The organism is Aquisalimonas sp. 2447 (genome assembly GCF_012044895.1).
GTDB lineage: Bacteria > Pseudomonadota > Gammaproteobacteria > Nitrococcales > Aquisalimonadaceae > Aquisalimonas.
On record NZ_CP050695.1, the window covers coordinates 344,100 to 397,500 of the forward strand.

50 protein-coding genes and 1 tRNA gene (2 of these 51 only partly in view) are annotated in these 53,401 nt (G+C 66.6%); 38 read left to right on the forward strand and 13 right to left on the reverse strand.

Translation table 11 applies throughout. The annotated features are described in order from the left end of the window. On the forward strand, nt 1-83 hold the 3' portion of the coding sequence (locus KU884_RS01505; RefSeq protein WP_167780963.1) for a flotillin family protein. Its footprint begins 1,579 nt before the window's first position; the window shows 83 of its 1,662 coding nt (coding positions 1,580-1,662); its start codon lies beyond the left edge, outside the window; it ends in the stop codon at nt 81-83. Between the two features lie 151 nt (nt 84-234). Then, on the forward strand, nt 235-1,248 hold the full coding sequence (gene gap, locus KU884_RS01510; protein ID WP_167780964.1) for a type I glyceraldehyde-3-phosphate dehydrogenase: 1,014 nt from the start codon (nt 235-237) through the stop codon (nt 1,246-1,248). 25 nt (nt 1,249-1,273) lie between these two features. On the opposite strand, the gene putA is transcribed toward gap, so the two are convergent. Then, nucleotides 1,274-4,429: a bifunctional proline dehydrogenase/L-glutamate gamma-semialdehyde dehydrogenase PutA gene (gene putA, locus KU884_RS01515; protein ID WP_167780965.1), complete on the reverse strand. Its 3,156-nt coding sequence runs from the start codon at nt 4,427-4,429 to the stop codon at nt 1,274-1,276. A gap of 253 nt (nt 4,430-4,682) precedes the next feature. On the opposite strand from putA, the gene KU884_RS01520 reads away from it, so the two are divergent. From KU884_RS01520 to KU884_RS01550, 7 genes are all read left to right on the forward strand, one after another. Then, the gene (locus KU884_RS01520) at nt 4,683-5,693 is read left to right on the forward strand and encodes a Fe(3+) ABC transporter substrate-binding protein (protein ID WP_371807953.1); all 1,011 of its coding nucleotides are present in this window, start codon (nt 4,683-4,685) and stop codon (nt 5,691-5,693) included. A 2-nt stretch (nt 5,694-5,695) separates the two neighbouring features. Next, complete coding sequence (locus tag KU884_RS01525; protein WP_167780967.1) at nt 5,696-7,387, forward strand: iron ABC transporter permease; 1,692 nt, start codon at nt 5,696-5,698, stop codon at nt 7,385-7,387. A gap of 281 nt (nt 7,388-7,668) precedes the next feature. Then, complete coding sequence (gcvT, locus tag KU884_RS01530) at nt 7,669-8,757, forward strand: glycine cleavage system aminomethyltransferase GcvT (RefSeq protein WP_167780968.1); 1,089 nt, start codon at nt 7,669-7,671, stop codon at nt 8,755-8,757. A 44-nt stretch (nt 8,758-8,801) separates the two neighbouring features. Beyond that, complete coding sequence (gcvH, locus tag KU884_RS01535) at nt 8,802-9,200, forward strand: glycine cleavage system protein GcvH (RefSeq protein WP_167780969.1); 399 nt, start codon at nt 8,802-8,804, stop codon at nt 9,198-9,200. Between the two features lie 33 nt (nt 9,201-9,233). After that, nucleotides 9,234-10,601: an aminomethyl-transferring glycine dehydrogenase subunit GcvPA gene (gene gcvPA / locus KU884_RS01540; protein ID WP_167780970.1), complete on the forward strand. Its 1,368-nt coding sequence runs from the start codon at nt 9,234-9,236 to the stop codon at nt 10,599-10,601. 16 nt (nt 10,602-10,617) lie between these two features. After that, nucleotides 10,618-12,084: an aminomethyl-transferring glycine dehydrogenase subunit GcvPB gene (gene gcvPB, locus KU884_RS01545; RefSeq protein ID WP_167780971.1), complete on the forward strand. Its 1,467-nt coding sequence runs from the start codon at nt 10,618-10,620 to the stop codon at nt 12,082-12,084. A gap of 123 nt (nt 12,085-12,207) precedes the next feature. After that, complete coding sequence (locus tag KU884_RS01550; protein ID WP_167780972.1) at nt 12,208-13,140, forward strand: carbohydrate kinase family protein; 933 nt, start codon at nt 12,208-12,210, stop codon at nt 13,138-13,140. 291 nt (nt 13,141-13,431) lie between these two features. Here the strand turns inward: KU884_RS01550 and KU884_RS01555 are convergent, their stop codons facing one another. Beyond that, the gene (locus tag KU884_RS01555; RefSeq protein ID WP_167780973.1) at nt 13,432-15,225 is read right to left on the reverse strand and encodes an acyl-CoA dehydrogenase; all 1,794 of its coding nucleotides are present in this window, start codon (nt 15,223-15,225) and stop codon (nt 13,432-13,434) included. Nucleotides 15,226-15,432: 207 nt separating this feature from the next. Here KU884_RS01555 and KU884_RS01560 point away from each other — a divergent pair, with 207 nt between their 5' ends. From KU884_RS01560 to KU884_RS01620, 13 genes are all read left to right on the forward strand, one after another. Further along, entirely contained in the window at nt 15,433-16,656 is a 1,224-nt protein-coding gene (locus KU884_RS01560) for a pyridoxal phosphate-dependent aminotransferase (RefSeq protein WP_371807946.1), read from the forward strand. A gap of 59 nt (nt 16,657-16,715) precedes the next feature. Next, nucleotides 16,716-17,186: a DUF2147 domain-containing protein gene (locus KU884_RS01565; protein WP_167780974.1), complete on the forward strand. Its 471-nt coding sequence runs from the start codon at nt 16,716-16,718 to the stop codon at nt 17,184-17,186. Between the two features lie 166 nt (nt 17,187-17,352). Further along, on the forward strand, nt 17,353-18,612 hold the full coding sequence (locus tag KU884_RS01570; RefSeq protein WP_167780975.1) for a branched-chain amino acid ABC transporter substrate-binding protein: 1,260 nt from the start codon (nt 17,353-17,355) through the stop codon (nt 18,610-18,612). A 96-nt stretch (nt 18,613-18,708) separates the two neighbouring features. Further along, entirely contained in the window at nt 18,709-19,659 is a 951-nt protein-coding gene (locus KU884_RS01575; protein WP_167780976.1) for a branched-chain amino acid ABC transporter permease, read from the forward strand. Next, the gene (locus KU884_RS01580) at nt 19,656-20,942 is read left to right on the forward strand and encodes a branched-chain amino acid ABC transporter permease (RefSeq protein ID WP_167780977.1); all 1,287 of its coding nucleotides are present in this window, start codon (nt 19,656-19,658) and stop codon (nt 20,940-20,942) included. The genes KU884_RS01575 and KU884_RS01580 overlap by 4 nt, the downstream gene beginning before the upstream one ends. Next, nucleotides 20,939-21,694 (forward strand): ABC transporter ATP-binding protein, encoded by a 756-nt coding sequence (locus tag KU884_RS01585; RefSeq protein ID WP_167780978.1) that lies wholly within the window; start codon nt 20,939-20,941, stop codon nt 21,692-21,694. The genes KU884_RS01580 and KU884_RS01585 overlap by 4 nt, the downstream gene beginning before the upstream one ends. Beyond that, nucleotides 21,694-22,395, forward strand: a complete 702-nt coding sequence (locus KU884_RS01590) for an ABC transporter ATP-binding protein (protein WP_167780979.1) — start codon at nt 21,694-21,696, stop codon at nt 22,393-22,395. The genes KU884_RS01585 and KU884_RS01590 overlap by 1 nt, the downstream gene beginning before the upstream one ends. Beyond that, entirely contained in the window at nt 22,395-22,922 is a 528-nt protein-coding gene (locus tag KU884_RS01595; protein ID WP_167780980.1) for a gamma-glutamylcyclotransferase family protein, read from the forward strand. The genes KU884_RS01590 and KU884_RS01595 overlap by 1 nt, the downstream gene beginning before the upstream one ends. A 70-nt stretch (nt 22,923-22,992) precedes the next feature. Beyond that, on the forward strand, nt 22,993-24,951 hold the full coding sequence (locus KU884_RS01600) for a transglycosylase SLT domain-containing protein (RefSeq protein WP_167780981.1): 1,959 nt from the start codon (nt 22,993-22,995) through the stop codon (nt 24,949-24,951). A gap of 151 nt (nt 24,952-25,102) precedes the next feature. Beyond that, nucleotides 25,103-25,303, forward strand: coding sequence for a DUF1289 domain-containing protein (locus KU884_RS01605; protein ID WP_167780982.1), 201 nt, complete (start codon nt 25,103-25,105; stop codon nt 25,301-25,303). A gap of 1 nt (nt 25,304) precedes the next feature. Then, nucleotides 25,305-25,868, forward strand: a complete 564-nt coding sequence (locus KU884_RS01610; protein ID WP_167780983.1) for a cob(I)yrinic acid a,c-diamide adenosyltransferase — start codon at nt 25,305-25,307, stop codon at nt 25,866-25,868. An 8-nt stretch (nt 25,869-25,876) separates the two neighbouring features. Then, entirely contained in the window at nt 25,877-26,878 is a 1,002-nt protein-coding gene (locus KU884_RS01615) for a ligase-associated DNA damage response exonuclease (RefSeq protein ID WP_167780984.1), read from the forward strand. Next, nucleotides 26,878-28,482 carry an ATP-dependent DNA ligase gene (locus tag KU884_RS01620; protein ID WP_167780985.1) on the forward strand — a complete coding sequence of 535 codons (1,605 nt, stop codon included), beginning with the start codon at nt 26,878-26,880 and terminating at the stop codon, nt 28,480-28,482. Before KU884_RS01615 ends, KU884_RS01620 begins: the two co-directional genes overlap by 1 nt. Before the next feature lie 9 nt (nt 28,483-28,491). Here KU884_RS01620 and KU884_RS01625 read toward each other — a convergent pair whose 3' ends face one another. Beyond that, nucleotides 28,492-29,055 (reverse strand): outer membrane protein, encoded by a 564-nt coding sequence (locus KU884_RS01625; RefSeq protein ID WP_167780986.1) that lies wholly within the window; start codon nt 29,053-29,055, stop codon nt 28,492-28,494. Between the two features lie 23 nt (nt 29,056-29,078). Then, the gene (locus KU884_RS01630) at nt 29,079-29,696 is read right to left on the reverse strand and encodes a hypothetical protein (protein ID WP_167780694.1); all 618 of its coding nucleotides are present in this window, start codon (nt 29,694-29,696) and stop codon (nt 29,079-29,081) included. Nucleotides 29,697-29,772: 76 nt separating this feature from the next. Here KU884_RS01630 and KU884_RS01635 point away from each other — a divergent pair, with 76 nt between their 5' ends. Continuing rightward, a complete protein-coding gene (locus tag KU884_RS01635; RefSeq protein ID WP_217351400.1) occupies nt 29,773-32,214 on the forward strand; it encodes a ligase-associated DNA damage response DEXH box helicase in 2,442 nt (813 codons plus the stop codon). Then, nucleotides 32,207-32,890 carry a ligase-associated DNA damage response endonuclease PdeM gene (gene pdeM / locus KU884_RS01640; protein ID WP_167780988.1) on the forward strand — a complete coding sequence of 228 codons (684 nt, stop codon included), beginning with the start codon at nt 32,207-32,209 and terminating at the stop codon, nt 32,888-32,890. Before KU884_RS01635 ends, pdeM begins: the two co-directional genes overlap by 8 nt. A 1-nt stretch (nt 32,891) precedes the next feature. On the opposite strand, the gene KU884_RS01645 is transcribed toward pdeM, so the two are convergent. After that, nucleotides 32,892-34,613, reverse strand: coding sequence for a M14 family metallopeptidase (locus KU884_RS01645; protein ID WP_167780989.1), 1,722 nt, complete (start codon nt 34,611-34,613; stop codon nt 32,892-32,894). Nucleotides 34,614-34,669: 56 nt separating this feature from the next. Further along, nucleotides 34,670-35,593 (reverse strand): LysR family transcriptional regulator, encoded by a 924-nt coding sequence (locus tag KU884_RS01650; protein WP_167780990.1) that lies wholly within the window; start codon nt 35,591-35,593, stop codon nt 34,670-34,672. A 180-nt stretch (nt 35,594-35,773) separates the two neighbouring features. On the opposite strand from KU884_RS01650, the gene KU884_RS01655 reads away from it, so the two are divergent. From KU884_RS01655 to KU884_RS01685, 7 genes are all read left to right on the forward strand, one after another. Continuing rightward, nucleotides 35,774-35,849, forward strand: a tRNA-Gly gene (locus KU884_RS01655). A 53-nt stretch (nt 35,850-35,902) separates the two neighbouring features. Continuing rightward, the gene (locus tag KU884_RS01660) at nt 35,903-36,457 is read left to right on the forward strand and encodes a phosphoribosyltransferase family protein (RefSeq protein ID WP_167780991.1); all 555 of its coding nucleotides are present in this window, start codon (nt 35,903-35,905) and stop codon (nt 36,455-36,457) included. Nucleotides 36,458-36,840: 383 nt separating this feature from the next. Next, nucleotides 36,841-37,962, forward strand: a complete 1,122-nt coding sequence (locus KU884_RS01665) for a TRAP transporter substrate-binding protein (protein WP_167780992.1) — start codon at nt 36,841-36,843, stop codon at nt 37,960-37,962. Nucleotides 37,963-38,019: 57 nt separating this feature from the next. Beyond that, nucleotides 38,020-38,550: a TRAP transporter small permease subunit gene (locus tag KU884_RS01670; RefSeq protein WP_167780993.1), complete on the forward strand. Its 531-nt coding sequence runs from the start codon at nt 38,020-38,022 to the stop codon at nt 38,548-38,550. Nucleotides 38,551-38,553: 3 nt separating this feature from the next. Then, on the forward strand, nt 38,554-39,882 hold the full coding sequence (locus KU884_RS01675; RefSeq protein ID WP_167780994.1) for a TRAP transporter large permease subunit: 1,329 nt from the start codon (nt 38,554-38,556) through the stop codon (nt 39,880-39,882). Between the two features lie 30 nt (nt 39,883-39,912). Next, a complete protein-coding gene (locus KU884_RS01680; protein WP_167780995.1) occupies nt 39,913-41,523 on the forward strand; it encodes a gamma-glutamyltransferase family protein in 1,611 nt (536 codons plus the stop codon). A gap of 18 nt (nt 41,524-41,541) precedes the next feature. Continuing rightward, nucleotides 41,542-42,372 carry a sulfite exporter TauE/SafE family protein gene (locus KU884_RS01685; RefSeq protein WP_167780996.1) on the forward strand — a complete coding sequence of 277 codons (831 nt, stop codon included), beginning with the start codon at nt 41,542-41,544 and terminating at the stop codon, nt 42,370-42,372. A gap of 13 nt (nt 42,373-42,385) precedes the next feature. Here the strand turns inward: KU884_RS01685 and KU884_RS01690 are convergent, their stop codons facing one another. The 4 genes from KU884_RS01690 to KU884_RS01705 form a co-directional block, all read right to left on the reverse strand. Next, the gene (locus KU884_RS01690) at nt 42,386-42,829 is read right to left on the reverse strand and encodes an Lrp/AsnC family transcriptional regulator (RefSeq protein ID WP_167780997.1); all 444 of its coding nucleotides are present in this window, start codon (nt 42,827-42,829) and stop codon (nt 42,386-42,388) included. A gap of 95 nt (nt 42,830-42,924) precedes the next feature. Beyond that, on the reverse strand, nt 42,925-43,650 hold the full coding sequence (locus KU884_RS01695) for an LrgB family protein (RefSeq protein ID WP_167780998.1): 726 nt from the start codon (nt 43,648-43,650) through the stop codon (nt 42,925-42,927). Continuing rightward, the gene (locus tag KU884_RS01700) at nt 43,643-44,002 is read right to left on the reverse strand and encodes a CidA/LrgA family protein (protein ID WP_167780999.1); all 360 of its coding nucleotides are present in this window, start codon (nt 44,000-44,002) and stop codon (nt 43,643-43,645) included. Before KU884_RS01700 ends, KU884_RS01695 begins: the two co-directional genes overlap by 8 nt. Further along, complete coding sequence (locus KU884_RS01705; RefSeq protein ID WP_167781000.1) at nt 43,999-44,652, reverse strand: HAD family phosphatase; 654 nt, start codon at nt 44,650-44,652, stop codon at nt 43,999-44,001. Before KU884_RS01705 ends, KU884_RS01700 begins: the two co-directional genes overlap by 4 nt. Before the next feature lie 109 nt (nt 44,653-44,761). On the opposite strand from KU884_RS01705, the gene KU884_RS01710 reads away from it, so the two are divergent. The 4 genes from KU884_RS01710 (at nt 44,762) to bfr (ending at nt 48,649) form a co-directional block, all read left to right on the forward strand. Next, a complete protein-coding gene (locus tag KU884_RS01710; protein ID WP_167781001.1) occupies nt 44,762-45,313 on the forward strand; it encodes an RNA pyrophosphohydrolase in 552 nt (183 codons plus the stop codon). Nucleotides 45,314-45,397: 84 nt separating this feature from the next. Next, nucleotides 45,398-47,671, forward strand: coding sequence for a phosphoenolpyruvate--protein phosphotransferase (gene ptsP / locus KU884_RS01715; RefSeq protein WP_167781002.1), 2,274 nt, complete (start codon nt 45,398-45,400; stop codon nt 47,669-47,671). 124 nt (nt 47,672-47,795) lie between these two features. After that, the gene (locus KU884_RS01720; protein ID WP_167781003.1) at nt 47,796-48,041 is read left to right on the forward strand and encodes a (2Fe-2S)-binding protein; all 246 of its coding nucleotides are present in this window, start codon (nt 47,796-47,798) and stop codon (nt 48,039-48,041) included. Between the two features lie 143 nt (nt 48,042-48,184). Continuing rightward, nucleotides 48,185-48,649, forward strand: a complete 465-nt coding sequence (gene bfr, locus KU884_RS01725) for a bacterioferritin (protein WP_167781004.1) — start codon at nt 48,185-48,187, stop codon at nt 48,647-48,649. A 55-nt stretch (nt 48,650-48,704) separates the two neighbouring features. Here the strand turns inward: bfr and hemJ are convergent, their stop codons facing one another. Together hemJ and KU884_RS01735 are read right to left on the reverse strand one after the other, a co-directional pair. Next, nucleotides 48,705-49,130, reverse strand: a complete 426-nt coding sequence (gene hemJ, locus KU884_RS01730; protein WP_167781005.1) for a protoporphyrinogen oxidase HemJ — start codon at nt 49,128-49,130, stop codon at nt 48,705-48,707. A gap of 7 nt (nt 49,131-49,137) precedes the next feature. Continuing rightward, entirely contained in the window at nt 49,138-49,671 is a 534-nt protein-coding gene (locus tag KU884_RS01735; protein ID WP_167781006.1) for a peroxiredoxin, read from the reverse strand. Nucleotides 49,672-49,854: 183 nt separating this feature from the next. On the opposite strand from KU884_RS01735, the gene argC reads away from it, so the two are divergent. Further along, a complete protein-coding gene (argC, locus tag KU884_RS01740) occupies nt 49,855-50,886 on the forward strand; it encodes an N-acetyl-gamma-glutamyl-phosphate reductase (protein WP_167781007.1) in 1,032 nt (343 codons plus the stop codon). Between the two features lie 139 nt (nt 50,887-51,025). Beyond that, nucleotides 51,026-51,379, forward strand: a complete 354-nt coding sequence (gene erpA, locus KU884_RS01745) for an iron-sulfur cluster insertion protein ErpA (RefSeq protein ID WP_167781008.1) — start codon at nt 51,026-51,028, stop codon at nt 51,377-51,379. 13 nt (nt 51,380-51,392) lie between these two features. Here erpA and KU884_RS01750 read toward each other — a convergent pair whose 3' ends face one another. Next, nucleotides 51,393-52,511 (reverse strand): anhydro-N-acetylmuramic acid kinase, encoded by a 1,119-nt coding sequence (locus KU884_RS01750; RefSeq protein ID WP_167781009.1) that lies wholly within the window; start codon nt 52,509-52,511, stop codon nt 51,393-51,395. A 135-nt stretch (nt 52,512-52,646) separates the two neighbouring features. Here KU884_RS01750 and tyrS point away from each other — a divergent pair, with 135 nt between their 5' ends. Further along, on the forward strand, nt 52,647-53,401 hold the 5' portion of the coding sequence (gene tyrS / locus KU884_RS01755; RefSeq protein WP_174813704.1) for a tyrosine--tRNA ligase. The gene runs 457 nt beyond the window's last position; 755 of the gene's 1,212 nt are visible here — the first part of the coding sequence; its start codon is at nt 52,647-52,649; its stop codon lies off the right edge, out of view.

A 53,401-nucleotide genomic window follows, 5' to 3' on the forward strand; every position in this document is an offset into this window, starting at 1 on the left:
CCGGCCTTAGCGTCGATAGCTTAAGCCCGAGGCCCACCGATGCGCGGCGCCCGCGGGGCGACGAGTCGGAGACGGATGCCTGAAACACGACAGGTTTTCTGCCGGCTATGGCCGAGGGCCAAATCTTGGACGAGGCCACCGACAAGGCCGCGATGACCGACGACGAGGTGCTGGGCAAGTACCTGGGCGTCTCGGCCTGACCCGTAATCGAGCAGTTCCCCCTGGAGGTACGCCATGGCCTACCGTATCGCCATCAACGCTTTCGGGCGCATCGGCAGGAATGCCCTGCGCGCCATTGTCGAGCAGGAGCGCGGCGAGACCCTGGAGGTTGTCGCCATCAACGACCTGGGCGATGCTGCGACCAACGCCTACCTGTTGCGGCACGATACCGTTCACGGCCGGTTCGCCGCCGATGTTGCGGTGGACGGCGACGACCTGCTGGTCAACGGCCGGCGGGTGCGCGTGCTGGCCGAGCCGGACCCGGCGCGCCTGCCCTGGGGGGAGCTCGGCATCGATGCGGTGCTGGAGTGCACCGGCCTGTTCGCGAGCCGCTCCGGTTCCCAGGCGCACCTGGACGCCGGCGCCCGCAAGGTGGTGATCTCCGCGCCGGCCGGGGACGACGTCGACGCCACCATCGTCTACGGCGTCAATCACCGTACGCTGACGGCGGACCACACGGTGATTTCCAATGCCTCGTGCACCACCAACTGCCTGGCGCCGATGGCGGCGCCGCTGCACCGGCACATCGGCATCGAGCACGGCCTCATGACCACGGTGCATTCCTACACCAACGACCAGGTGCTCACCGACGTCTATCACAAGGACCCGCGACGCGCCCGCTCGGCGACCCAGTCCATGATCCCCACTCGCACCGGCGCCGCCGCTGCGGTGGGCAAGGTGCTGCCGGAACTGGCGGGCCGCCTGGACGGGTTCGCCGTGCGCGTGCCCACCATCAACGTTTCGCTGGTGGACCTGACCTTCCGGGCGGCACGGCCCACCTCCGCCGACGAGGTGGACAGCGTGCTCCGGCACGCCGCTGCAGGCGAGCTCGAGGGCATTCTCGCCGTCGCCGAGGAGGATCTCGTCTCCGTGGACTTCAACCACACCACCGTGTCCGCCACCTATGACTCCTCCATGACCCGCATGGGCGGCGACGGCCTGGTGAAGGTCTGCGCCTGGTACGACAACGAGTGGGGGTTCGCCAGCCGGTTGCTGGATACCACCACGGCACTGCTTCGCGCCGGTTGACCGGGGCGAAGCAGTGCCGTGGTGATTAGCGTGGCAGGTCCTCCTCGTCCCCCATGGCAAACAGCGAGGCGTTGCCGCCGGCCGCCGTTGTATCTACGGTGACCGTGCGCTCGGTGGCGAAGCGGTGCAGGTAGCGCGGGCCGCCGGCCTTGGGGCCTGTCCCCGAGAGCCCCTCGCCGCCGAAGGGCTGCACCCCCACCACCGCGCCGATCTGGTTGCGGTTCACGTACAGGTTGCCCACGCGTGCCCGCTGGGCCACGCGCGCTGCTACGGCGTCGATACGGCTGTGCACGCCCAGGGTCAGTCCGTAGCCCGTGGCGTTGATGGCGTCGATCACCCGGTCCAGGTCCTGCGCCCGGTAGCGAACCACGTGGAGGATCGGGCCGAAGTGCTCATCGTCCAGAGCGTCGATGCCGCTGATCTCGAAGGCAATGGGGGGTACGAAGGTGCCTTCCCGGGTTTCCTTTGGTAGCGGCGTTTCGCCGATGACCCGACCGCTGCGCCGCATGGCCTCCACGTGCGCCATCAGGTTGTCCCGCGCCTCGGTATCGATCACCGGGCCCACGTCGGTGGCCAGCCACGCCGGGTCGCCCACGGTGAGCTCCTGCATCGCGCCGTTGAGCATGGTCAGCACGTGATCGGCAACGTCCTCCTGCACGTAGAGAACCCGCAGCGCCGAGCAGCGTTGCCCGGCGCTCTGGAAGGAGGAGATCAGTACGTCCCGCACCAGTTGCTCCGGCAGTGCGGTGGAGTCGGCGATCATGGCGTTCTGGCCGCCGGTCTCGGCGATCAGGGGAATGATCGGCCCCTGACGCTGGCTCAGCGTCTGGTTGATACGCCGTGCCGTGGCCACGGAGCCGGTGAAGGCGACGCCACTGATGCGCTCGTCCGCCACCAGCCGGCCGCCGATCTCCCCGGCGCCGGGGAGCAGGTGCAGCACCTCCGGCGGAATGCCCGCTTCGTGCAGCAGGGCGGCGGCCCGGGCGCCGATCAGACTGGTCTGCTCCGCCGGCTTGGCCACCACGGTGTTGCCGGCGGCCAGTGCGGCCGTCACCTGGCCTGTGAAAATGGCCAGCGGGAAGTTCCAGGGGCTGATGCACACGAACACGCCGCGGCCGTGCAGGGCGATCTCGTTCTTCTCGCCGGTGGGGCCGGGCAGCGGCATGGGTGCGCCGAAATCCAGGCGGCAGCGCTGGGCGTAGTAGCGGCAGAAGTCCACCGCCTCGCGGACTTCCGCCACCGCGTCGGGGATGCCCTTGCCGGCCTCACGCACGCACAGAGCCATGAGTTCGGCCAGGTGCTCTTCCATGAGGTCGGCCATGCGCTCCAGGCATTTGGCCCGTTGATCCGCCGGGGTGGCCGCCCACTGCGGTGCGGCCCGGGCGGCCATGGCCACGGCTTCGTCCGCCTGCGCCGGCGTGGCCCAGGTGACCTGACCCACCTCCTGGCTGTTCCAGGCCGGGTTGCAGACCGGCTCCGCCGTACCGTGCCTGGCCTTGCCACCGATCAGCGGCTCGGCCTTCCAGCGCTTGTCCGCGGCCCTGGACATGGCCTCGCCCATGGGCTCCACCACAAGGTGGTCGGCCAGATTGACCCCTTTGGAGTTGCGCCGCTGTTCGCCGTATATATGTGCCGGCAGTGGGATGCGCGGGTGGGGTTTGTTCTGCAGTCCCTGTACGGCGTCCACGGGGTCGGCGATCATCTCGTCGATGGGCAGCTTCTCGTCCTGGATGCGGTTGACGAAGGAGCTGTTGGCCCCGTTCTCCAGCAGTCGACGCACCAGGTAAGGAAGCAGTTCCTCGTGGCTGCCCACCGGCGCGTAAATGCGCACCGGTCGATGACCGCCGCGCCGTCCTACCACCGGCTCGTACAGGGCTTCGCCCATGCCGTGCAGGCGCTGGAACTCATAGGGGGCGTCGCCGGCCTCTTCCATCACCCAGGCGAGGGTGTGGGCGTTGTGGGTGGCGAACTGTGGGTAGATGCGCTCGGGGCCTGCCCGGAGCATGCGCCGGGCGCAGGCCAGGTAGGAGACGTCCGTGCTGGCCTTGCGGGTGAACACCGGGTACTCCGGATAGCCACTCTCCTGGGCGCGCTTGACCTCACTGTCCCAGTAGGCGCCCTTGACCAGCCGTACCATCAGCCGCCTGTCATGGCGGTCGGCCAGGTCCGCCAGCCAGTCGATCAGTGGTGCGGCGCGCTTCTGGTAGGCCTGCACCGCCAGACCGAAACCGTGCCAGCCGGCCAGACTGCCGTCACCGGCCACCGCCTCGATGACATCCATGGAGATGTCCAGGCGGTCCGCCTCCTCGGCATCAACGCACAGGCCGATATCCGCGTCCCGGGCCATCTCTGAGAGGTGGCCCAGGCGCTGCACGAGGATGTCGCGGCTGCGGTTGAAGTGACCGAACTCGTAGCGGGGGTGCAGTGCCGAGAGCTTCACCGAGATGCCGGGGCCGTCCAGCACGCCGCGGCCCTTGCCGGCCTTGGCGATGGCCTTGATGGCGTTCTGGTAGGCGGCGTAGTACCGGTCAGCATCCTCCATGGTGCGGGCGGCCTCGCCCAGCATATCGTAGGAGTGGCGGTAGCCCTGCTTCTCGTCTTCCCGGGCGCGCTTGATGGCCTCGTCGATGGTGCGGCCGATGACGAACTGCTTGCCCATGATGCGCATGGCCTGGCGGATCGCCTGGCGGATCACCGGCTCGCCACTGCGCTGGACCATGCGCCGCACGGTGTAGGCGAGATCCCCTGTGGAGCGTTCGTCGAACCGCACCACGCGGCCGGTGAGCATTAACCCCCAGGTGGAGGCGTTGACGAAGATGGACTCGCTGTGTCCGAGGTGGGATTCCCAGTCACCGGTGCTGATCTTGTCCTGGATCAGGCGGTCGGCGGTGGTGGAGTCGGGCACGCGCATGAGCGCTTCCGCCAGGCACATGAGGACGACGCCCTCCTTGCTGGAGAGGTCGTACTCATGCAGTAGCGCGTCCACGCCGCCCTGGGAAACGCGGTTGTCGCGCACATGCTGGACCAGCCGGGTCGCCTCCCGGGCGACGTTGTCCCGGTGCGTGGCATCGCTGGCCGCCTCCCTGGCGAGCTGGTTGATCATGCGGGTCTCGTCGGCGTGATAGGTCTCGCGGACGGCCTGGCGTAATTTTCCGGGCTGGGGACCAGGGGTGACGATCATGGGCGATTAACCCTCGGATAGGCGCTGCACCAGGAGGCGCTGGCGCGGCGGATGGGTCGGGGGCACCTGTGGGCGCCCTGCGTGATTGTCGCGGCGGCCCACGCCCCCGGTGGAAACTGAGGCGGGTGGCCGGCGGTGCGACACCTGTGAACGAATAGCAGCCACGCGGGGTGAGCACAACAGCGGGAGTGGTTTTCTTTGCAGTTATGAATGGGAATCATTATCATTAGCATCAATAGCCCATCGGGGAGATCTGCCCATGCGTCCTGCACTGTCGTTCGTGACCGCCCTGCTCGCACTGGCTCTGGCGCCGCCGCTGGTGGCCGATGACGACCAGGTCACGGTCTACTCCGCGCGCCAGGAGCACCTGATCAAGCCGCTGTTCGACCGTTTCACCGAAGAAACCGGCATCCGCGTGCGCTACGTCACCGACAACGCCGGCCCGCTGCTGGCCCGCCTCAAGGCAGAGGGGCGCAACACGCCTGCCGACATGCTCATGACCGTGGATGCCGGCAATCTCTGGCAGGCCGCGGAGGAGGGTGTGCTTGACAGTGTTGACTCCGAGACCCTGCGCGGCAATATCCCCGACTACCTCCGCGACCCCGACGGCCAGTGGTTCGGTCTGTCCGTGCGCGCGCGCACCATCATCTACAGCACCGAACGAGTCGATCCGGACCAGCTCAGCACCTATGAGGCGCTGGCCGGGCCGGAATGGGAGGGGCGCCTGTGCCTGCGTACCTCCCGCAAGGTCTACAACCAGTCCCTGGTGGCCATGATGATCGCCCGCCACGGCGAGGAGAAGACCCAGGAGATCGTGGAAGGCTGGGTGGACAATCTGGCGGCCTCGCCGTTCTCCAACGACACCTCGGTGATGCAGGCCATCGAAGCCGGCCAGTGCGACGTGGGTATCGTCAATACCTACTATTTCGGTCGCCTGCAGAAGGATGACCCGGACATCCCGCTGGCTCTGCACTGGGCCAACCAGGACGAACACGGTGTGCACGTGAATGTCTCCGGCGCCGGTATCACCCGGCATGCCGGCAATCCGGAGGGTGCCCGCAAGCTGCTGGAGTGGCTCTCGGGCGAGGAGGCACAGGAGATGTTCGGCGCCCTGAACCTGGAGTACCCCGCCAGCGAGGATGTGCCGCTGGATGATCTGGTGGCCGCCTGGGGCGAGTTCCAGCCGGATACCATCAACGTTTCCGAGGCGGGGCGCCTGCAGGTGCCGGCGGTGATGCTCATGGACCGCGCCGGGTACCGTTAGGCGTGGCTGCCACCGGCTCCCATGTGGCAGCCGGCACCGGCGGTGCCCTGTCCTGGCGCTGGCCGCGTGTGCGCGGCTGGCGCTGGTTTGCGTGTCTTGTGGCGCTGGTCATCGTCGCGCCCATCCTTGTGACGGTGTTCGCCTGGCTGGAGCCGGACACCACCGTCTGGCCGCACCTGGCCGAGACCAAACTCCCCACGCTGATCCGCAACACCATTGTCCTCATCGTCGGCGTCGGCGTCTCCGTACTGCTGCTGGGCGTCTCCCTGGCCTGGCTGACCGCCGTCTGCGAGTTCCCGGGACGGCGCTGGCTGGAGTGGGCGCTGATGCTGCCCCTGGCGGTGCCCGCGTACGTGCTCGCCTTCGTGTTCATCGGTCTGTTCGACTATAGCGGCCCTGTGCAGGGCGCCATGCGCGACCTGCTGGGTCACGGTGCCGGGCTGCCGCCGATCCGGTCCACCGGCGGCGTGCTGCTGGTGATGTCCCTGGTGCTCTACCCCTACGTGTACATGCTGGCGCGAACGGCCTTTCTGCGGCAGGGGCAGCAGCAGATGGAAGCGGCGCGTATCGCCGGCATGGGGCCCTGGCAGGCGTTCTTTCGGGTAGCGTTGCCCATGGCGCGGCCGGCCATTGCCATCGGCACGGCGCTGGCGCTGATGGAGGCGCTGGCGGACTTCGGTGCCGTGTCGGTGTTCAACTACGAAACCTTTACCACCGCCATCTACAGCGCCTGGTTCGGCTTCTTCAGCCTGGAGGCCGCAGCGCAGTTGGCGTCACTGCTGTTGCTGTTCATCGCCCTGGCGCTGTTCGCCGAGCGCGCCACCCGGGGTCGCGCAAGGTTCTACCAGCGCGGGGAAGGGCGCGATGTGCAGCGGGTCCGCCTGCAGGGCTGGCGGGGGTGGGGGGCGACGGCCTATGCGTTGACCGTGCTGTCCCTGGCGTTTGCCATCCCCATGGTCCAGCTGCTGATCTGGGCCGCCGGCGAGGTGGCTTCCGGCGTCGACCGCCGCTACCTGGACCTGGTCTGGCGGACTGTCAGCCTGGGTGCCATGGCAGCCTTCATCACCGTGGCCCTGGCACTGCTGCTGGCCTATGCCCGACGTGTCCAGAGTGACTGGATGACCCGCCATGCCGTGGCCATGTCCACGCTGGGCTATGCCATCCCCGGTTCCGTGCTCGCCGTGAGCATCATGATGGTCTTCGCCTGGGTGGATAACACACTGATCGGCATGTTCGACCTGGGATCCGGGCAGGTGCTGGGCGGCAGTCTCATCGCGCTGTTGTGCGCCTATGTTATCCGTTTCATGGCGGTGGCGTTCGGTGCGGTGGACACCGCCCTGGAACAGGTGCGCCCGAGCATGGCCGACGCCGCGCGAAGCCTTGGTGCCGGGCCGTGGCGGGTGATCGCCCGGGTGTATGTGCCCATGCTCCGGCCGGGCCTGCTGGCCGGCGTCCTGCTGGTGGGCGTGGATGTCATGAAGGAGATGCCGGCGACACTGCTGCTGCGTCCCTTTGGCTGGGATACGCTGGCAGTCCGCATTTTCGAGCTGACCGCAGAGGGTGAGTGGCAACGGGCCGCCCTGCCGGCGGTGACCCTGGTGATCGCCGGCCTGCTGCCCGTTGTCCTGCTGGTCCGGCGGTCAGGACTTCCGCGCGGGCGGGGGCCGTTGCAGGCCGGTGCCGGCTCGCGCTGAGGACGCCAGGGAACTGCTGAATCCCGATCGCCGGAGCGCCCCTCGCTGTGGCGTCTCTCTTGAGCATAATTCATACTGAAGTGACAGAAATTCCATAAAGTACCGGTTCCGGAGGAATGGCGGTGGAGATGTGTTATTGTCTCCCGCCTTGGTTCCATGACTGCGCTTCAACTTGAGTTGTTGCGGCAGCTCTCCGGCCGGCACACCATGGCGCGTCTGTTGCTGCAGTGGCGCCGCGTGCTGCAGGCCGGTTTGTCACCAAACGGGAGGTTTGCGGCACCATGCTGCAGCGGACACCACTGTACGACCGGCATCAGGCGGCCGGCGCCAAGCTCGTGGATTTCGCCGGCTGGGAAATGCCGGTGAACTACGGTTCGCAGATCAAGGAGCACGAGCAGGTGCGTTCCTCGGCGGGGCTGTTCGACGTCTCGCACATGGGTGTTGTCGATGTCTCCGGGTCAGGGGCATTGGCCTATCTGCGTCGCGTGCTGGCCAACGACGCGTCGCGTCTGGCGACGCCGGGTCAGGCCTTCTACACCTGCATGCTCAACGAGCAGGGCGGCATTCTCGACGATCTGATTGTCTACTATCTCTCCGAGGGCCGTTACCGCATCGTAGTCAATGCCGCGTGCCGCGAAGCCGATCTTGACTGGCTGCAGCAGCACGCCGACGGCTTCGACGTGCGGGTGCGGGAGCGCAAGGAGATGGCAATGATCGCCGTCCAGGGGCCGCAGGCGGAGCGCTGTCTGGGGCAGGCCGTGGATGCCCGCCTGGAGAGCCGGCTGGGGGCGCTGAAACCGTTTCGCGCCGTGGAAACCGGGGACTGGCTGATTGCCCGGACCGGCTACACCGGCGAGGACGGGTTCGAGGTCATGCTTCCCGACCGGTCCGCGGCGGACCTCTGGGATCACCTGGTCGCCGCCGATGCGGTGCCCTGCGGGCTGGGGTCTCGCGACAGCCTGCGGCTGGAGGCCGGCCTGTGCCTGTACGGTCAGGATATGGACGCGACCACCACCCCGTTGGAGTCCGCGCTGGGCTGGACGGTGGCCTGGGATCCCGAAGACCGGGAATTCATCGGTCGCAAGGCGCTGGAGAAGCAGCGTGCCGACGGTGTGCAGCGACGCCTGGTGGGGATGGTGCTGGAAGGCCGCGGTGTCCTTCGGCACGGTCAGGCGCTGCAGTCCGAATCCGGTGCGGCGGGTGAAGTTACCTCCGGCGGCTATTCGCCGGTGTTGGGGCAGTCCATTGCCCTGGCACGTGTGCCCGTGGGGGACGAAGGCCCCTGGGCGGTGGACATGCGCGGGCGCGCGCTCCCTGTGCGGGTGGTGAAGCCCCCCTTCGTCCGCAACGGCAAGCCTTTCATTGATTGAACGACCCCGCAACGAGGGGTCCGAAACTTAAGGGACGCAGACCAATGAGCAACGTACCCGGTGATCTGAAGTACGCCTCCAGCCACGAATGGGTCCGTGCCGAGGATGACGGCACCGTCACCGTCGGCATCAGTGATCACGCCCAGGACTCTCTGGGGGACCTGGTGTTCGTCGAGACGCCCGAGATCGACCGCGCCGTGGAGGCCGGTGAGGCCTGTGCCGTGGTCGAGTCCGTCAAGGCCGCCTCGGACATCTATGCGCCCGTGGCTGGCACCATCATCGACGCCAACAGCGAGTTGCAGGACTCCCCGGAACTCGTGAACAGCGATCCGTACGGTGAAGGCTGGATCATGCGCATCCGCATCGACGACCCCGATGTCCTGGAAGAGCTCATGGACGCCGACGCCTACGAGCACCTCCTTGCCGAGGAGGACGAGGACTGAGGTCCGTTTTCGCAACAGAGGTCGGAGTACGCCATGCCGTTCATTCCGCACACTGATGAAGAAATCCGCCAGATGCTGGCGGAGATCGGTGTCGACAGCGTCAACGCGCTGTTCGACGAAATCCCCGCAGACCTGCGTGACCCGGACCTTCCGCGCGTTCCCGCGGGTGTCTCCGAGATGGAGATTACCCGCCTGATGAACGAGCGCGCCGCCGGTGACATGCTGGGTCCGTGTTTCCTGGGTGCCGGGGCCTACCGGCACCATGTGCCCGCCGCCGTGTGGGAAGTCACCACCCGCGGCGAGTACTACAGCGCCTACACGCCCTACCAGGCAGAAGCCAGCCAGGGCACGCTGCAGCTGATTTACGAGTATCAGAGCATGATGGCGGGGCTGATGGGCATGGATGCCTCCAACGCCTCGCTCTATGACGGCGGCTCGGCCCTGGCCGAAGCCGTACTCATGGCCGTGCGCGGCAACCGGAAGTCGAAATCCGGCCGCATTCTTGTGCCGGATACCGTCAATCCGCTGTATCGCGATACCACGCAGACCATCGTCGGCAACCAGGGCATCGCCATGGAGATCGTGGCCAGCGACCCGGCCACCGGCGTGGTGGATCCGGCCACGCTGAAGCAGTGGGATGGCGAGGATATTGCCGCCCTGGTGATCCCGCAGCCCAACTGGTTCGGCCGTCTGGAGGATGCCGCGGCGCTGACGGACTGGGCCCAGCGCAACGGCGCACTGGTCATTGCCGTGGTCAATCCCACCGCCATGGCGGTGATCACGCCCCCCGGTGAGTGGGGCGAGAGCGGCGCTGATATCGCCTGCGGCGAAGGCCAGCCCCTGGGCATACCACTGTCCTCCGGCGGTCCCTACTTCGGTTTCATGTGCTGTCGCAAGGCCTACGTCCGCCAGATGCCCGGGCGCATCGTCGGCCGCACTGTGGACATGGAAGGGCGTACCGGCTACACCCTGACCCTGCAGGCGCGGGAGCAGCACATCCGCCGCTCCAAGGCCACGTCCAACATCTGCACCAACCAGGGGCTGATGGTCACCGCGGCGACCATGTACCTGTCCCTGCTCGGCGCCGAGGGGCTGGAACGGGTGGCGGCACAATGCCACGCCAACACGCGCACCCTCACCGAGCGCCTGAGCGATATCAAGGGTGTCAGCCTGCGCTTCGACGGGCCCTATTTCCATGAGCGCGTCATCGAGCTGGATCGTCCCGCGGAGCCGGTGTTCCAGCAGCTGGCCAACCAGGGCGTCCTCGCCGGCTACCCGCTGGGGCGCCACGACAAGCGCCTGGCCAATGCCCTGCTGGTGTGTGCCACCGAGACCGTGACCGACGCGGACATGGATCGCTACGTGGAGGCGCTGGGCCACGCGCTGGCCCGCGCCGCCTGATCAACGGAGGTTTGCCGTGACGCAGGAATCAATCATTTTTGACCTGGGCAAGACGGGGCGCTACGCCCGCGCCCAGGCGCCGGCTGCCCACGCCGACCTCGCGGACATTCCGGCAGAGTTCCGTCGCCAGCGGCGCGCGGTGATGCCGGAAGTCTCCGAGCTGCAGGTGGTGCGCCACTATACCCGGCTGTCGCAGAAAAACTTCTCCATCGACACCAACTTCTATCCGCTGGGTTCGTGCACCATGAAGTACAACCCGCGGGCCTGTAACAGCCTGGCCATGCTGCCCGGCTTCCTGGACCGCCATCCCCATGCGCCGGACAGCACCGGCCAGGGCTTCATGGGCTGCCTGTGGGAGCTGCAGGACATGCTGGCCGAGGTAACCGGCATGCAGGAGGTGTCGCTGGCGCCGATGGCCGGTGCCCAGGGCGAGTTTACCGGCGTTGCCATGATCCGGGCCTACCACGACGCCCGTGGCGATGACGGGCGCACCGAGATCCTGGTGCCCGATGCCGCCCACGGCACCAACCCGGCCACCGCCGTGATGTGCGGCTACAAGGTGCGCGAGATCCCCACGGCGCGTGACGGGGACGTGGACATGGAGGCGCTGAAGGAGGCCGTCGGGCCACAGACGGCGGGCATCATGCTGACCAACCCGTCCACCGTGGGCGTGTTCGAGCGGCGCATCCAGGAGATCGCGCAGCTGGTGCACGACGCCGGCGGGCTGCTCTACTACGATGGCGCCAACCTCAACGCCATCCTCGGCAAGGCGCGGCCCGGCGACATGGGCTTCGACGTCATCCACATCAACCTGCACAAGACCTTCTCCACGCCGCATGGTGGTGGCGGTCCGGGAGCCGGTGCGGTGGGGGTCGGCAAGCGTCTGCTGCCGCATATCCCGATCCCGCAGGTGGGCCGTGACGGCGATCGCTACTACTGGCGCACCGAGGAAGAGATCCCGCAGACCATCGGCCGCCTGTCCGCCTTCATGGGCAACGCCGGGGTGCTGCTACGGGCCTATGTGTATGCCCGCATGCTTGGCCGTGAGGGCATGACCCGCGTCGCCGAGTTCGCCACCCTCAATGCCAACTACATGATGAGCCGCCTGCGTGCCGAAGGCTTCCAGGTATGGCTGCCGGAGCGCCGTGCCAGTCACGAGTTCATTGTCAGCCTGAGGAACGAGGCCAAGGAACTGGGCGTCAGCGCCGGCGATTTCGCCAAGCGCCTGCTGGACATGGGTTACCACGCGCCGACAGCCTACTTCCCGCTGCTGGTGCCGGAGTGCTTCCTCATCGAGCCCACGGAGACGGAAACCCGTGCGGATCTCGACGGCTTCGTCGACGCCATGGTGGCCATTCGCGAGGAGGCCCGACAGGACAAGGATTTCGTCAAGGGTGCCCCGTACAACATGCCCGTACGGCGTCTCGACGAGGTCAAGGCCGCCAAGGAGCTGGACCTCAAGTGGCAGGGCGACGCCGGCTGACGCGCGTCGACTGCCGCTGACCACAGGAACCAGTGCGGCGGCCGTCCCGGCCGTCGGCGATGCGTTTTTGCTTCGGCGGCGGCCCGAATCGATTTCTACTAGAGCAATAGGGAGACAATCCACATGACCGCATTGATCAGCGGCTCCGTCGCCTACGACACCATCATGGTGTTCCGCGACCGCTTCAAGAACCACGTGCTGCCCGAGCAGGTCCACATTCTCAATGTCGCCTTCCTGGTGGATCAGCTGCGTCGGGAATACGGCGGCTGCGCCGGCAACATCGCCTACAACCTGATGCTGCTGGGCCAGCGCGGTCTGCCGCTGTCCACCGTGGGCAAGGATTTCGGCACCTACGCCCAGTGGATGAAGGACTGGGGCGTGCCCATGGATTACGTCAAGCGTTTTGACGACCATTACTGCGCCCAGGCCTATATCACCACCGATCTTGACGATAACCAGATCACCGCCTTCCACCCCGGTGCCATGAACCTGGCCCACGAGGTGAAAGTGCCCACCAACGAAGGTGCCAAGATCGGTATCGTCGCCCCCAACGGCCGCGATGGCATGGTGCAGCACGCCCAGCAGTTCGCCGATGCCGGCATCCCGTTCATCTTCGATCCGGGCCAGGGGCTGCCCATGTTCAACGGCGAGGAGCTGCTGGACTTCGTCGAGAAGGCCACCTACATGGCCGTGAACGATTACGAGTCCCGCATGGTGCAGGACCGCACCGGCCTGAGCATGGATGATCTGGCCAAGAAGCTGGACGCCCTGATCGTCACCCGCGGCGCCGAGGGCTCGGACATCTACGCCAACGGCGAGACCATCCACGTGGACGCGGTGACCCCGGAGGATGTGCTTGATCCCACCGGTTGTGGTGACGCCTATCGCGCCGGCCTGCTGTACGGGCTGCTCAACGATCTGGACTGGCGCACCACCGGCCAGATTGCCTCGCTCATGGGCAGCCTCAAGGTCGCCCGGGCCGGAACCCAGAACCACCACTTCACGCTGGAACAGTTCCGCAAGTGGTACAAGAAGGCCTGGGGCAGCGATTTCTGAGGAACGCCGTGTCCATCCACAAAAAGCCCGGCGGGCATCGCCCGCCGGGCTTTTTTGTGGATGGACGGCCGCCGTAGCCCACGTAGGGCGGACGTTTACGTCCGCCTTCCCCCGATTTAAAGCCCTCGGGGGTTGTGATCACAGGCCGCAATGGCGGACCTGAAGGTCCGCCCTACAGCCTATCGCAACTCACGTCGCTCCCACAGCCAACCGGACCGGTTATCGGGATGAAGCCTCTCCCATCACCAGGCACCCTGTGGGAGGGGCTTTATCCCCGACATGCACCCCGCTTCAGAACTGCGCCACGTCCATCGCGCCCACGGCATCATCCCCGGCGAGCACCGCCGGCAGCAGGGCGGCGGCGCGGGGCAGGATGTGCTGGGCATAGAACCGGGCGGTGACGATCTTGGTCTCGTAGAAGCCCGTCTCCGCTGTACCGCCATCCAGCGCGGCACGGGCGATGAGCGCGGAGCGGGCCAGCAGCGCACCGCCGCAGACGTAGCCGGCCAGCATCAGGTACGGCACTGCGCCAGCCGAGGTTGCCGCCGGGTTCTCGCCGTGGGTGCGCACCACGTACTCGGCGGCCTCCCGCAGGGCGTTGATACCCGCGGTGAGCGGTTCGTGGATGGCGCGCACGCCCGCATCACCGCTGCCCTCGAGCTCCGCGGCCAGGCCCTCCATCTCGGCGAGCATGGCGTGCATGGCCTTGCCGCCGTCCTTGTAGGTCTTGCGCCCGATCAGGTCGTTGGCCTGGATGCCCGTGGTGCCCTCGTAGATGGTGGTAATCCGCGCATCCCGGTAGTGCTGCCCCGCACCCGTCTCCTCGACGTAGCCCATGCCGCCGTGGACCTGCACCCCGAGGCTCGCCAGCTCCTGGCCCACCTCCGTGCACCACCCCTTGACGATGGGGATGAGCAGATCCACCCGCGCCTGGTGCTGTTCGCGCTCCTTGGCGTCCGGGTGCCGACGGCTGATGTCCATGGACCACGACGCCGAGTATGCCAGCGCTCGCATGGCTTCGACCTGCGAACGCATAGTCAGCATCATGCGCTTGATGTCGGGATGGTGGAGAATGTTTACTTTCTGCGCCGGATCGCCGCCGGCGGGGGTGCCCTGGATGCGCTCGGAGGCATACCAGCGCGCCTGCTGGTAGGCGCGATCAGCGATGGCAAGTCCCTGCACGCCGACCTTGTGGCGGGCCTCGTTCATCATGGTGAACATGTACATCAGGCCCTTGCCTTCCTCGCCCACCAGGTAGCCGATGGCGCCCCCTTGGTCGCCGTAGGACATGGTGCAGGTGGGGCTCGCGTGGATGCCGATCTTGTGCTCGGTGTTCACGCAGCGCACGTCGTTGCGCTCGCCCGGGTTGCCGTCGGCATCGGGCAGGAACTTCGGCACGATGAACAGCGAAATCCCCTTCACCCCCGCCGGGGCATCCGGCGTGCGCGCGAGCACCAGGTGGACGATGTTCTCCGCGCAGTCGTGCTCGCCCCAGGTGATGTAGATCTTCTGCCCCTGGACGAGATAGTGGTCGCCCTCGGGTGTCGCGCGGGTGCGCACCGCGGCGAGATCCGAGCCCGCCTGGGGCTCGGTGAGGTTCATGGTCCCGGACCACTCACCGGAGACGAGCTTGTGGAGATACGTCGCCTGTTGCTGCTCGGTGCCGTGGGCGTGCATCGCCTCGATGGCGCCGGCGGTGAGCAGCGGCCCCAGGGCGAAGCTCATGTTCGCCGCCTGCCACATCTCCTGGGTGGCGGTGGCGACCAGCTCCGGCAGCCCCTGGCCGCCGAAGTGCTCGTCACACTGCACGCCGTTCCAGCCGCCCTCGACGAACTGCTGGTAGGCGTCGACGAAGCCCTCGGGCATGGTGATGGCGCCGTCGTCCCAGCGCACGCCGGTCTGGTCGCCGGACTGGTTCAGCGGCGCCAGCACGCCGCCGGCGAACTTGGCCGCCTCCTCCAGTACCGCATCGACCAGCTCCGGGGTCGCCTCCTCGAACCCCGGCAGCCCATTGATGGCGTCGAAGTCCAGCAGTTCCTGCATCACGAAGCGCATGTCGCGCGTGGGGGCGGTGTAGTCGGTCATGGTTCGGGTGTCTCCTCGTGTTTTGTGGTGCTCGCCGTATTCACCATACTATGGCGTATGGTAGAACAGTAACCCGGCGCAGTCGCAAGGTAAATCCCTGTTACCCGGGGGTACTTCCCGGACAGGAGGCCAGGTTCCTCGTCGTGCTCCTGCCCGTTATACTCCGGCAGCAGCATTTTTCCACGGAATCCAACGCCGGAGCCGGCCGTGTCGTCACTGATTCGCAAGTCCCACAAACTGGCGGATGTCTGCTATGACATCCGCGGCCCCGTTCTGGAAGAAGCCAAACGCCTGGAGGACGAGGGTCACCGCATCCTCAAGCTCAACATAGGCAACCCGGCGCCGTTCGGCCTGGACGCCCCGGACGAGATCCTGCAGGACGTCATCCGCAACCTGCCTGCGGCGCAGGGATATTCCGACGCCAAGGGCATTTTCTCCGCCCGCAAGGCGGTCATGCAGCACTGCCAGCAGCGCGGCATTACCGATGTCGCCCTGGAGGACATCTTCCTGGGCAACGGCGTCAGCGAGCTCATCGTCATGGCCATGCAGGGCCTGCTCAACAACGGTGACGAACTGCTGATTCCGGCACCCGACTACCCGCTGTGGACCGCTGCCGTCAGCCTCTCCGGCGGCCGTCCCGTGCATTACCTTTGTGACGAGGCCAGTGGCTGGCAACCGGACCTGGCGGACATGGAGGCGAAGATCACTGAACGCACCCGCGGCATCGTGATCATCAATCCCAACAATCCCACTGGCGCCGTCTACAGCGAGGAGACGCTGCGCCAGGTGGTGGACCTGGCCCGGCGCCACGACCTGGTGCTGTTCGCCGACGAAATCTACGACAAGATCCTCTACGACGGTGCGCGGCATATCCCGCTGGCGTCCCTGGCAGGGGAGACCTTCTGCATTACCTTCAGCGGCCTGTCCAAGAGCTACCGCGCCGCAGGCTTCCGGTCCGGCTGGATGTTTCTCTCCGGCGGCAAGGAGCAGGCCGCGGACTATGTGGAAGGGCTGAACATCCTTGCGTCCATGCGCCTGTGCGCCAATGTGCCCTCCCAGTTCGCCATCCAGACGGCGCTGGGCGGCTACCAGAGTATCAACGATCTGGTGACTCCCGGCGGGCGGCTGCACGAGCAGCGCCAGTTGGCCTGGGAGCGCGTCAACGCGATCCCGGGCGTGAGTTGTGAGCAGCCCATGGGCGCGCTGTACCTGTTCCCGCGGCTGGATCCCACGGTGTACCCCGTGCGTGACGACCGCCAGCTGGTGCTGGATCTGCTGCGCCAGGAGCACCTTCTGCTGGTGGAGGGCACGGCTTTCAACTGGCCGTCGCCGGACCACCTGCGGATGGTGTTCCTGCCGCATCTCGAAGATCTGGAAAAGGCTCTGGACAAGCTCGAGCGGTTCCTGCTTCGTTATCGAAAGGCGGCGTAACCGCGCCGATGCCGGTGCCCCGTGCAGGGCGCCCGAAGGACACTGAGGGAGGAACCCTTATGCGCTATCACACCACCATCCCGTTGCTCCTGACGCTGGGGTTTGTCTCACCATCCATGGCGCTGGCGGATGTGCAGGGCTACTGGCTTTCGGAGGAGGAGACCGCCCAGATCGAGCTGGCACCGTGTGAGTCGGGTTCCGACGTGATTTGCGGCGAGATCGTGTGGCTGGAGGACCCGCTGGACGACGACGGTGAACCCCTGCGGGATGCCAATAACGACGATCCCGAACTGCGGGATCGCGAGATCGTCGGGCTGGAGATGGTCTGGGGCATGGAGCCGGATTCGGGCCGCGAGGGGCGTTGGAGCGGTGGCCGTATCTACGATCCCGAGAGCGGCAACACCTACCGCGCTCGTATGGACCTTGCCGATGACGGGGAGACACTGGATCTGCGTGGCTACGTCGGATTGCCCGCCTTTGGCCGGACCAGCACCTGGACCCGTGAGTCCGCGCGACGGTCGTTGGACTGACTGGTTCCGCTTAGCGGAATCCCGTTCCGACACTTGCGTTTTTCCCGGCAACCGCATACAAAGGTTGGTAAGCCGGTTCCAACCGGCGTGTGCAAAAAAGGAGGCCCGGGCAGTGCCGGGCCACAATGATATGACGACGTTGCTGTCGTCGCTTGGAGGACAACCTATGCAGACCAAACACCGCTGGAGCGGTGTGCTTGCCGGTATTGCTGCCGCAGGTGCACTGGCGCTCACGAGTCTCACCACGGCCCAGGCCAACGACCCCATCCGCATCGCCTACATCGAGCCGCTATCCGGACCGTTTGCCAACGTCGGCGACGCCGGTCTCAAGCACTTCCGCTTTGCAGCCGACCGCCTCAACGCCGAAGGCGGCATCATGGGCCGTGATGTCGAGATCGTGCCCATGGATAACAGCCAGAGCCCCTCGGAATCCGCGCAGCTCGTCCAGCGTTCGGCTGACCAGGGGATTCCCTTCGTCACCCAGGGCAATGGTTCCAACGTGGCCGGCGCCATCATCGAGGCGGTGAACCGGAACAATCGCCGTAACCCCGACAACCGCCTGCTGTACCTCAATTATGCGGCGGTGGACCCGGCGCTGACCAACGAGCGCTGCAGCTTCTGGCACTTCCGTTTCGATGCCGAGAGCCGCATCAAGATCGAGGCGCTCACCAACTACATGCAGGAGCGTGACGATATTGAGAAGGTCTACTTCCTTAACCAGGATTACTCTCACGGCCACGTGATCGAGGAGACCGGTCAGGAAATGATCCGGGAGAAAATGCCCGACGTGGAGATCGTCGGCACCCAGTTGCACCCGATCGGTCAGGTGCGCGATTTCGCCCCCTACGTGTCACGCATTCGCCAGTCCGGTGCTGATTCCGTGATCACCGGCAACTGGGGCAACGACCTGTCGCTGCTGGTCCGCGCCGCTCAGGATGCAGGTCTGGACGTCAACTTCTTCACCTACTACGGCGGCGGGCTTGGCGTGCCGGCGGCAGTTGGCAATGCAGGCATCGACAAGGTCTCGCAGATCACCGAGTGGCATGCCAACGTCAATGTGGACGAAGGCCACGATGACTACCGGACGTGGGTGGAAGACTTCAAGGAGCGCTACCCCGATATCGACTGGTACTACCACCGCGTCTACAACCAGATGTACATGCTCAAGGCAGCCATCGAAGAGGCGGGCACCACCGAGGCCGAAGCCGTAGCCAATGCCTTGTCGGGCATGGAGTTCGAGTCCCATACCGGCACCGTAACCATGCGCGCCGACGATCACCAGCTGATCCAGCCGCTTTATATTTCCATCATGGACGGCGACGTGGAATATGACGTAGAGGATACGGGCGTGGGGTTCCGTACCCTGTCCAAGATCTCTGCCGAAGAGGCCACCCTGCCGACCAGCTGCGAAATGCAGCGGCCGTAACCCTTAACCTGAACGACAACACTGATCCCCTGCGCCGGCCCCCAGCGGCCGGTGCCAGGGGGCTTCGTGCCGGCATCGATCCGTGGTGGGACCCGCATGCTTGAAACCATAACGTTTTCCCTGCTGAACGGCCTGCTCTACGGCATGCTGCTGTTCATGCTCTCCAGTGGGCTGACCCTCATCTTCGGCATGATGGGCGTGCTCAACTTCGCTCACGCCAGCTTCTACATGCTGGGGGCCTACTTCGCCTACACCATGGGGCTGTATACCGGCTTCTGGGTGGCGCTGTTTCTCGCGCCGGTGATCGTCGGTCTTCTCGGAGCCGTGGTGGAGCGCTATGGGCTACGGCAGGTCCATCAGCACGGCCACGTTCCCGAACTACTGTTCACCTTTGGTCTCGCCTACGTCATCGAGGAACTGGTGCGACTGTTCTGGGGCAACGTGCCCATGAACTATCGCGTCCCGTCAGCGCTGGACTTCCCGCTGTTCTCTCTGTTCGGCACCAACTACCCCGCGTTCCGCGTGTTCGTGCTGGTGGTGGCCATTGCCATGTTCATCGGCCTGTACTTGCTGCTCAAGCGCACCCGGGCGGGGCTGATCATCCAGGCATCCCTGTCACGGCCAGACATGGTCTCTGCCCTGGGCCACAACGTCCCGCAGGTGTTCATGTGGGTGTTCGCCTTCGGCACCGGGCTTGCTGCGCTGGGTGGCGTTGTCGGCGGCATACAGCTAGTCACGGAACCGGGGATGGCCTTCATGATGGGACCCATCGTGTTCGTGGTCGTGGTGGTCGGTGGCCTGGGCTCCATCCAGGGGGCGCTGATCGCCTCGATCCTCATCGGTGTGCTGCAGACCTTTGCCCTGTCCGTGGACTGGTCGCTGGCCAATGTCGGCATCCTGTTCGGCTATGCCGTGCCAACGGACAGCATCTTCGCCACCCTCTGGTACATGGATTCCACGCGCATTGCACCCATCCTGCCGTACCTGCTCCTGGTGCTGATGCTGATCTTCCGCCCGCGCGGCCTGATGGGGAAACGTGAATCATGAGTGCAACGCAGACGAAAACCGCCAGCACCGCGCGGCCGTCGGCCGGCACCCTGGTCCAGCACACCTGGCCCTGGCTGGCCGCGGTGGTGGTGGCCCTGGTGCTGCCGCTGATATTCACCTCCAGCCATGCCCTGACGATGATGTCGCACATGGGCGTGATGATCATCTTCGCCCTGTCCTACAACATGCTGCTGGGCAATACGGGGCTGCTGTCGTTCGGCCACGCGGTCTACTTCGGCCTCGGCGGCTACATGGCCATGCACATGCTGCGCTACATCGAAGCCACCGGCTTCGGCATGCCGCTGGAGCTGGTGCCCCTGGTGGGGGCGGCCGGCGGCCTGCTGTTCGGGTTGATCTTCGGTTCGGTATCCACCCGTCGCGCCGGGGTGGTCTTCGCCATGATCTCCCTGGGCATCGGCGAAATGGTCAGTGCCAGCTCGCTGATGTTCACCGGCTTCTTCGGCGGTGAAGCGGGGCTGTTCGGTAACCGGGAGGCGCCAACCTCGCTGTTCGGCATTGATTATGGCCCAGGAATCGCCGTCTACTATCTTGTAGTTGCCTGGGCCCTGATCGCAGCGGTGCTGATCTTCATGCTGCGCAAAACGCCCCTGGGCTGGATGGCGAATGCCGTGCGGGACAACCCCGAGCGGGCGCAGTTCGTGGGCTACAACCCCGTGATGGTGCGATTCGTCCAGTTCGTCCTGTCGGCAACCTTCGCCGGCCTCGCGGGCGGCCTGTTCATCATCGCCGACGAGATCATTACGGATGAAACCGTGGGCATGATTCAGTCGGGCATCGTTCTTCTCAGTGCCTACATTGGCGGCATCGGCGTGTTCATCGGGCCGGTGATCGGCGCCATTCTCGTGGTGTTCCTGGAGAGTGAGTTGTCCTCGGTCACCGATGCATGGCTGCTGTACTTCGGTCTGCTTTTCGTAGGGGTGGTCATGTTCGCCCCGCAAGGACTGGCCGGGTTGGGCTTCCAGTGGTTTGCTGCCTTGCGCAGTGGCGACTGGGGCGGCTCCCTGCTCGCCCGCGGATATGCTGCCGCGACCCTGCTGGTGGCGCTGGTGGGGCTGATTGCCGTGATCGAGATGGCCTACCACATCTTCCGCCACTGGAATCCGCAGGAGCCGATGACGCTGTTCTTCGTGACCTTTAACGCCACCAATACCCTGCCGTGGGTCCTGGCGGTGGGTCTCATGGCTGCGGCGATCGCCGTATTCGTCGTCCACGCCCGGCCGATGCTGAAGCAGGCCGCGGGCAGGAAGGAGGGTCAAGCATGAGCGAGCAGGGAGCGCTGACCCTCGAAGGGGTCACCAAGAACTTCGGCCGCGCGGAGATCATCCGCGGCGTGGATCTGACCATCAAACCGCAGGAACGCCACGTGATTATCGGCCCCAACGGCGCCGGCAAGTCGACGCTGTTCAATCTGATCAGTGGCCGCCTGGAGCCCAGTAGCGGCGCCATCCGGCTCTTCGGCCGCGGCATCCACGGACTGCCGCCGCACCGCGTCAACCGTATGGGTCTGAGCCGTAGCTTCCAGGTCACCAACCTGTTCCAGAACATGACGGTGATGCAGAACCTGCGCTGTGCCCTGTTGTGGTCAAAGGGGCACAAATACGCTTTCTGGAAGCTGGTGAGCTCCCAGCAGGAAGTTACCGCCCGGGCCGAGGAGTTGATGGAACGGCTTCATCTCACCGCCAAACGGGATGTGCCGGCGTCGCTGCTGACCTATGCCGAGCAGCGGGCGCTGGAGATCGGTGCGACCATCGCCTCCGGCGCCAAGGTGCTGCTCCTGGACGAGCCCACCGCCGGCATGAGCCGGACCGAGGCAGACGATATGGTGGAGCTCATCCGCGAGATCACCACGGACTGCACCCTTGTACTGGTGGAGCACGATCTGGGCGTGGTGTTCAACCTGGCCGACAGGATCTCGGTGCTGGTCTATGGCGAGATCATCGCCAGTGACAGCCCGGAAGCCGTGCGGGCCAACAAGGCCGTCCAGGAAGCCTATCTCGGCACGGAGGTGCACTGATGCTGGCCACTCAGGATCTGCATGCCTACTACGGCAAGTCCCATGTGCTGCGCGGCGTGAACATGGAAGTGCAGGCCGGCGAGATTGTCAGTCTGGTGGGGCGCAACGGGGTCGGGCGATCGACCCTGTGCAAGTCGGTGATGGGCCTCGTTCCCCCGGTGGGTGATGTCCGCTTCGACGGGCAGCGTATCACCGGTTATCACGCCCACCGGATCTGCCACATGGGCATTGGCTACGTGCCCGAGGACCGCGCCATCTTCCCCGGGCTGACCGTGGCGGAGAACCTGGAACTGGGCGTCAAGCGGCGTCGCGGCTCCCGCAAGGGGGCTTGGGGTTACGAGGAGGTGTTTCAGCGCTTTCCGCGGCTCAGGGAGCGGCGTGACACACCGGGGGAGGCGCTGTCCGGCGGTGAGCAGCAGATGCTGACCATGGCGCGCACGCTCATGGGTAACCCCAAGTGCATCATGGTCGATGAGCCTACGGAGGGTCTGGCGCCCAAGGTGGTGGCGGAGCTCGCCGAGCTGCTGCAGGAGATCGCCAGGGACGGCATTGCCGTGCTGCTGGTGGAACAAAAGCTGAGCATTGCCATGAACATCTCTCACCGGGTCTACGTGATGGGGGACGGGCATATCGTCTTTGACGGCACGCCGAAGCAGCTCCAGGATGCGCCGGACATCCGCAAGGAGTGGCTGGAAGTGTAATGGCCCGCTGGCGACGGTACTTCGCCTACGGTTCCAACATGCTCCCGGCGCGGCTGCTGGAGCGAACCCCATCGGCGGTACCGGTGGGGGTTGCCCGTCTGTCGGGGCATGCCATGCGCTTCCACCACGTCAGCCGCGGCGATGGTACTGCCAAGTGCAACATTGTTCCCGCCAATGCCGGACATGTCTGGGGGGTCGTCTATGATCTCCCCGCTGCGGAGCAGCCAGCGCTGGATCGCGCCGAGGATCTGGGCTCCGGTTACGAGATCGAGGAACGGCGGGTTCTCGCCGGCGACGATTCACTGACGGTGTTCTGCTACGTGGCGCTGCCCGGGACCATCGATCCTGCCGCCAGTCCGTTCCGGTGGTACAGGGACATCGTCCTGGCCGGGGCGCGACTGCACCGATTCCCGGACGATTATCTGCGACGGATCGCCGGAGAGCCGGCGATCGAGGATCCCGATGCCCGTCGTGATGCGCACCATCGGCGTCTCATCGAGGGTGTGATCCGGAATGAGAAAATGTGAATCACCCCCTTTTATTCAGATGCTTTTGTGGGCATCCTCAAGTAATACTTGACCCATCTCGGAGAGGCTCATGCCCCGGCCCGTCGCGTTCGCCCTGGTGCTCCTGTTGGCGTTTTTCCAGACGGCCGCGGCAGAAGATCGCCTGGAGCGTCAGCGGAGTCTGTTCCAGGAAACCCGTGAGACCATCAGGGACGGCGGCACCGTGGACATGGACAACGTCCGCCAGCGGCTACAGGGGTACCCGCTGCTGCCCTACCTGGAATACGCCTACCTGCTCAGGGACACCTCCAGTCTGGATCCGGCCGAGGTGGACGATTTCTTGGATGCGTACGGCCATATGCCCATGGCCCGGAGCTTCCGCGGCCAGTGGCTGCACGAACTGGGTGCCCGGGAGGACTGGCAGCGGTTCCATGCACTGCACCGTGGTGGCGGCAGTGCAACTCTGCGCTGCTATGGTCTCCAGGCCCGCAAATCCCTTGGGGGCGTGGATGACGCCTGGCTCCGGGACGCCCGGGACCTGTGGCAGGTCGGCCACTCCCAGCCGTCCGCCTGCGATCCGGTGTTCAGCGAACTCTACGATCGCGATGCCCTCAGCGATGACCAGCGCTGGGAGCGTATTACCCGGGCCATGGTGGCGGGCAACGCCGGCCTCGCCAGAGCCCTGCGCCATCGCCTGGATGATGACGACCAGGAATGGCTGGACGCCTGGTTGACCCTGAACCGCAATCCTGCCGCGGCGCTGGAGGATCCCGGCTTCGACCTGGACTCGCGCCGGGGCCGGCAACTGTTGCGTTTCGGCCTGCGCGTGTTGGCCCGCCAGGACCGGGATGCCGCGGACGACGTCCTTGCGCGCTACACGGAAGAGGGCGTGCTCGCCCACGAGACCAACATCGGCCTGCAGCGTGAGATCGCCCTGCGGGCTGCCTATTCCCGAGCCGACGATGCCCTGGAACGGCTGGATGGGCTGCCGGACGCCGCCGTGAACGACGACGTTCGGGTCTGGGCGGCACGCATTGCCGTGGGCCAGGAGAACTGGCCGCGGGTGGTCAGCGCGGTCTGGGCCCTGCCGGATGACGTTCGTGAGAGCAGCGAATGGCAATACTGGCGGGCTCACGCCCTCTGGCACACCGGCGCCCGCGATCGCGCCGAGGCGCTGTTCGCCGATCTGGCACAGCGGCGGAACTACTACGGTTTCCTGGCCGCCGATGCCATCGGCGCGCCGTACGCCATGAATGCCACCGAACCCGCCGCGGACCGGGAGAAGCAGAACGAGCTGGCGTGGCGGCCGGGCATGCAGCGGGCACGGGAGCTCCTGCAGGTGGGCATGTTCAGCGAAGCCCGGCGGGAGTGGGAGGCGGCGCTTGCCGGCACTGATGATGCTACCCGGGGGCAGGCTGCCATGCTCGCCCGCGACTGGGGCTGGTACGACCGTGCCATTCACAATGCCAACCGTGCCGGGCTCCACAACGCCATGGATCTGCGCTTCCCGGCGGCCTACCGCGACGTGCTGGAGCCCGCCGCCCGGGATGTGGGGGTCGATCCCTCGCTGGTATTCGCCGTCGCCCGGAAGGAGAGTGCCTTCTCGCCGGACGCCCGCTCCCGCGTGGGCGCCCTGGGCCTGCTCCAGGTGATGCCCGAGACCGGCCGTCGGGTGGCCAGCGATCTGGGCCTGTCGTCGCCGGGTACCAATGATCTCCTTGATCCAGCCATCAACGCCCGGCTCGGGAGCAAGTACCTGTCGCAGATGCTGGAGCGTTTCGAAGGCAATGTCATTCTTGCCGCTGCGGCGTACAACGCCGGCCCCTCGCGTGCCGAGGACTGGGCCGAGCGTCACGCCGGTCAGCCCGCCGCAGTCTGGATCGAGAACATCACCTTCGGCGAAACCCGGGACTACGTGAAAAGCGTGCTGGCCTTCCGCGCGGTCTTCGACTGGCAGCTCCACGGCGAACCACGCCGCCTGGCGGCGTTGATGCCCGTCATGCCCGGTGACGAGGCGGGGCACGAACTTGCCCTGCACGACGGTGACTAACGAACACCCTACAGCGCTTGCTTGTCGTCGCCTGGACGCCGAGAATGTTGGCTCGCCGCCAGTGCGCTGCAGCCTGCTTGCAGGGCACGCGCTCGGCCCGGCGGCCTGCCGGGCCGTCGACTGAACCGATTTCCCGACCGGAGATGCCTGGATGCCCGGCGCACCCTATCCGGAGTCCCCTTGTATCGGGCTCTGCCAGATGAACGGCGACCGCAGCCACTGCCTGGGCTGCGGTCGTACCCTCAACGAGATCGCCACCTGGTCGCGCATGAGCGTCGACGACAAGCGCGCCGTGCTGCGGCGGATCGGCGAAGAGGGGCAACGCCCCGGCGACGAGCACAAGGCGCAGTAGCATGGTAAAACTGACCAACATCTACACGCGGACCGGCGATGCCGGCAATACCGGCCTCGGTGATGGCAGCCGCGTGCCCAAGTACGATGCCCGCGTGACTGCCTACGGCACCGTGGACGAGGCCAATGCGGTGGTGGGTATAGCCAGGTTACACGCGCCGTCCGCCATCGCCGCGGACCTGTTCCGCGTCCAGAATGACCTGTTCGACGTCGGCGCGGATCTGTGCACACCGGAACAGGAGGAGCCCGCGTTCCCGCCGCTGCGGGTCACCGAGCCCCAGGTCCACTGGCTGGAGCAGCGGATCGATGCCCTGAACGGCGAACTGCCCAAGCTCACCTCCTTCGTGCTCCCCGGCGGGACGCCGGGCGCCGCCCATCTGCACCATGCGCGCACGGTGGCCCGGCGGGCGGAACGGGATATTGCCGCCCTGGCCGACGAGGAGACGGTGAACCCGGCAGCGCTTCAGTACATGAATCGCCTCTCCGACTACCTGTTCGTGGCCGCCCGCTCAGTGAACGCGGCGGCGGAAGGCGACGTGCTCTGGGTGCCCGGCAAGAACCGCTGATTACCCTAGTGACCGACCTGATCCGCCTCACCGACCGCGGGCTCTACTGCGCCGCCGGGGACTTCTACATCGACCCCTGGCGACCGGTGGAGCGGGCGGTGATTACCCATGCCCACGGCGATCATGCCCGCTGGGGCCACCGCGCCTACTACGCCGCCCATGCCAGCCGTTCGCTTCTTGCCCACCGTCTGAGCCGTGATGCCCTGATTCTCACCGCCGCCTACGGACACGCGTTCAGGCTCGGGGACGCCCGGGTCTCGTTCCACCCGGCGGGCCACGTGCTGGGATCCGCCCAGGTGCGGGTGGAGCACGGTGGCCGGGTATGGGTGGTCTCCGGCGATTACAAGCGCGACAGTGACCCCACCTGCGTACCGTTCGAAGTGGTGCCCTGCGACACTTTCATCACCGAAGCCACCTTCGCCCTGCCGGTGTTCCGCTGGCAGCCGGTCCCCCGGGTGGTCGCGGACATCGCGGACTGGTGGCAGGAGGCGGCCCGGCGCGGGCGCACCGCCGTCCTGTTCTGCTACGCCCTGGGCAAGGCGCAACGGGTGCTGGCCGAACTGCTTGCCCATACCAGTGCCACCGCCTACCTGCACGGCGCGCTGGTGCCGCTGGTGGCCGCCTACCGGCAGGCTGGCGTTGACATGCTGCCCACACAACCGGTGAGTGCCATGCCCCGTAATCACGACTTTCGCGGCAGTCTGGTGCTGGCACCGCCGTCCGCGGCCGGCAGTACCTGGATGAAGCGCTTGCGCCCCGAGTCCACGGGATTCGTTTCTGGCTGGATGCGCATTCGCGGTAACCGGCGGCGCCGTGGTTATGACCGCGGCTTCGTCATCTCCGATCATGTGGACTGGCCCGATCTGCTGCAGACCATCCGGGAGACTGGCGCCTCCCGGGTGCTGGCCACCCATGGCCGCACCGACGTGCTGGTGCGCTATCTCAACGAGGTGGAGGGGGTTGCGGCGGCGCCCCTGGAGACCGCCTTCACCGGTGAGGCCGAAGGCTGATGCAGCGGTTCACCCGCCTGTACCAGGCCCTGGACGAGACCACGGCCACCTCGGAGAAGATCGCCGCCATGGAGGCGTACTTCGGCGTCGCGCCGCCGGCGGATGCTGCCTGGGCGGTGTACTTCCTCACCGGCCGCCGTCTGCGCCGCCTGGTGCCCACGGCGGAACTGCGCCGATGGACCCTGGAGATGACCGGCATGCCCGACTGGCTGCTGGAGGAGACCTACGCCGCCGTGGGTGACCTGGCGGAGACCCTGGCGTTGCTGCTGGACAACCCGTTCGCGCCGCCGGAACGGGACGAAACGCCGCTGCACGTCTGGGTGGAGCAACGCCTGCGGCCGTTGCGGAAACTGGACGCCGACGGGCGCCGCGCCGCGGTCACCGGCTGGTGGCAGGCCCTGCCCACGGACAACCGCTTTCTGCTCAACAAGATGCTCACCGGCGGCTTCCGCGTCGGCGTGAGCCGTCGGCTGGTGGTCAGGGCCCTGGCCCGGATGAGCGGTCTGGAGACAGCCACCATCGCCCATCGGCTCATGGGTCAGTGGCAACCCTCCGCCGACGCCTTCCGGGCCCTGCTGGACCCGGAGGAGCAGGGGGAGGATCGCTCCCGGCCCTATCCCTTTTTCCTGGCATCCCCCCTGGAGGACAGTCCGGATGGCCTGGGCAACCGGCAGGACTGGCTGGCGGAGTGGAAGTGGGACGGCATTCGCGGTCAGCTGCTGCGCCGCGGGGGCGAGTGCTACATCTGGTCCCGGGGTGAGGACATGATGGCCGGCCGCTTCCCCGAGATCGAGGCCGCCGCCGCTGCGCTGCCCGACGGCCTGGTGCTGGACGGTGAGATCCTGGCCTGGCGGGACGACGGCCCGCTGCCGTTCAACGTGCTGCAGCACCGGATCGGTCGCCTGCGCCCATCGGTGCGGGTCCAGCGCGAGGCACCGGTGCTGTTCCTGGCCTACGACTTGCTCGAAGCCGACGCCGAGGACTGGCGGGCCGCCCCCCTGGAGCAGCGGCGGCAACGGCTGGAGCGCGAGCTGACCGGCATCCAGGGTGCCATCGCACCTTCCCGGCCCCTGCTGGAGGCCGAGGACTGGGAACAGCTGGGTCAGTTGCGGGCGCAGGCGCGGGATCACGCCACCGAGGGCATCATGCTCAAGCGCCGGGGCTCGCCGTACCGGGTGGGGCGCGTGCGCGGTGACTGGTGGAAGTGGAAACTGGCCCCGCGCACCATCGATGCCGTGCTGCTCTATGCGCAGCCCGGCCACGGGCGGCGCTCCAGCCTGTTCACCGACTACACCTTCGGGGTCCGCGACGGCGATGCCCTGGTGCCCGTCGCCAAGGCCTATTCCGGGCTGGATCAGCAGGAGATCGAGCAGCTGGATCGCTGGATCCGCCAGCATACCGTCGAGCGGTTCGGGCCCGTGCGCTCGGTGGAGCCGGCGCAGGTCTTCGAGCTGGCGTTCGAGGGCATTGCCCCGTCGCGGCGGCACAAGTCCGGCGTCGCCCTGCGATTTCCCCGCATCAGTCGCTGGCGCCAGGACCTTGGCGCCAGCGAAGCGGACACCCTGGCGGATGTGCGCGCCCTGTTGCCGGACGATAGCGGCTGATGCGTCCGTTCAGAAGCGCAGGTTGACGCCGGCGGTGGCGATACTCAGGCGGTCCAGATCAACGTCCACCTCGCCGCCGTTCCCCTGGGGCTCGGTGCGCAGGCGGGTGAACATCTGCCGCACGCCCAGTTCCACGTCCACGTGCCGGGTGACGGCATAGATGACGCCGCCCTGCAGGCTCACCGCGGGCATGGTGTCGAAGCTGTTGTCGCCATCCCAGCTCAGGGTGATCGCCCCGCCGCCGACGCCGCCGAAGACGCTGAGCCGTGGTGTGGCGAACCACAGTGCGTCCGCGTTCACCGTCAGCGACGACACCAGGTAGCCGCTGGGGCGGATCAGCGTCCACTGGCCGTAGATGCGGTAGCCGGGCCGGATCAGCCCCACGCGCAGGTGTCCACCGATCTCGTCCTCGCGGCCGACGTCCACCAGATCCCGGTCATCACTGTCGAAGTGCAGCCGGTGTTCACCCAGCCCGATGCCGACGAAGGGCTCTTCGGCGTCCTGCGCCAGAGTCGGTGCGGCCGAAAACGATAGAAGCACCAGGGCGACGGTTACAAAGGCGGTTCGTTTCATGTCGGTTCTCCGAACACTAGATACTAGAAGCGGAAATTGACTCCGGCGTGAACCATGCGGATGTTGCGGATCCGCACCTTGCCACTTTTCTCGTTCCCGCGGAAACGCCCACTGATTTCCGTGTGCAGGTAACGGTAGCCGATCTCCACCTGCACCAGATCAGTGACCTCGATCAGTCCGCCGGCACGGGCGCCCACAACCGGCCCGGAATCACTCTGATCACGCACGCCGAAGTTGTCGCCGCCGCCCAGGGGGTCGTTGCTGTTCCAGTCCGCCGAGGCGTAGCCCACCACCAGGCCGGCAAAGCCCGAGAACAGGTCGCCGCCGGGGATGAGATAGTCCAGGGACGCCATGCCCAGCAGCAACTCGGCCTCGTCGTAGTTGGTCCGTGCGATCTCCACGTCGTACCGTGCCGGCCGCCCGGTACGCCCGAACCGCAGCAGGGGGCCATCGCTCAGGGTGTTGACGCCGCTGCCCACCCCGCCGTCGGTGCGGATGCGCGACTGCGCCGTGAATCCGGCGATACCCACGTACATGCGCCGCTCCACCTGCAGCGCCACGGCCCGGTCCTCGGCCACCGAGGGCGCCGGCGTCCAGAGGAGCGCAAGGCAGAGCGGTAGCAGCCAGCGGGCCTTGGTCATGTGCGGTGTCTCCAGCGGCGAACGGCGTGAACAGGGCAGGGCACGTAAACGGTCCGTAACGGTCATAATGCCAGTCATGCCAAGCAAACAGCCAATCGAGGACTGGTTCACCGCCCGGGACTGGGCGCCCTTCGCGTTCCAGCGTGAAACCTGGGAGGCCTACCGGCGGGGCGAAAGTGGCCTCATTCACGCGCCCACCGGGACCGGCAAGACCCTGGCCGCCTGGTTCGGCCCGGTGATGGACTGGCTGGATGCGGGCGGGCAGGGCGCGCCGCCCCTCACCGTGCTCTGGATCACCCCATTGCGCGCCCTGGCTGCCGACACCAGCGCCAACCTGCACCAGACCATCACCGAACTCGGATTGCCCTGGGCCCTGGAGGCCCGCACCGGTGACAGCTCCAGCGCCACACGCAGTCGCCAGCGCCGCCGTCTGCCCTCGGCACTTGTGACAACCCCCGAGAGTCTGTCCCTGCTGCTCAGCTATGCTGATGCCCACGAGCGTTTCCGCCACCTGCGCTGCGTGGTTGTGGACGAGTGGCACGAGCTGCTGGGCAGCAAGCGGGGTGTGCAACTGCAGCTCTGCCTGGCCCACCTGCGCATGCTCTGCCCGGAACTGCGCACCTGGGGGCTGTCCGCGACCCTGGGCAACCTCGACCAGGCCCGGGATGTACTCCTGGGCCCCGGACGCCAGGGGCGTCTGGTTCAGGGTCTGCTGCCGAAGCGCACCCGTATTGACGCCGTCGTTCCGGCCACCATGGAGCGCTTCCCGTGGGCCGGCCATCTGGGGACGCGCCTGGTGGAGCAGGTGCTGGCGGCGCTGGATACCGCCGACACCAGCCTGCTTTTCACCAATACCCGCTCCCAGGCGGAACTCTGGCACCAGGCGCTGCTGGAGGCGCGGCCGGACTGGTTCGACCAGATTGCCCTGCATCACGGCTCCCTGGACCGCAGCCTGCGGGAGCGGGTGGAGGCGTGGCTGCGGGAGGGCTCCATTCGCTGCGTGGTGGCCACCTCCAGCCTGGACCTCGGGGTGGACTTCTCGCCGGTGGATCAGGTGCTGCAGGTGGGCAGCCCCAAGGGCGTGGCCCGGCTGCTGCAGCGCGCCGGCCGTAGCGGCCATCAGCCGGGCGCCGAGAGCGCGGTGCTGTGCGTGCCCACCCACGCCCTGGAGCTGGTGGAGATTGCCGCGGCGCGGGATGGTGCCGAAGCCGGGGAAGTGGAGGCGCGCCCGCCGCCGGAGCGCTGTCTGGACGTGCTGGTGCAGCACCTGGTGACCCTGGCCCTGGGCCCGGGTTTCACCGCCGAGGCGCAGCTTGCCGAGGTGCGCACCACCGACGCCTACGCGGCCCTCAGCGATGACGAGTGGCAGTGGGTGCTGGACTTCATTACCACCGGCGGTGCCACCCTCAGGGCTTACCCGCAGTACCGGCGGGCGGTTCGCGATGCCGATGGCATCTACCGGGTCACGGACACCGCCATTGCCCGCCGCCACCGCATGACCCTGGGCACCATCACCGCCGACAGCATGATGCGGGTGAAATACCGGCGCGGCGGCCTGGTGGGGTACGTGGAAGAGGCTTTCGTGGCACGGCTGAAACCCGGTGAGCAGTTCCTGTTCAGCGGCCGCATGCTGGAGCTGGTGCGTGTCCGTGACATGACCGCCTACGTGCGCGCCGCCCGCGGGCAGACCCGCGCCGTGCCGCGCTGGATGGGCGGCCGTATGCCGCTGTCCACCCGCCTGGCCGATGGTGTCGCTGCGCGTCTGGAGAAGGCGGCCGCCGGTGTCTGGGAAGGGCCGGAGATGACCGCGGTGCGGCCGGTGCTGACGGCGCAGGCGACCACTTCACGGTTGCCGTCCGCCGACCAGCTGCTGGTGGAACGGATCAGTTCCCGGGAGGGCCAGCACCTGTTCCTGTACCCCTTTGCCGGGCGGCTCGCCCACGAGGCCCTGTCCGCCCTGGTGGCCTGGCGGCTGACCCGGAACGTGGAGGCCACTTTCGGCTTCTCCATGAACGACTACGGCTTCGAACTCGTCTCCCGGCGGCTGCCGGAGGTGGACGAGCCCATGCTGGCACGGGTGCTCTCGCCGCAGAACCTGGAAGAGGACCTGCGGGCCAGTCTCAATGCCGCCGAGATGGCCCGTCGGCATTTCCGGGAAATCGCCCGGGTGGCCGGGCTGGTGTTCGAGGGCTACCCGGGGCGCGGCAAGTCCACGCGCCAGGTGCAGGCGTCCAGCGGCCTGATCTTCGACGTCTTCCAGCGGTATGATGCCGACAACCCGTTGCTGCGCCAGGCCGAGCGCGAGGTGCTGGAGGGGCAGCTGGAACTCTCCCGCCTGGAGCAGCGGCTGCGGCGCCTGGAGACCCAGCGCATCGTGCTGACGCGGCCGCAACGGCTGACACCGCTGGCCTTTCCCCTGTGGGCGAGCCGGGTCCAGTCGCGGGTCAGCTCCGAGGACTGGCAGACCCGGCTGCAGCGCATGCTGGGGCAACTGGAGCGCAATACACCCCATGGTTGAAGCGGATTCGGACACTGCCGATGCGGCGGTGCTCACCGTCACGGTGGCGGGTGAGCAGCTGGAGCTCTGGCCGGGTCGAGCGGCGTACTGGCCGCGGCGGCAGACCCTGCTGCTGGCGGACCCCCACTTCGGTAAGGCGGGCGTCTTCCGCCGGCGGGGGGTTCCCCTGCCGCGGGGGACCACCGGTGGTGACCTGCACCGGCTCGCCTGGTTGCTGCAGCGCACCGGCGCACGGCGGCTCATGGTGCTGGGGGATTTCCTTCATGCGGCGCCGTTGGCGACAGAGCCGTGGCTGCGGGAGTGGTCCGCGTGGCGCGAGCAGCACGGCGACGTGGCAATCCATGTGGTCGCCGGCAACCACGACCAGGGCGGCGCCCCGGCCGATCTCGACATCCAGTGGCACCATGAGGCCCTGGTTCGGGATCCGTTCGTTCTGGCCCATGAACCGGAACCCGACCCCCGCGGATACGTTCTCGCCGGCCACCTGCATCCGGTGTTCACCCTGCGCGGCGGCGGGGACCGGCTGCGTTTTCCGGTGTTCTGGTTCCGGGAGGCGGTGGCGGTGTTCCCGGCGTTCGGTGCGTTTACCGGTGGTCACGGCGTGGAGCCCGGCTCCGGCGACCGCGTTTTCGCCGCCGGCGAGACGGCGTTGGTGGACTGTACGGCCCGGCGCTGATTCATCGCGCCACCACCGAACGCTGCAGCCAACCCAGCCGGTGATTGCCCACCGACAGTTCCAGGGTGCCCTCCCCGTGGACCAGCCAGGTCACCCGCTGCCGGTGGCCGTTGCCGCGGGAGCGCTGGAACCATGGCATGTGCGCGCCGCTGCCCTCGCCGTCGCCCCAGCCGTGCAGGTGGCCCAGCTCACGGCGGGCCTGCTGCGGGTGGGCCAGGTGGCAGTCCCGCGGATCCAGTTCGGCCATGACGCCGTGGTTCCACGGCAGCGCATGACTCGAAGGGATGCCGTTGGTGGCCAGGTAGCCGTGGTTGGCCACGGTGACGGTCACCTCCAGCAGCTGGTCTTCCAGTCGCGTGACCACGATCTCCTCGATCACCAGCCGTGGCAGCAAGGCGGTGACCCGGAGCCAGTAACTGCTCATGTCCTCGCACAGTTCGGGGAGCACCTCCGGTGGTGGATTCCACACGCCGATCACCGGGTCCGGACCACCCACCTCCACGGCCCCGAGCTGCGGGTGTTCCATGGGCGTCCAGTCGCCGAAGATGCGGCCCTGGTTGGAGTCCGCATCCCACAGCGCCAGGTTCTCCATGTCCAGGCGGCCGGCGGCGGTGTAGTGGTCCACGAACCGTCGCTGCTCCGGCATGCCGATACGCCGGAACAGATCCCACAGTTCGCACACCTCTGTCAGGCAGCCGCGCTGGTGGTAGGCGAAATCCGTGAGGTCACCGTGCAGCGGTTTCTCCGGCTCGTAGGTAAATTCGGCATAGCCGCTCACGGTGGGGTAACCCGTATAGGCACTGGCCCAGGTTTCCAGCAGGCGGTAGAGGCGGCGGTCGCCAGGGTCCATGCGGCTGTCCGGCTCCGCCCCCAGCGGGCGGATGAACACGCCGCCGAAGGTGTGCAGATTCAGCCAGGCGTAGATATTCGGGTGCGCGCTGACAAACCGCAGTACCGCGGCCGTTTCCACCTCGCTGCCCGGGTACGCACCGGCCCCGTTCTGTTCCGGTTCCGGGCGCCAGTCCCAGGGGAAGTTGCGGTTCAGATCCGGCGTGTTCGCCAGCGGATCGGGTTCGGGCACCGTGTCGCCGTCGAAGCCGACAATCTCGCCCTCCGGATAGAGGCGGTAGTAGGGCGGCGGGTCGTCCGGCGCCCGGGGCAGTATCAGTCCCGGGAACTGCTCGGCTGCGATGAAGTCCCCGGCCGGGTCGCGTACGCGCAGGTAACGGCAGCGGCCGTCACCGTCCAGATCCCGTGCCTGCCAGCGCGGCCCCGGTCGTTGCTCGTCGGTGATCCGGGCCGCCGAGCGCACGAAGCCGCCGCGTGCCAGTACCGCCTCGGCCCCGTCCGGCGACAGCCGTGGCGCCACGTACAGGTGCACGCCACGAAGGGCATCGGCGATGGCCGGAGGCAGGTCCGGGGCCGCACTCCCCGGCTGCAGCTGCAGGCGCAGGAACGACTCGGCAATGGCCAGGGCCACGCTGGACGTGGCCAGTTCCGTGCCGTGCATGTTGCCGTCCACCCAGGCAGCGGGGCGCGTGGTGTCCGGATCCTGGCCGATCACCAGCAGGGGGATGGCGCGCCCCTCAGGTGTCTCCCCCAGCGTGCGCAGGCGCACCAGCGCGGGAAACGCGTCCGTCCAGGCGCGGAGCTGGGCCATCAGTGTGGCGTGGTCCAGGTAGTCGTGGCGAAACCCGTGGTCGAGTTCCTGCAGACCGGGCATGGGGGTGTCCGTGGTTGCTGGGTCTGCCCCTGATATAGAACAACCGCAGGGCGTTGTCAGCGGGCGGGGATGATCCCGGGCAGCGTTTCCGCGGTGCGCTCGCGGGCCAGGCGGATGAAGGCATCCACGAACGGCTTGTTGCGGTCCTCCTCGCGCACGGCGGCGTACAGCGTGCTCCACAGCCCGCTCTCACCCAGGGGCAGCGCGTGCAGGCTTGCCTGGTCCTGGTACTCGCGCAGGGCCCAGTTGGGCAGGGCGGCAACACCGCGGCCGTTGGCCACAAGCTGCACCAGCATGACGGTGAGCTCCGCCGTCCGGCGCTCGGCAGGTTCCACGCCGGCGGGCTCCAGGAACCGGGTGTAGATGTCCAGGCGGTCCGGGCACACCGGGTAGGTGATCAGCACCTGGTCCGCCAGGTCCCGCGGTGTGACCCAGTCCTGGGAAGCCAGCTGCGACTGTCGGCCCACGGCCAGCATCATTTCGTAGCGGAACAGGGGGACGTAGGTGAGTCCGCCGAGGTCGTCCTCCGGGTCCGAGGTGATCACCAGGTCCACGTCACCCCGGTACAGCGCCGGCAGCGGATGGAAGCTGAAGCCCATGGACAGGTCCAGCTCCACACCGGGCCAGTCCGGGCGGTAGCGGTCCAGCGTGGGCATCAGCCACTCGAAGCAGCTGTGGCACTCCACCGCCATGTGCAGGCGTCCCTGGCGGCCGTCGCCGGTATGGCGCAGCTCCGTCTCCGCACGCTCCACTTCCGGCACGATCTGCTGGGCCAGCCGCAACAGGCGTTCGCCGGCAGGGGTCCAGCGCAGCGGGCGGGAGCGGCGAAAGAACAGCGGCGTATCGAAGTGTTCCTCCAGCCCGCGGAGCTGGTGGGACAGCGCCGATTGCGTCACGTGCAACGACTCCGCCGCCAGGGAGAGGTTGCCGTGATCGCGGATGGCCAGCAGTGCGCGCAGGTGACGGATATCAAGAAACATGAGAGTCTTTCATGTAATGAATGATGAATGCGAGATTGTTTCATTGTTTGCCTTGGTAAACAATACGTGGCAAGTCGCGCTCAAGGTGGATCAGCGCGGCGAACCCACCGTCCGTCACGGGCCGGGCCAACCTTGCAATGGTCCGGTCCGTTTTTTTACACTAACGACTCTTCGCGATAAGCGGGTGTAGCTCAGTTGGTAGAGCGCAACCTTGCCAAGGTTGAAGTCGTGGGTTCGAGTCCCATCACCCGCTCCAGATTCCTGCGCCCCGGAAGTGATGTTCCGGGGCGTTTTGTTTCCGGTGACGCCATGAGTTCGGACGCATCCGCCAGCCATCGCCTGACCATCGGCAGCGTCTCACGTGATCTGCCGCTCGTGGAAGTCGCGCCCGGGTTGCGCATTGCCGTGCTCAACACCCTGGGGGATACGGAACTGGTGGAGATGTCGGCGACCCTTCTCGCCGGGCGTCTTGCGGGCCTGGACTACAGCGCGCTGGTCACCGCCGAAGCCAAGAGCATCCCGCTGATTCATGCCCTGTCGGTGCGCACCGGCCACCCGTATGTGGTGCTGCGCAAGAGCTGGAAGCCCTACATGGGGGATGCCCTCAGCGCCACGACGCAGTCCATCACCACCGGCCACCGGCAGACCCTCTACCTGGATGCCAAGGATCGCGGTCTGGTGGAAGGCCACTCCGTAGTACTGGTGGACGACGTCATCAGCACCGGCTCCACCGTGGAAGCCATGCAGGAGCTGATGCGCGCGGCCGATGCCAGGGTGATCGCGTCTGCTGCCATCTGTACCGAAGGCGATGGCGGCACCGGGGCCATTGCCCTTGCCCACCTGCCGCTGTTTACCGACGAATAGAAAACGCCCTTCCCCGGGGCATTTTGCAACGCTCCCCGAATGCTCCGAAAAGAGGCGCCGCACCGGAATGGCGCGTAGTTGACATGCGACAGGCGGGTCGCTGTCCCGATGCCGTTTGGGTGTTTCCGTGGGCGGGCTGTAACCGATTCGACGGTTGCGGAGGGTCGTGCGTCGCCGAAACGGCGTTTCCGCAGACAAGGGCGCGCTTCCGAACGGTGCACGGTCAGGCTGGCGGCTCGGTCCTGAGTGTGGATGTTTTTATTTGATTAAACAATGCCATGGCGCATTTCTTCGCCCCTGGTCCGCTGCTTGCAGGCTGCATTCCCACGGTGCGTGTCCCCGGGATGCGCGCTTCATTGCAGTGCTATCAGGCGGAGGCAATCATGGGAATTTCTCGACGCAAGCTTCTCAAGTTCGGGGGCGCCGCGGCTGCCGCGACGGCCGGCACCATCGGGGCGCCATCCATCATCAAGGCGCGTGAAACCTACAATTGGCGCATGACCACCAGCTGGCCGGCGGGGCTGCCCTTCTACCAGACCGGCCCGGGCAGTGCCACGGATTTTGCCCGCCGGGTGGAAGCCATGTCCGACGGCCGGATCCAGATCCGCGTCTATGCGGCGGATGAGCTGGTGCCGGCGTTCGAGGGCTTCGATGCCGTCTCTTCCGGCGGCCAGGTGCAGCTCAACCACGCCTGCTCGTACTACTGGGCCGGGGAGTCCTTCGCGGCCCAGTATTTCACCACGGTTCCTTTTGGCATGACGTTCCAGGGCTTCAACGCCTGGTTGACGGAAGGCGGCGGCAACGAGCTGTGGAGGGAGGTGTACGAGCCCTTCAACCTGGTGCCGCTGGCGGTGGGTTGCACCGGCGTACAGCCCGTGGGCTGGTTCCGCGAGCCCGTGGAGAGTCTCAGCGACTTCGACGGTCTGAGCATCCGCATGCCTGGACTGGCCGGTGACGTGTATGACGCCATCGGTGCCAATGCCCAGCTCCTTCCCGGCGGGGAAATCTTCGCCGCCCTGGAGCGTGGCGCCATTGACGCCGCCGAGTGGGTCGGCCCCTACCTGGATCGCGAGCTCGGGCTGCACAACGCGGCCAGCTACTACTATTCCAGCGGCTGGCATGAGCCGTCCACCACCACCGAGGTGATCATCAACAAGGATGATTACGAGTCCCTGCCGGATGACCTGAAGGCCATCCTTCACAATGCGGCGGCGGCCTGCAACATCACCTCCCACGCCTGGCTGGAAGCCCGCAACGGCGATGCCCTGGACGACTTGCGGGACAACCACGGGGTCACTTTCGACACCCTGCCGGAAGACGTGATCGATGCCTTATTCGAGGCGACCCGGGACATCCTGAACACGCAGGCGAACCGGGATCCGCTGGTGAAGAAGGTCAACGACAGCTTCTGGGAGTTCAAGAAGAAGCACGACCGCTGGCAGGAGAACAGCGAGACGATCTTCCAGACGCAGATCCGTGACAAGGGTCGCCGGATGCTGGATTGATCGGGGCTTCGCGCGAACGGGGTGCCGCCATCAGGGCGGCACCCCGGGGAGGATCGTATGCTGCGTCTCGTTGTTCGGTTGGAGTTTCTGCTCAAGCGGTTGACCGGTCTGGCGGGCTGGATCGGCGTGATCGCCATGGGGCTGATGGTGCTGCTGGTGTTCACCAACGTGGTGCTGCGCTACGGTTTCGGCGTCGGTGCCGTCTGGGCTCAGGAGCTGCAGTGGTACCTGCTGTCGGTGATGGCCATGGTGGGCATTGCCTATGCCATGCGCTACGACGATCACGTTCGGGTCGACATCTTTTCCCAGCGGTATGGCCGCACCGGCCGCCTCTGGCTCAATCTTCTGACCGCGACGGTGGTCGCGCTGCCGTGCGCGGTGCTGATCATCCACTTCGGCTACCCCTTCGCCGAGGGTTCCTTCCTGCGCGGTGAGCGTTCTCCGAATTCCAACGGGCTGCCCTGGCGTTTCATTCCCAAGGGGCTGGTGGTCGTCGGCTTCGCCTTCGTGGCCACCCAGGCTGTTGCCGAGGCGCTGGCCAGCGGTCGTCGCCTGACTTTCCACTACATGCACATGCTGCGGAGCTGATCCATGCCGTTGGAATACTATGCCCTCGGGATGATCATCGCCTTCTTCGTTCTCGTCCTTTCGGGAATGCCGGTGGGTTTCGCCGTCGCCGGCGTCGGCTTTCTGTTCGGATTCATCGGCTTCGACGGCTGGCTTTTCGAATTGCTGCCTTCCCGGATTTACGGCGTGATCACCAACTACACGCTTCTTGCCATCCCGCTGTTCGTGTTCATGGGCGTGATGCTGGAACGCTCCCGGATCGCCGAGCGCATGCTGGATGTCATTGGCCACATGTGCGGACGGCTGCCCGGGGGTATGGCGCTGGCGGTGATCCTGGTGGGAGTGCTGCTGGGGGCGTCCACGGGCATTGTCGGCGCTGCCATCGTGACGCTGACGCTGATGGCCCTGCCCACCCTGATTCGCCGGGGTTACAAGACGCCCATCGCCTGCGGGACCATCTGCGCGGCGGGCACCCTGGGGCAGATCATACCGCCGAGCCTGGTTCTGCTGGTGCTCGCCGATATCATGAACATCTCCGTGGGCAGTCTGTTTGCTGCCGCACTGGTGCCGGGCCTGCTGCTGGCCGGGCTGTATCTGGTCTACCTGCTGGGGCTGGCGTACTTCTTCGCCGCGGACGTGCCGGCCATCGACGAGGAGGAGCGCGCAGCGCTCAGCAAGACCCAACTGGTCAAGGATATCGGCACCACGGTTGTGCCGCCCCTGTTGCTGGTGTTCGCGGTGCTGGGGTCGATCATCGGCGGCGTTGCCGCCCCGACGGAGGCGGCGTCGGTGGGGGCCGTGGGAGCGCTGCTGCTGACCTTCGTCAGTGGCCGGCTATCCATGCCGGTGCTCAGTGAGACGCTGACCACGTCCGTGCGCATCAGCTGCATGATCTTCTTCGTGCTGATCGCTTCGCAGGTCTTTGCCCTGGCTTTCCGCGGCCTTGATGGGGAGTTTCTGATCGAGGGCATGTTCACGTTCGTCCCGGGGGGTGTGTACGCCGCTCTGATCTTCATGCTGGTGCTGATTTTCGTGCTGGGTTTTTTCCTGGAGTGGATTCAGATCAGTTACATCGCCGTGCCACTGTTGCTCCCCTTCATCCAGCAGGCGGGCGGCGATATTTCCATGGTCTGGGTGGCTATTCTCATCGCCATGAATCTGCAGACGTCGTTCCTGACACCGCCTTTCGGCTGGTCGTTGCTGTTCATGCGGGGCGTGGCGCCGCCCGGGGTGACAACAGGAGATATCTATCGCGGGGCGGTCCCGTTCGTGATCATCCAGATCGTGGCGCTGGCACTGATCTTCGCCTTCCCCGGCGTCGTGCTCTGGCTGCCCGAAGCCATTGGCTGGTAGTCGGCAATACCACTTGAGGAGAGAGACAACATGGTCGTGAAAGCAAACCCCGAGCCCTTGCGGGCAGCGGTGGTCGCACCGCACCACCTGGCGGCGGAGGCGGGGGGCGAGGTGCTGGCCGAGGGCGGTAACGCGCTGGAGGCGATGACTGCCGCTGCCGCCGCCATTGCGGTGACCTACCCCCACATGAACGGGCTGGGCGGCGACGGCTTCTGGCTGGTGCAGGAACCGGGCAAGCCGGCATGGGGCATCGAAGCCTGCGGCACGGCTGCCGCGCTGGCGACGCCCGAGTGGTATCGCAGGCAGGGGTTCGACAGTATTCCCCATCGTGGCGGTGTTGCGGCCAATACCGTCGCGGGTACCGTCAGCGGCTGGGCGCTGGCGGAACGGGCTTCCCGGGAGCAGTGGGGTGGCCGGTTGCCGCTCAAGCGCCTGCTGGCCCCGGCCGCAACGCTGGCTCGTCGAGGCTTTCCCATGACCGCCAGCCAGTCTGACACCCTGGCGGATAAACGGGACGAACTCACCCCTCAGCCGGGATTCAATGACGTATTCGTGCCCGGTGGCGCGTCGGTCCCCGTGGGCGAGGCCCTGCGGCAACCGGCGCTGGCCGATCTGCTGGACCGTATTGCCGAGGCCGGTCCGGCGGACTTTTACCAGGGTGACGTCGCCGCCACCATTGCGCGGGAGCTGGAGGCTGCCGGTAGCCCCTTGCGCGGCGCCGATCTGGCCGACTACGCCGCGCGCTATGTGGATCCGCTGTCATTGCAGCTGGACGACGGCCTGCTGGCCAACATGCCGCCACCCACCCAGGGCCTGGCGTCGCTCCTGATTCTGGGGCTCTACGACCGCGTTCGTGCACGCCACCCCCACACAGTGGACGGCGACGCCTATGTGCACGCCCTGGTGGAATGCACCAAGGCGGCGTTCCGTGTCCGCGACCGGGTGGTAACGGATCCCGGCCGCGTCCCGGAGCCTCCGGCAGGTCTGCTGACTCCGGCGGTGCTGGATCAGCTGGCGACGGGGTTCGATCCGGACCAGGCAGCGCCCTGGCCACCGTCCCGGGGCGGCGGGGATACCGTCTGGCTGGGTGCGGTGGATGCGGAAGGCCGCAGCGTAAGCTTCATCCAGAGCCTGTTCCACGAGTTCGGCAGCGGAGTGTCGATGCCGTCGCTGGGTATCGTGTGGCAGAACCGTGGTTGCAGTTTCTCCCTGGATCCCGCCGCCCTGAACGTGCTGGAGCCCGGCCGTCGACCCTTCCATACCCTGAACCCGGCGCTGGCGACCATGTCCGACGGCCGAACCGTGGTCTACGGCACCATGGGCGGTGAAGGCCAGCCCCAGACCCAGGCGGCGATCTATACCCGCGCCATTCGTCACGGCATGTCACCGGAGGACGCCGTGGCGGCGCCGCGTTGGCTGCTGGGGCGAACCTGGGGGCACGGTACCGATTCCCTCAAGGTCGAGGAGGATCTGGGTGAAGCCGTCATCCGTGGGTTGCGGGAACGTGGCCATCCGGTGGATGTGGTCAGTGGCTGCAACAGCATGATGGGCCACGCCGGCATGTTGGTCCGGTCGCCGGAGGGGGCCGTTTTCGCAAGTTCCGACCCGCGCTGCGACGGCGGTGTGGCCGGCGTTCACTGAGTCCAGGGAGACAAGGGGATGGGGGATATCACGCTGGTCGAGATGGGTGGCCTGGTGCTGGGGTTGTTGCTCACGGGGGTTCTGGCGGGGATTCTCGCCGGCCTGCTCGGGGTGGGTGGGGGCATCGTGGTTGTGCCGGTGCTGTTCTACGTGTTTGCCCTGCTGGATATCGACCCCGCGCTGCGCATGCACCTGGCGGTGGGCACCTCCCTGGCGATCATCGTGCCCACATCCCTGCGTTCCGCCCGCAGCCATTATCACGCCGGCACGGTGGACACCGGGTTGCTGCGCGACCTGGGCCCTGCCCTGCTGGCCGGGGTCGTGCTGGGCATTGTGTTGAGCGCGGTGGTCTCCGGGCGTTTCCTCACCGCGGTTTTCGCGATCATGGCCGTGCTGGTGGCGATCAACATGGCACGTTCCAGCGGGCCGCCGAAGATTACCGGCACGCCCCCTGCTGGTGCGCTCCGGCACGGGATCGGTACGTTCATCGGCAGTGTCTCCACCATGATGGGGATTGGCGGAGGCACGCTGAGCGTGCCCATCCTGGATGCCCTGGGTTACCCGATCCGCCGTTCCATCGGTACGGCGGCGGCCATTGGCACCATCATTTCCGTGCCGGGGGCGGTGGGCTTCGTCTGGGCGGGCTGGGGCGCGGACTCGCTGCCTCCCTTCAGCCTGGGCTATGTGAGCCTACTGGGCCTGGCCGTGATCGCGCCACTGACGGTTCTTTGTGCACCATTCGGGGTCAGGTTGGCCATGACCATGGACACGACGCACCTGAAAAGGGCGTTCGCTGTGTTCCTGTTCCTCACTGCGCTGTCCATGCTCTACAGCGTGCTCAACGGGTGAGGGCAGCGTTTTCTCAGAGCCGGGGGCCACCGCGCCGATGCTTCACCCGTGACATGAGCGTCTTGCAGTCCAGGCTGATTACGTAGTCGCGACCGAGCAGGTGCTCCTGAAGAAAGCGGTAGAGACTGTCGTTATCATCCGTGAGCGTGTGGATGTGCAGGCTCTGCATGTCGTTCATGATGTAAAGGCTGACCACCTCCGGCGTGTCGGCCAGCTCCCGTGCCGTCTCCTCCAGGCGCCACGGGGCGACTTTCGCATCCACGAAGGTGGACAGGGTCTTGCCCATCTTGTCCGGGTTCAGCACCACGGTGAACTGCTCGATCAGGCCGTCGTTCAGAAGCTTCTTGACCTGCTCCCGGGCATAGGCCCGGGAGCAGTCGAGCTCCCGGGCGATTTCGGCGTAGGACATGCGGGCGTCCTTGATGAGCAGCCGCAGGATCGGCGTCTCCAGACTCATGCTTGCCTCCTCCCCGGCTGGGCCGGTCCATTGTGGTTATCACTTTGGTGCTGCAAGACCGTGGCCAACTCCCCGGGACCGGGCGGGGTTGCGGGTTACCCCAGGGGCAGCCAGGTGATCAGCAGGGGCAGCAGGAAGGCGGTGATCAGACCCGCCAGGCTCAGGCCGAGCCCGGCGAAGGCACCGGCGGTGGCGCTGATGCTGAATGCCTGCGCGGTTCCCAGTCCGTGGGCAGTCAGCCCCATGGCGAAGCCCTTGACCGCGTCGTCGCGGATGCGCAGAACGCGGATCAGCCCGGGTGCCATCAGGCAGCCCAGGCTGCCGGTGAGGAGCACCAGTGCAGCGGTGAGCGAGGGCAGGCCGCCCAGCTGCTCCGCCACGCCCATGGCGATGGGCGTGGTCACCGATTTCGGTGCCAGCGACATCAGGCTGACGTCGCCGCCGCCCAGCAGCGATCCCACAGCTATGGCGGACAGCGCCGCGACGCTGGCGCCGACAACGCCGGCAACCAGCAACGGCCCCAGCCAGGCGCGGATCTGCCGGCGGTGGTAGTAGAGCGGGATGGCCAGGGCCACGGTGGCTGGCCCCAGCATGAAATGCACGAACTGCGCGCCCTCGAAGTAGGTGTCGTAGTCCGTGCCGGTGGCCAGCAGGATCACGATCAGCAGGCCCATGGACAGCAGCACCGGGTGCAGGGCCGGGCTGCCGCCCAGCCGCTGGTTCAGCCAGGTGCTGAACACGAAAACCGCCAGCGTCGTGGTGAGCCACAGCAGTGGCGAGGTGGCCAGGTACACCCAGATGTCGGTGATCTCTTCAGTCATGGCGGCGCCTCCGCAGCGCCAGCATGCCGCGCAGGGTGAGCATGGTGGCGATCAGCGTGACCGCCGTGCTCACTACCAGGGCGACGCTGATGGCGAGCCAGTCCCGTGCGATGAGCTGGAAGTGCACCATGATGCCCACCCCGGCGGGCACGAACAGCAGCGCCAGGTAGTTGAGCAGGGTATCGCTGACCCGGCGCAGCGCCGGGGGTGGGTCGCCGTACCAGAGCAGGAATGCGAACAGCAGCAGCATGCCGAGCACCGGCCCGGGTATCGGCAGCCCTGCCGCCCGGGCCAGTGTCTCGCCCACCAGCTGGCAGACGAGGATGCCGAGCATGCCGTGGATCAGGTTCATCGCAGGCTCATGGTTCGCCAGCCGCGCTCGCCGGCATGGCGCAGCAGGGTGTCGTCGGCGTCCACCGCCACCGGGTGATCCACCCGTTCCAGCAGCGGCAGATCGTTGTGGGAGTCGCTGTAGAAATGGCTGCCTGCGAGGCTCTCGCCGTGCCGGGTTAGCCACTCCTCCAGCGCCTCCACCTTGCCCGCGCCGAAGGTCACCGGACCGGTGACTTCGCCGGTATAGGCCCCGTCGCGCCATTCCGGCGTGGTTGCCAGCAGCTCATCCACGCTGAACAGGTCGGCGATGGGGGTGGTAATGAAGCGGTTGGTGGCGGTAATGATCAGGGTGGTATCCCCCCTGGCCGCGTGATCGCGCACCAGCTCGCGGCCCCGGGGCAGCACCAGGGGCCGGATCCATTCGTCCACGAACTCCCGCCGCCATGCGTGAAGTTCTTCCGGGCTGTACCAGGTCAGCGGTGCCAGCGCGAAACGCAGATACGCGTGGATGTCCAGTGTTCCCGCCAGGTACTGCTGGTAGAAGCGGTCGTTCTCCGCATCATAGCTTGGCCCGTCCACCAGACTCCGCTTCACCATAAAGCGGCCCCAGAGGTAGTCGCTGTCGCCGTGCAACAGGGTGTTGTCGAGATCGAATATCGCCAGTGGCATCGCGCTGCTCGTGTCCTTTATGCATGTTGGCTACAGCGGCCAGTTTGCCGGCTGCAACGGGTTTGTGGAACAATGAAAACATCAACCAAAACTTCGGAAAATACGTTAAGTGATTGATTCGGACGGCTTCAGAGCGAACGTCGGCATTATCCTCAGTAACGAGGAGGGCCGGGTGTTCTGGGGGCGTCGTATCGGCCAGAATGCCTGGCAGTTCCCCCAGGGGGGCATCAAGCGCGACGAGACGCCCGAGCAGGCATTGTACCGCGAGCTGCACGAGGAGGTCGGCCTGGAGCCGGCGCACGTGGAGGTGATCGGTGCCACTGCAGGCTGGCTGCGCTATCACCTGCCCCGGCACCTGGTGCGGCGCCACCAGCGGCCCTTATGTATTGGCCAGAAACAGCAGTGGTTCCTGCTGCGGCTGGTCGGTGGCGAGTCCGCCGTGCGCCTGGACGCCAGCGGCAGTCCGGAGTTCGACGACTGGCGCTGGGTGGATTACTGGCGCCCGGCCCGGGACGTGGTGTTCTTCAAGCGTCATGTCTACCGCAGGGCCCTGCGTGAGCTGGCCCCGCTGCTGTTTCCGGACGGTGCCCCGGAGCAGCCGGCCCATGTCCAGGGAGCCCAGGGGGGCGGGCGTCGCCGGCGCCGCTCCACCGGCGCCTGAGCCGACATGGGACAATCCGGTACCTTCCTGTACTCTTGAACGCACCGGAGCCGGTGACAGCCGGGCCGCGACAGGACGAATGGCATGCTTCAGACCCTTCACAGCATTATCCAGGAGGTCAATGCCGCCCGCGGGCTGCAGCATGCGCTGAATATCATCGTCAAGCGCGTGGCCGATTCCACCCATGTGGACGTCTGCTCCGTCTACCTGGTGGATCAGGACACCCAGGAATACGTGCTCATGGCCACTCGCGGGCTGAACCCGGATGCCGTCGGCCAGGTGCGTCTGCGCTTTGATGAGGGGTTGGTTGGCCTGGTGGGCGAGCGCAAGGAGCCCCTGAACCTCGAGGATGCGGAAACACACCCCCGCTTCCGCTATTTCCCCGAGACCGGTGAAGAGAAGTTCCACTCCTTCCTCGGGGCACCGATCATTCACTTCCGCCGCCTGCTCGGCGTGCTGGTGGTGCAGCAGACTGCGCGGCGCCGCTTCGGCGAGGAGGAAGTGGCGTTCATCGTCACCATGGCCGCCCAGCTCTCCGGTGCCATTGCCCACAGCGAGGCCAGTGGCAACGAGGGCAGCGGCGGCCTGCCCACGCCACTGCCGCTGACCCGCAAGCCTCTGGACGGTGTCCCCGGGGCGCCGGGAGTGGCCTTCGGCCGGGCCATGGTGGCGTACTCCCCCGCGGACCTGTTCGCCGTGCCGGACAGGGCCGTCGACGACGTGGACGGCGAGGTGGCCTCCTTCCGCAGTGCCCTGAAGGCGGTGCGCGCGGAGGTCCAGGAACTGGCGGATCAGCTCGCCGACGCCATTCCGTCGGACGAGCACATGATGTTCGACGTCTATCTGAAGATGCTCGACAGCGAGAGTCTTGTGCAGGGTACCGAGCAGCGCATCCGTGAGGGGAACTGGGCCTGCGGTGCTCTGCGTGACAGCATCGCGCAGTACGTCAGCGTCTTCGACGAAATGGAAGATCCCTACCTGCGTGAGCGCGCCAGCGATATCCGCGACGTGGGGCGCCGCATCCTCATGCGGTTGCAAATGGACAGCGGCGACAGCCGTGAGGTGCCCGAGGGCACCATCCTGGTGGGCGAGGAGATCAGCGCCTCACAACTGGCGGAGATCCCCACGGAACGGCTGAAAGGGGTGGTCACTGCCCGGGGCTCGGGCAACTCCCACGTGGCCATACTGGCCCGGGCGCTCAACATCCCCGCGGTCATGGGTGTGGCCGAGCTGCCCGTGGGGCGGCTGGAGAACAAGCAACTGATCGCCGATGGCTATACCGGCCGTGTCCACATCGAGCCGGACAAGCGGGTGCGCAAGGAGTACCGGCGGCTGCTCAAGGAGGATGCCGAGCTGTCCGAGGAGCTCCAGGTGCTCAAGGACCAGCCGGCGCAGACGCCCTGCGGTTTCCGCATGGGGCTCTATGCCAACACGGGCCTCATGGCGGATATTACGTCGTCCCTGGCCAGTGGCTGCGACGGTATTGGTCTGCACCGTACCGAGTTCCCCTTCATGGTGCGCGAGCGCTTCCCCGGCGAAGATGAGCAGACCGTGGTCTACCGCCAGGTGCTGGAGCCCTTCGTGCCGCGGCCGGTGGTGCTGCGCACCCTGGACGTGGGCGGCGACAAGCCGTTGCCCTATTTCCCGGTGCGGGAGGAGAACCCGTTCCTCGGCTGGCGGGGGATTCGTCTGACCCTGGATCATCCGGAAATCTTCCTGTCCCAGCTGCGGGCGATGCTGCGGGCCAATGCCAACTGCGGCAATCTGCGTATTTTGTTGCCCATGATCAGCCGCGTCCAGGAGGTGGACGAGGCGCGGGTGCTGCTGGAGCGTGCCCGCGAGGAGCTGGAAGAAGAGGGCATCGAGATCGGCACCATGCCCGAGATCGGGGTGATGATCGAGGTGCCCTCGGCGGTGTACCAGGCGGACAGCCTTGCGCGGCGTGTGGACTTCCTCTCCATCGGCAGCAACGACCTGACCCAGTATCTGCTTGCTGTGGATCGTAACAATGCACGGGTGGCGGGCCTTTACGATGAGCTGCACCCCGCGGTGCTGCAGGCCGTGCGCCAGGTGGTGGAAGCCGGGGAGCGCAACGATTGCCCGGTGAGTGTGTGCGGCGCCATGGCGGGGGACCCCGCCTCGTCCATCCTGTTGCTGGGGCTGGGCGTGCGGGGGCTGAGCATGAGCGTCTCCAGTCTGCTGCGGGTCAAGTGGGTGATGCGCAGCTTCACCCGTCAGCAGGCCAGCGCCCTGTTGGAGGAGGCATTTACCCTGGAGAACCCGGCGGATGTCCGGCGGCGCCTGAACCGGGCACTGGAGGAGGCGGGTCTCGGCGGTCTGGTGCGACCAGGCAAGTAGCCCTAGTGTCCTGTCCCAGAAGTGCGCGCCATTAATGCGCGCACTTCTGGGACAGGACACTAGTTCTAATTGACAATCAGTCGCATTTGCATTCAGACTGCAACCATCCATACGGAGGGTTGCCATGTACGTCTGCCTCTGCCACGCCGTCACCGATCACGATATCCGCCGCGCCGTTGTTCAGGGCGGTGCGCGTACCATGCGCGACCTGCGCCATCAGCTCGGCCTGTGCGCCTGCTGCGGTCGCTGTGGCCCGGAAGCACTGGAAGTCCTCACCAAGGCGCGCGGTAGCCTGGGCGCCAAAGCGGTTCACATTGATCTGCCGCCGCTGGTTGCCGACGAGCCCGCCACCGCGCGCGAGAGCGCCTGAAGCGTCAGGTGCGTGCTGCCTGCGGTGTGGCTGCGGCCTCCCCTAGCCTCCCTTTCCTGTATTAGACTGTCCTCAGTCCGGCGTGCCTTGCCAGGCGGCAGGCACGCTGCAGTCCAGTCAACCAAGAAGACGGGAGCCACCGAATGAAGGGTGACGCCAAGGTAGTCGGGCATCTCAACAAGGTTCTCTACAACGAACTGACCGCGATCAACCAGTACTTCCTGCACTCCCGCATGCTCAACGACTGGGGCCTGGAGAAGCTGGGCGGCAAGGAATACAAGGCGTCCATCGACGAGATGAAGCACGCCGACCAGCTCATCGACCGCATCCTGTTCCTGGAGGGCATGCCCAATCTGCAGGATCTCGGCAAGCTGCTCATCGGGGAGAACGTCCGGGAAGTGCTGGAGTGCGATCTCAAGCTGGAGCAGAAGGGGATTGCCGACCTGCGGGAGGCCATTGCCTATGCCGAGTCGGTGGAGGATTACGCCAGCCGTGATCTGCTGAACGGGATGCTGGTCCACGAGGAAGAGCATGTCGACTTCCTCGAAATCCAGATCGACCTCTACGACCGGCTTGGCAAGGAAAACTACGAGCAGTCCCAGACCTGAGACACCCCGTCACGCGGCGCAGGGGCAGCGGACTCTGGTTCGGTGGGTGGTGGAGTCAGAAGGGCTTCACCACCGCCAGGATCACAATGGCCACCAGCAGCAGCACCGGCGCCTCGTTGAATATCCGATACCAGACGTGACCGTGGCTGTTGGCATCATCCCGGAAGCGGCGCAGCAGCGCGCCGCACCACAGGTGATACCCCACCAGCAGCACCACCAGCGCCAGTTTGGCGTGCATCCATCCCTGTGTGAGCCACCCCGGGTTCAGCCACAGCAGTGCCAGGCCGAGCGCGATGGCCACCACGGCGCTGGGGTTCATGATGCCCCGGTAGAGCTTGCGCTCCATGGTCTTGAAACGCTCGCGGCCCGCCTCGTCCTCGGCCATGGCGTGGTAGACGAACAGGCGCGGCAGGTAGAAGATCGCAGCGAACCAGGTCACTACGGCGATGAGGTGGAAGGCCTTGATCCAGAGGTAGGTCATGGCGTGGTTACGCGTCCCCCGGCTCGGTCACTGGCTGGCCGGGTACCAGCCCGGTCAGGCGTTCGCGCATGCGCTCCACGTCCACCATGCCCAGGCGGCGTTGCAGGATTTCGCCGTCGGGGCCGATGAGGAACGTGGTCGGCGTCAGCCGGATCTCGCCGAACGCACGGGCGATGCTGCCGTCCCGGTCCAGGACCACGCGGTAGGGGAGTTCACGGTCGTCCACCATGGCGCGTACCTGCTCCGGCGGGTCGTACTCCATCGCCACGGCGATGATCTCGAAGCCCTGGTCGGCGAACTCCGCGTATAGGTCCTTGAAGTGCGGGATCTCCTCGACACAACTGGCACAGGTAGTGGCCCAGAAAGCAACGACGGTGGGTTGGCCACGGAGATCACTCAGGGCAAAGCGGTCGCCGTCCAGGGTCTCCAGCCGTACCTCGGGCGCCCGCTCCGCCTGCCAGGGGGCGAGCCACACCAGTGCTGCCATCGCAATCACCGCGACCCCGACGAGGCCGGCCCAGATATCCTTGCGTTTGGTCATGATCCCGTGTCCCGAGAGAGCGTGGTGGGGATTCTACAGCGGCGCCTGCGGCGGCGGCCACAGGTCTTGTCAGTCTCTGCTTGAGACCGGCGCCGGGCGTTGCGGTTCCCTCGGAGCGGCCGCCGCCGTAAAATCATCACCCCGGTGCGCGTTCGCGCCCCCAGCGACGGCCAGGAGTGGCTCATGATTACCGTAGGCATCGTCGGCGGTACCGGTTACACCGGTGCAGAACTCTTGCGGCTGCTGGCCGGCCACCCGCAGGTCAGCGTGCGTGCCATTACCTCCCGGGGCAACGCCGGCACCCGCGTGGACGCGATGTTCCCGGGGTTGCGTGGCCATGTGGATCTCCAGTTCACGGAGCCGGAGGTGGGCGAGCTTGCGGCGTGTGATCTGGTGTTCTTCGCCACGCCCAACGGCACGGCCATGGGCATGGCGCCGGAGCTCGTCGCTGCCGGCGTCCGCGTGGTCGATCTCGGGGCAGACTTTCGCCTGCGGGATGCGGCTTCGTGGGAGCGCTGGTATGGCATGGCGCATGCTTGCCCCGAACTCCTGGAGGAAGCGGTATACGGTCTGCCGGAGATGTACCGTTCGCGGATCGTTGGCGCGCGCCTGGTCGCCAACCCCGGCTGCTACCCCACCGCCGTAGCGCTCGGCTGGCTGCCTCTGGTGGAAGCGGGCCATGTGGATGTCCAGTCCCTGGTGGCTGACTGCAAGTCCGGAGTCTCCGGCGCCGGACGCAAGGCCCAGGTGCCGACCCTGTTCGGCGAGGCCAACGAGAACCTGCGCGCCTACGGCGCCGACGGCCACCGCCATTTGCCGGAGATCCGGCAGACCCTGGAAGCCGCTGTCGGTGGCAGCGTGGGCCTGACATTCCTGCCGCATCTCATTCCCATGACCCGTGGCATGCAGGCAAGCCTCTACGCGCCGCTGAACATTCCGGCGGATGAGTTGCAGTCGCTGTACGAGGCGCGTTACGCGGACGAGCCCTTCGTCGATGTGCTCCCCGCCGGCAGCCATCCGGAAACCCGCACGGTGCGTGGCACCAACCTCTGTCGCATTGCCGTCCACCCGCCCCAGGACGGTCGTACAGCCATCGTGCTGTCGGTGATCGACAACCTCACCAAGGGAGCGGCCAGTCAGGCGGTGCAGAACATGAATCTCATGTGCGGTCTGCCCGAGGCCGCCGGACTGGAAGGGGTTCCTGTCCTCCCCTGAGTGCCCGGGGGCCAAGTTGACGGCCCCCCGCTGCCGGGAGGACAATGGGTCTGGCTGGGTTGCTGCGCGCGCCATCCTCGTTCGGACGCCGCAGTGACGACATTGCCCGATGCGATCCATCTCCCGGAGGCCCGAAACCATGGCGGAAGCAGCACTCGAACAGGATGCCCCGCTGGTCTTTACCGACAGTGCGGCGAACAAGGTGCGTGAACTTCTGGACGAGGAGAACAACGACTCGTTGAAGCTGCGCGTCTACGTTGCCGGTGGGGGCTGCTCCGGATTCCAGTACGGTTTCACCTTCGACGACAACGTCGAGGACGGCGATACCGCCATGGAGAAGAACGGCGTCACCCTGCTCGTGGATCCCATGAGCGTGCAGTACCTCGAGGGCGCCGAGATCGACTATGTCGAGGGCATCGAAGGTGCCCAGTTCGTGATCCGCAATCCCAACGCCACCACCACCTGCGGTTGCGGCTCCTCTTTCGCCGTCTGATCCGGAGGGCAGCTCAGCGCTGCCCCTGGCCGATGCCGCCGGGATAGATGCCGCCCAGCGGCACGGGCGAGTCAGCCCCGGTGACCTCGGGGATGTTGCCTGCTTGTCCCTGCAGGGTGGCGTGGGCGAGCCATGCGAACCCCGCTGCCTCCACCCAGTCCGGGGCGATGCCGTGGTCTGCCGTGGATTCCACGACCACGCCGGGCAGATTGCGGCCGAGGCGCTGCATGAGATCCCAGTTCCGCGCTCCGCCGCCACACACCAGTAGTCGTTCCGCCCGGGGCAAGGCCTCGTGCAGAGCGTCGGCAATGGTGCCGGCCGTGAGCTCCGCCAGTGTTGCCTGCACCGTGGCCGGTGCATGCCCCTCCAGGCCCGCGCCTGCAAGCCACTGCGCATTGAAGTACTCGCGCCCCGTGCTCTTCGGTGGCGACCGGCGGAAATACGGGTCGTCCCGTAGCCGCGCCAGGAGGTCCGGGTCCGCATTTGCCTGCGCCGCCCAGCCGCCGTCGGCATCGTAGTTCCCCTGCCCCTGCTGCCGGCACCAGGTGTCCAGCAGCACATTGCCGGGGCCGGTGTCGAAGCCCGTGACCGGCGTGGCGTCGGCGGGCAGGCAGGTGATGTTGGCGATGCCGCCGATGTTGACCACGGCCCGGCGTTCCGTCGCCGAAGCGAAGAATGCCCGGTGGAACGCCGGCGCCAGCGGTGCACCCTGACCGCCTGCGGCCATGTCGCGACGGCGGAAGTCGGCAACCACGGTGATGCCCGTGCGCTGGGCGATGCGGTTGGGATCACCGGCCTGCAGGGTGGTCCGGTTTTCGGCGTCCGGCGCATGCCAGAGCGTCTGCCCATGGCTGCCGATGGCCCGCACCTGGCTTCCAGCGACGCCGGCCCGGTCCAGCAGCTCCGTTGCCGCATTCGCCAGGACTTCGCCCAGGCGGGCATCCAGGTCCAGCAACTCCGTCAGTCCGGTTCCGGCGTGGACCGCCAGGAGTTGCTGGCGCAACGGGTCTGGCAGCGGGGAGCCATGTGTTGCGACCAGCCTGGGCACGGCATCGTTGAGATCCACCAGGGCGGCGTCGACGGCGTCCATGCTGGTGCCGGTCATCAGGCCGATATAGGTGCGCGGGCCCATGGGGCGAGATCCTCCGGGTTGGCAGCGCTCGCGACATGGTACGCCCCTTGGGAGCACGGTTGCAGGCGCATGCGCGCACGGAATTGCATCCTGTTAGAATCCCGTCCTCGTTCAACCTTTCTCAGAGATAGCATCATGGTGGATGTGGATGCGGCCCTGGCAGAGCTGACCCGGGGTACCGATGAAGTACTGGTGGAATCCGAACTGAAGGAGCGTCTGGGTGCCGGGCGCACCCTGCGTATCAAGGCGGGATTCGATCCGACAGCGCCGGACCTGCACCTGGGGCACACAGTGCTGATCAACAAGTTGCGGCAGTTCCAGGATCTCGGTCATGAAGTCTACTTCCTTATCGGAGACTTCACCGGGATGATCGGCGACCCCTCCGGCAAGAGCGCCACGCGCAAACCGCTGACGCCCGAGGAGGTCAGCGCCAACGCGCGCACGTATCAAGAGCAGGTCTTCCGCATTCTTGATCCCGAACGCACCCGGGTGGTGTTCAACTCCCATTGGATGAATGCGTTCTCCGCCACCGACATGATACAGCTCGCCGCGCGGCACACGGTGGCGCGCATGCTTGAGCGCGACGACTTCCACAAGCGTTACACCTCAGGGCAGGCCATCGCGATTCACGAGTTCCTCTATCCGCTGATCCAGGGCTACGACTCGGTGGAACTCAAGGCGGACGTTGAACTCGGCGGTACGGACCAGAAGTTCAACCTGCTGGTGGGGCGGCAGCTGCAACAGTCCTACGGGCAGTCCGCGCAGGTGGTCATGACGGTGCCCATCCTCGAGGGGCTGGACGGGGTGCAGAAGATGTCGAAGTCCCTGAACAACTATGTGGGCATTCAGGAGCCGGCGGACGATATGTTCGGCAAGCTCATGTCTATCTC

Coding starts and splice junctions, on each gene's coding strand:
- gap (WP_167780964.1), top strand. CDS start 235: ATGGCCTACCGTATCGCCATCAACGCTTTCGGGCGCATCGGCAGGAAT.
- putA (WP_167780965.1), bottom strand. CDS start 4,429: ATGATCGTCACCCCTGGTCCCCAGCCCGGAAAATTACGCCAGGCCGTC.
- gcvT (WP_167780968.1), top strand. CDS start 7,669: ATGCTGCAGCGGACACCACTGTACGACCGGCATCAGGCGGCCGGCGCC.
- gcvH (WP_167780969.1), top strand. CDS start 8,802: ATGAGCAACGTACCCGGTGATCTGAAGTACGCCTCCAGCCACGAATGG.
- gcvPA (WP_167780970.1), top strand. CDS start 9,234: ATGCCGTTCATTCCGCACACTGATGAAGAAATCCGCCAGATGCTGGCG.
- KU884_RS01550 (WP_167780972.1), top strand. CDS start 12,208: ATGACCGCATTGATCAGCGGCTCCGTCGCCTACGACACCATCATGGTG.
- KU884_RS01555 (WP_167780973.1), bottom strand. CDS start 15,225: ATGACCGACTACACCGCCCCCACGCGCGACATGCGCTTCGTGATGCAG.
- KU884_RS01565 (WP_167780974.1), top strand. CDS start 16,716: ATGCGCTATCACACCACCATCCCGTTGCTCCTGACGCTGGGGTTTGTC.
- KU884_RS01570 (WP_167780975.1), top strand. CDS start 17,353: ATGCAGACCAAACACCGCTGGAGCGGTGTGCTTGCCGGTATTGCTGCC.
- KU884_RS01575 (WP_167780976.1), top strand. CDS start 18,709: ATGCTTGAAACCATAACGTTTTCCCTGCTGAACGGCCTGCTCTACGGC.
- KU884_RS01580 (WP_167780977.1), top strand. CDS start 19,656: ATGAGTGCAACGCAGACGAAAACCGCCAGCACCGCGCGGCCGTCGGCC.
- KU884_RS01585 (WP_167780978.1), top strand. CDS start 20,939: ATGAGCGAGCAGGGAGCGCTGACCCTCGAAGGGGTCACCAAGAACTTC.
- KU884_RS01590 (WP_167780979.1), top strand. CDS start 21,694: ATGCTGGCCACTCAGGATCTGCATGCCTACTACGGCAAGTCCCATGTG.
- KU884_RS01595 (WP_167780980.1), top strand. CDS start 22,395: ATGGCCCGCTGGCGACGGTACTTCGCCTACGGTTCCAACATGCTCCCG.
- KU884_RS01600 (WP_167780981.1), top strand. CDS start 22,993: ATGCCCCGGCCCGTCGCGTTCGCCCTGGTGCTCCTGTTGGCGTTTTTC.
- KU884_RS01605 (WP_167780982.1), top strand. CDS start 25,103: ATGCCCGGCGCACCCTATCCGGAGTCCCCTTGTATCGGGCTCTGCCAG.
- KU884_RS01610 (WP_167780983.1), top strand. CDS start 25,305: ATGGTAAAACTGACCAACATCTACACGCGGACCGGCGATGCCGGCAAT.
- KU884_RS01620 (WP_167780985.1), top strand. CDS start 26,878: ATGCAGCGGTTCACCCGCCTGTACCAGGCCCTGGACGAGACCACGGCC.
- KU884_RS01625 (WP_167780986.1), bottom strand. CDS start 29,055: ATGAAACGAACCGCCTTTGTAACCGTCGCCCTGGTGCTTCTATCGTTT.
- KU884_RS01630 (WP_167780694.1), bottom strand. CDS start 29,696: ATGACCAAGGCCCGCTGGCTGCTACCGCTCTGCCTTGCGCTCCTCTGG.
- KU884_RS01635 (WP_217351400.1), top strand. CDS start 29,773: ATGCCAAGCAAACAGCCAATCGAGGACTGGTTCACCGCCCGGGACTGG.
- pdeM (WP_167780988.1), top strand. CDS start 32,207: ATGGTTGAAGCGGATTCGGACACTGCCGATGCGGCGGTGCTCACCGTC.
- KU884_RS01645 (WP_167780989.1), bottom strand. CDS start 34,613: ATGCCCGGTCTGCAGGAACTCGACCACGGGTTTCGCCACGACTACCTG.
- KU884_RS01650 (WP_167780990.1), bottom strand. CDS start 35,593: ATGTTTCTTGATATCCGTCACCTGCGCGCACTGCTGGCCATCCGCGAT.
- KU884_RS01660 (WP_167780991.1), top strand. CDS start 35,903: ATGAGTTCGGACGCATCCGCCAGCCATCGCCTGACCATCGGCAGCGTC.
- KU884_RS01665 (WP_167780992.1), top strand. CDS start 36,841: ATGGGAATTTCTCGACGCAAGCTTCTCAAGTTCGGGGGCGCCGCGGCT.
- KU884_RS01670 (WP_167780993.1), top strand. CDS start 38,020: ATGCTGCGTCTCGTTGTTCGGTTGGAGTTTCTGCTCAAGCGGTTGACC.
- KU884_RS01675 (WP_167780994.1), top strand. CDS start 38,554: ATGCCGTTGGAATACTATGCCCTCGGGATGATCATCGCCTTCTTCGTT.
- KU884_RS01680 (WP_167780995.1), top strand. CDS start 39,913: ATGGTCGTGAAAGCAAACCCCGAGCCCTTGCGGGCAGCGGTGGTCGCA.
- KU884_RS01685 (WP_167780996.1), top strand. CDS start 41,542: ATGGGGGATATCACGCTGGTCGAGATGGGTGGCCTGGTGCTGGGGTTG.
- KU884_RS01690 (WP_167780997.1), bottom strand. CDS start 42,829: ATGAGTCTGGAGACGCCGATCCTGCGGCTGCTCATCAAGGACGCCCGC.
- KU884_RS01695 (WP_167780998.1), bottom strand. CDS start 43,650: ATGACTGAAGAGATCACCGACATCTGGGTGTACCTGGCCACCTCGCCA.
- KU884_RS01700 (WP_167780999.1), bottom strand. CDS start 44,002: ATGAACCTGATCCACGGCATGCTCGGCATCCTCGTCTGCCAGCTGGTG.
- KU884_RS01705 (WP_167781000.1), bottom strand. CDS start 44,652: ATGCCACTGGCGATATTCGATCTCGACAACACCCTGTTGCACGGCGAC.
- ptsP (WP_167781002.1), top strand. CDS start 45,398: ATGCTTCAGACCCTTCACAGCATTATCCAGGAGGTCAATGCCGCCCGC.
- KU884_RS01720 (WP_167781003.1), top strand. CDS start 47,796: ATGTACGTCTGCCTCTGCCACGCCGTCACCGATCACGATATCCGCCGC.
- bfr (WP_167781004.1), top strand. CDS start 48,185: ATGAAGGGTGACGCCAAGGTAGTCGGGCATCTCAACAAGGTTCTCTAC.
- hemJ (WP_167781005.1), bottom strand. CDS start 49,130: ATGACCTACCTCTGGATCAAGGCCTTCCACCTCATCGCCGTAGTGACC.
- KU884_RS01735 (WP_167781006.1), bottom strand. CDS start 49,671: ATGACCAAACGCAAGGATATCTGGGCCGGCCTCGTCGGGGTCGCGGTG.
- argC (WP_167781007.1), top strand. CDS start 49,855: ATGATTACCGTAGGCATCGTCGGCGGTACCGGTTACACCGGTGCAGAA.
- erpA (WP_167781008.1), top strand. CDS start 51,026: ATGGCGGAAGCAGCACTCGAACAGGATGCCCCGCTGGTCTTTACCGAC.
- KU884_RS01750 (WP_167781009.1), bottom strand. CDS start 52,511: ATGGGCCCGCGCACCTATATCGGCCTGATGACCGGCACCAGCATGGAC.